The organism is Silvibacterium sp. (assembly GCF_047605705.1).
Taxonomy (GTDB): Bacteria; Acidobacteriota; Terriglobia; order Terriglobales; family Acidobacteriaceae; genus Silvibacterium.
Window position 1 is genome coordinate 1 of the sequence record NZ_JASGFD010000033.1, and the last position, 57,642, is coordinate 57,642.

The 57,642-nt window shown below is 62.2% G+C and carries 44 protein-coding genes; 21 read left to right on the forward strand and 23 right to left on the reverse strand.

Annotated features, from left to right (window positions below):
• Together QM649_RS12815 and QM649_RS12820 are read left to right on the forward strand one after the other, a co-directional pair.
• The coding region (locus tag QM649_RS12815) for a putative bifunctional diguanylate cyclase/phosphodiesterase (RefSeq protein ID WP_415199440.1) at positions 1–1,134 on the forward strand (1,134 nt) is incomplete at its 5' end.
• A gap of 154 nt (positions 1,135–1,288) precedes the next feature.
• The gene (locus QM649_RS12820) at positions 1,289–2,947 is read left to right on the forward strand and encodes an EAL domain-containing protein (protein ID WP_415199441.1); all 1,659 of its coding nucleotides are present in this window, start codon (positions 1,289–1,291) and stop codon (positions 2,945–2,947) included.
• 216 nt (positions 2,948–3,163) lie between these two features.
• On the opposite strand, the gene QM649_RS12825 is transcribed toward QM649_RS12820, so the two are convergent.
• The 4 genes from QM649_RS12825 to QM649_RS12840 all read right to left on the reverse strand — a co-directional run bounded on the left by QM649_RS12825 (position 3,164) and on the right by QM649_RS12840 (position 6,814).
• Complete coding sequence (locus QM649_RS12825; RefSeq protein WP_415199442.1) at positions 3,164–3,679, reverse strand: SRPBCC domain-containing protein; 516 nt, start codon at positions 3,677–3,679, stop codon at positions 3,164–3,166.
• A 47-nt stretch (positions 3,680–3,726) separates the two neighbouring features.
• A complete protein-coding gene (locus QM649_RS12830) occupies positions 3,727–4,719 on the reverse strand; it encodes a zinc-binding dehydrogenase (RefSeq protein ID WP_415199443.1) in 993 nt (330 codons plus the stop codon).
• A complete protein-coding gene (locus QM649_RS12835) occupies positions 4,719–5,450 on the reverse strand; it encodes a type 1 glutamine amidotransferase domain-containing protein (RefSeq protein WP_415199444.1) in 732 nt (243 codons plus the stop codon). The genes QM649_RS12830 and QM649_RS12835 overlap by 1 nt, the downstream gene beginning before the upstream one ends.
• A 269-nt stretch (positions 5,451–5,719) precedes the next feature.
• Positions 5,720–6,814, reverse strand: a complete 1,095-nt coding sequence (locus tag QM649_RS12840; protein ID WP_415199445.1) for an NADH:flavin oxidoreductase/NADH oxidase — start codon at positions 6,812–6,814, stop codon at positions 5,720–5,722.
• A gap of 149 nt (positions 6,815–6,963) precedes the next feature.
• Between QM649_RS12840 and QM649_RS12845 the strand changes: the two genes are divergently transcribed.
• The 3 genes from QM649_RS12845 (at position 6,964) to QM649_RS12855 (ending at position 8,704) form a co-directional block, all read left to right on the forward strand.
• Positions 6,964–7,458 carry a MarR family winged helix-turn-helix transcriptional regulator gene (locus tag QM649_RS12845; protein WP_415199446.1) on the forward strand — a complete coding sequence of 165 codons (495 nt, stop codon included), beginning with the start codon at positions 6,964–6,966 and terminating at the stop codon, positions 7,456–7,458.
• A 390-nt stretch (positions 7,459–7,848) separates the two neighbouring features.
• Positions 7,849–8,451 carry a helix-turn-helix transcriptional regulator gene (locus QM649_RS12850; RefSeq protein ID WP_415199447.1) on the forward strand — a complete coding sequence of 201 codons (603 nt, stop codon included), beginning with the start codon at positions 7,849–7,851 and terminating at the stop codon, positions 8,449–8,451.
• A gap of 31 nt (positions 8,452–8,482) precedes the next feature.
• Positions 8,483–8,704 (forward strand): hypothetical protein, encoded by a 222-nt coding sequence (locus QM649_RS12855; RefSeq protein ID WP_415199448.1) that lies wholly within the window; start codon positions 8,483–8,485, stop codon positions 8,702–8,704.
• Positions 8,705–8,729: 25 nt separating this feature from the next.
• Here the strand turns inward: QM649_RS12855 and QM649_RS12860 are convergent, their stop codons facing one another.
• From QM649_RS12860 to QM649_RS12870, 3 genes are all read right to left on the reverse strand, one after another.
• The gene (locus QM649_RS12860) at positions 8,730–9,089 is read right to left on the reverse strand and encodes a hypothetical protein (protein ID WP_415199449.1); all 360 of its coding nucleotides are present in this window, start codon (positions 9,087–9,089) and stop codon (positions 8,730–8,732) included.
• Positions 9,086–9,397, reverse strand: coding sequence for a DUF433 domain-containing protein (locus tag QM649_RS12865; protein WP_415199450.1), 312 nt, complete (start codon positions 9,395–9,397; stop codon positions 9,086–9,088). Before QM649_RS12865 ends, QM649_RS12860 begins: the two co-directional genes overlap by 4 nt.
• A gap of 73 nt (positions 9,398–9,470) precedes the next feature.
• Positions 9,471–10,586 carry an ABC transporter permease gene (locus QM649_RS12870; RefSeq protein ID WP_415199451.1) on the reverse strand — a complete coding sequence of 372 codons (1,116 nt, stop codon included), beginning with the start codon at positions 10,584–10,586 and terminating at the stop codon, positions 9,471–9,473.
• A gap of 341 nt (positions 10,587–10,927) precedes the next feature.
• Between QM649_RS12870 and QM649_RS12875 the strand changes: the two genes are divergently transcribed.
• Entirely contained in the window at positions 10,928–11,428 is a 501-nt protein-coding gene (locus QM649_RS12875) for a helix-turn-helix domain-containing protein (protein ID WP_415199452.1), read from the forward strand.
• 397 nt (positions 11,429–11,825) lie between these two features.
• Positions 11,826–12,989, forward strand: coding sequence for a methionine adenosyltransferase (gene metK, locus QM649_RS12880; RefSeq protein ID WP_415199453.1), 1,164 nt, complete (start codon positions 11,826–11,828; stop codon positions 12,987–12,989).
• A 125-nt stretch (positions 12,990–13,114) separates the two neighbouring features.
• Here the strand turns inward: metK and QM649_RS12885 are convergent, their stop codons facing one another.
• Positions 13,115–14,842, reverse strand: coding sequence for a VWA domain-containing protein (locus QM649_RS12885; RefSeq protein WP_415199454.1), 1,728 nt, complete (start codon positions 14,840–14,842; stop codon positions 13,115–13,117).
• A gap of 175 nt (positions 14,843–15,017) precedes the next feature.
• Here QM649_RS12885 and QM649_RS12890 point away from each other — a divergent pair, with 175 nt between their 5' ends.
• Positions 15,018–15,635 (forward strand): HIT family protein, encoded by a 618-nt coding sequence (locus QM649_RS12890; RefSeq protein ID WP_415199455.1) that lies wholly within the window; start codon positions 15,018–15,020, stop codon positions 15,633–15,635.
• Positions 15,636–15,694: 59 nt separating this feature from the next.
• Positions 15,695–15,919 carry a hypothetical protein gene (locus QM649_RS12895; protein WP_415199456.1) on the forward strand — a complete coding sequence of 75 codons (225 nt, stop codon included), beginning with the start codon at positions 15,695–15,697 and terminating at the stop codon, positions 15,917–15,919.
• A 199-nt stretch (positions 15,920–16,118) separates the two neighbouring features.
• Here the strand turns inward: QM649_RS12895 and rmuC are convergent, their stop codons facing one another.
• Both rmuC and QM649_RS12905 read right to left on the reverse strand, forming a co-directional pair.
• A complete protein-coding gene (gene rmuC / locus QM649_RS12900; RefSeq protein WP_415199457.1) occupies positions 16,119–17,693 on the reverse strand; it encodes a DNA recombination protein RmuC in 1,575 nt (524 codons plus the stop codon).
• Positions 17,694–17,846: 153 nt separating this feature from the next.
• Positions 17,847–18,407, reverse strand: a complete 561-nt coding sequence (locus tag QM649_RS12905; RefSeq protein WP_415199458.1) for a TlpA family protein disulfide reductase — start codon at positions 18,405–18,407, stop codon at positions 17,847–17,849.
• 257 nt (positions 18,408–18,664) lie between these two features.
• Between QM649_RS12905 and QM649_RS12910 the strand changes: the two genes are divergently transcribed.
• The 4 genes from QM649_RS12910 to QM649_RS12925 all read left to right on the forward strand — a co-directional run bounded on the left by QM649_RS12910 (position 18,665) and on the right by QM649_RS12925 (position 21,466).
• Positions 18,665–18,910 (forward strand): acyl carrier protein, encoded by a 246-nt coding sequence (locus QM649_RS12910; RefSeq protein WP_129207203.1) that lies wholly within the window; start codon positions 18,665–18,667, stop codon positions 18,908–18,910.
• 3 nt (positions 18,911–18,913) lie between these two features.
• Positions 18,914–20,161 (forward strand): beta-ketoacyl-ACP synthase II, encoded by a 1,248-nt coding sequence (gene fabF / locus QM649_RS12915; RefSeq protein WP_415199459.1) that lies wholly within the window; start codon positions 18,914–18,916, stop codon positions 20,159–20,161.
• Positions 20,162–20,395: 234 nt separating this feature from the next.
• Positions 20,396–20,806 carry a hypothetical protein gene (locus QM649_RS12920; protein ID WP_415199460.1) on the forward strand — a complete coding sequence of 137 codons (411 nt, stop codon included), beginning with the start codon at positions 20,396–20,398 and terminating at the stop codon, positions 20,804–20,806.
• 246 nt (positions 20,807–21,052) lie between these two features.
• Entirely contained in the window at positions 21,053–21,466 is a 414-nt protein-coding gene (locus QM649_RS12925; RefSeq protein WP_415199461.1) for a hypothetical protein, read from the forward strand.
• A 133-nt stretch (positions 21,467–21,599) separates the two neighbouring features.
• Here QM649_RS12925 and QM649_RS12930 read toward each other — a convergent pair whose 3' ends face one another.
• The 4 genes from QM649_RS12930 to QM649_RS12945 all read right to left on the reverse strand — a co-directional run bounded on the left by QM649_RS12930 (position 21,600) and on the right by QM649_RS12945 (position 28,927).
• Positions 21,600–24,104 carry a GH92 family glycosyl hydrolase gene (locus tag QM649_RS12930; RefSeq protein ID WP_415199462.1) on the reverse strand — a complete coding sequence of 835 codons (2,505 nt, stop codon included), beginning with the start codon at positions 24,102–24,104 and terminating at the stop codon, positions 21,600–21,602.
• A 153-nt stretch (positions 24,105–24,257) separates the two neighbouring features.
• Positions 24,258–28,034 (reverse strand): carboxypeptidase regulatory-like domain-containing protein, encoded by a 3,777-nt coding sequence (locus tag QM649_RS12935; RefSeq protein ID WP_415199463.1) that lies wholly within the window; start codon positions 28,032–28,034, stop codon positions 24,258–24,260.
• Positions 28,035–28,184: 150 nt separating this feature from the next.
• Positions 28,185–28,490 (reverse strand): hypothetical protein, encoded by a 306-nt coding sequence (locus QM649_RS12940; protein ID WP_415199464.1) that lies wholly within the window; start codon positions 28,488–28,490, stop codon positions 28,185–28,187.
• Between the two features lie 20 nt (positions 28,491–28,510).
• Positions 28,511–28,927, reverse strand: coding sequence for a hypothetical protein (locus QM649_RS12945; protein WP_415199465.1), 417 nt, complete (start codon positions 28,925–28,927; stop codon positions 28,511–28,513).
• 1,109 nt (positions 28,928–30,036) lie between these two features.
• On the opposite strand from QM649_RS12945, the gene QM649_RS12950 reads away from it, so the two are divergent.
• Positions 30,037–31,887 (forward strand): hypothetical protein, encoded by a 1,851-nt coding sequence (locus QM649_RS12950; RefSeq protein WP_415199466.1) that lies wholly within the window; start codon positions 30,037–30,039, stop codon positions 31,885–31,887.
• Between the two features lie 111 nt (positions 31,888–31,998).
• Here the strand turns inward: QM649_RS12950 and QM649_RS12955 are convergent, their stop codons facing one another.
• The 3 genes from QM649_RS12955 to QM649_RS12965 all read right to left on the reverse strand — a co-directional run bounded on the left by QM649_RS12955 (position 31,999) and on the right by QM649_RS12965 (position 39,350).
• Complete coding sequence (locus tag QM649_RS12955) at positions 31,999–35,262, reverse strand: vitamin B12-dependent ribonucleotide reductase (RefSeq protein WP_415199467.1); 3,264 nt, start codon at positions 35,260–35,262, stop codon at positions 31,999–32,001.
• A 596-nt stretch (positions 35,263–35,858) separates the two neighbouring features.
• Positions 35,859–36,923 carry a diguanylate cyclase gene (locus QM649_RS12960; RefSeq protein WP_415199468.1) on the reverse strand — a complete coding sequence of 355 codons (1,065 nt, stop codon included), beginning with the start codon at positions 36,921–36,923 and terminating at the stop codon, positions 35,859–35,861.
• Positions 36,924–37,175: 252 nt separating this feature from the next.
• Positions 37,176–39,350: a hypothetical protein gene (locus tag QM649_RS12965; RefSeq protein ID WP_415199469.1), complete on the reverse strand. Its 2,175-nt coding sequence runs from the start codon at positions 39,348–39,350 to the stop codon at positions 37,176–37,178.
• Positions 39,351–39,817: 467 nt separating this feature from the next.
• Between QM649_RS12965 and QM649_RS12970 the strand changes: the two genes are divergently transcribed.
• Positions 39,818–40,432: a nitroreductase family protein gene (locus QM649_RS12970; protein ID WP_415199470.1), complete on the forward strand. Its 615-nt coding sequence runs from the start codon at positions 39,818–39,820 to the stop codon at positions 40,430–40,432.
• A gap of 307 nt (positions 40,433–40,739) precedes the next feature.
• On the forward strand, positions 40,740–41,696 hold the full coding sequence (locus tag QM649_RS12975) for a diacylglycerol/lipid kinase family protein (protein WP_415199471.1): 957 nt from the start codon (positions 40,740–40,742) through the stop codon (positions 41,694–41,696).
• A 4-nt stretch (positions 41,697–41,700) separates the two neighbouring features.
• Here the strand turns inward: QM649_RS12975 and QM649_RS12980 are convergent, their stop codons facing one another.
• The 3 genes from QM649_RS12980 to QM649_RS12990 all read right to left on the reverse strand — a co-directional run bounded on the left by QM649_RS12980 (position 41,701) and on the right by QM649_RS12990 (position 46,189).
• On the reverse strand, positions 41,701–43,245 hold the full coding sequence (locus tag QM649_RS12980; RefSeq protein ID WP_415199472.1) for a hypothetical protein: 1,545 nt from the start codon (positions 43,243–43,245) through the stop codon (positions 41,701–41,703).
• The gene (locus tag QM649_RS12985; RefSeq protein WP_415199473.1) at positions 43,242–44,492 is read right to left on the reverse strand and encodes a hypothetical protein; all 1,251 of its coding nucleotides are present in this window, start codon (positions 44,490–44,492) and stop codon (positions 43,242–43,244) included. Before QM649_RS12985 ends, QM649_RS12980 begins: the two co-directional genes overlap by 4 nt.
• 143 nt (positions 44,493–44,635) lie before the next feature.
• Positions 44,636–46,189: a GGDEF domain-containing protein gene (locus QM649_RS12990; RefSeq protein ID WP_415199474.1), complete on the reverse strand. Its 1,554-nt coding sequence runs from the start codon at positions 46,187–46,189 to the stop codon at positions 44,636–44,638.
• 148 nt (positions 46,190–46,337) lie between these two features.
• Between QM649_RS12990 and QM649_RS12995 the strand changes: the two genes are divergently transcribed.
• From QM649_RS12995 to QM649_RS13015, 5 genes are all read left to right on the forward strand, one after another.
• Positions 46,338–47,312, forward strand: coding sequence for an aldo/keto reductase (locus QM649_RS12995; RefSeq protein WP_415199475.1), 975 nt, complete (start codon positions 46,338–46,340; stop codon positions 47,310–47,312).
• 142 nt (positions 47,313–47,454) lie between these two features.
• Positions 47,455–48,003, forward strand: coding sequence for a 3-hydroxyacyl-ACP dehydratase FabZ (fabZ, locus tag QM649_RS13000; RefSeq protein WP_415199482.1), 549 nt, complete (start codon positions 47,455–47,457; stop codon positions 48,001–48,003).
• The gene (gene lpxA, locus QM649_RS13005; protein ID WP_415199476.1) at positions 48,000–48,776 is read left to right on the forward strand and encodes an acyl-ACP--UDP-N-acetylglucosamine O-acyltransferase; all 777 of its coding nucleotides are present in this window, start codon (positions 48,000–48,002) and stop codon (positions 48,774–48,776) included. Before fabZ ends, lpxA begins: the two co-directional genes overlap by 4 nt.
• Before the next feature lie 36 nt (positions 48,777–48,812).
• Entirely contained in the window at positions 48,813–49,694 is an 882-nt protein-coding gene (locus QM649_RS13010) for an LpxI family protein (RefSeq protein WP_415199477.1), read from the forward strand.
• A gap of 242 nt (positions 49,695–49,936) precedes the next feature.
• Positions 49,937–50,485, forward strand: coding sequence for a peroxiredoxin (locus QM649_RS13015; RefSeq protein WP_415199478.1), 549 nt, complete (start codon positions 49,937–49,939; stop codon positions 50,483–50,485).
• 513 nt (positions 50,486–50,998) lie between these two features.
• Here QM649_RS13015 and QM649_RS13020 read toward each other — a convergent pair.
• The 3 genes from QM649_RS13020 to QM649_RS13030 form a co-directional block, all read right to left on the reverse strand.
• Positions 50,999–53,647: an ADOP family duplicated permease gene (locus QM649_RS13020; protein WP_415199479.1), complete on the reverse strand. Its 2,649-nt coding sequence runs from the start codon at positions 53,645–53,647 to the stop codon at positions 50,999–51,001.
• 21 nt (positions 53,648–53,668) lie between these two features.
• The gene (locus QM649_RS13025) at positions 53,669–56,350 is read right to left on the reverse strand and encodes an ADOP family duplicated permease (RefSeq protein WP_415199480.1); all 2,682 of its coding nucleotides are present in this window, start codon (positions 56,348–56,350) and stop codon (positions 53,669–53,671) included.
• Between the two features lie 35 nt (positions 56,351–56,385).
• Positions 56,386–57,642: FtsX-like permease family protein (locus tag QM649_RS13030; RefSeq protein WP_415199481.1), on the reverse strand; the 1,257-nt coding region annotated here is incomplete at its 5' end.

Below are 57,642 nucleotides of genomic sequence, written 5' to 3' on the forward strand. Positions count from 1 at the left end.
CCCGACGAATCCGACAGAGGCACGCTGGCCCGCATGGGCGGCGACGAGTTCGTCGTCCTGCTCGAAGAGCTGCAGGACACCAGCGAGGCTGCGCGCGTGGCGCAGCGCCTGCAGGACACTCTTGCCGAATCCTTCTGCATCGGCGGCTCGCAGCTCTTCGTCAGCGCCAGCATCGGCATCGCCTCGTCCGACTCGCACTATCACCGCGCGGAAGACATGCTGCGCGACGCGGACATGGCCATGTATCGCGCCAAGGCCTGCGGCAAGGCGCAGTACCAGGTCTTCGACGCGCGCATGCATCTGCAGGCGGTACGCCGGCTATCCCTCGAGCAGAACCTGCGCGTGGCCTTCGAGCGCAAGCAGTTTCTGCTTTACTACATGCCCATCATCACGCTGGCGACCGGCGCGGTCTCGGGCTTCGAGGCGCTGGTCCGCTGGGAGCGTCCCGGCGAAGGCATCATCGCGCCCGGAGAATTCATCGGCCTGGCCGAAGAGACAGGCCTCATTGTTCCCATCGGCGACTGGATTCTCCGCGAGGCCTGCCGCACGCTCACGCGCTGGCAGTCCACGATTCCCGGCTGCGTCGACCTGACCATGAATGTGAATCTCTCGCCGCGGCAGTTTGCCCATCCCGCACTGGTGGACGATGTTCGCCGTGCGCTCGCGGAGACCGGCGCCGATCCTCATCTCCTGCGCCTGGAGATCACCGAGAGCTGCACCATGGAAAACTCCGAGCGCGCTATCGAGGTGCTCACACAGCTGCGCAGCCTCGGCACGCAACTCAGCCTCGATGACTTCGGCACGGGCTTCAGCTCGCTCAGCTACCTGCACCGGTTTCCTCTGCAGAACCTGAAGATCGACCGCTCCTTCGTCAGCCGCATGGTCGAAGACTCCGAGAGCCTCGCAATCATTCGCACCATCATCCGGCTCGCCCGCGATCTCCGCCTGCAGGTCACCGCAGAAGGCACTGACAACCCCGCGCAGATTCGCACCCTCGAAGCGCTCGGCTGCGACTTTGCCCAGGGCTTCTACTACTCGCCGCCACTCCCGGAGATTCGCGCCGAAGCCTACCTCCGCAGCCACCGCGAGCATCTCTCCGCGGAACAGGCTGCCGCTTCCGTGAATGCATCATGACCTGCAGCGGTCTCATGACGAGACGCACTCCGGCTCATCCTTCGAACGGCATTCCGCCGCCTGCCTGGCCGTGCTGAAGATTACATTTTTCGCATCTCCTCGTAACTAAATCGAAAAGTCTTTGGTTTTTTTCGAGGCAGAGTATGATGCCAGCATGTCTGTTGGCGCTGACGATCTTCGCCGGGGCCTGCAAAACGGCGAGTTCGAGCCTTTCTTTCAACCGCTCTTCACACTTCGCACCGGCGAGCTCGCCGGATTCGAATTGCTCGCGCGTTGGCGCCATCCGGAACAGGGACTGCTTCTTCCCGACCGCTTCATCTCCATCGCGGAAGAAGAAGGAGTCATTGGCTCGATCACAGGCCTGCTGCTTGCGAAAGCCTTTGCCGCAGCACGCAGCATGCCCGCGCACCTGTGGCTTTCCGTCAATATCTCGCCGAGCCAGCTGCGCGGCTTCATCCTCCCGCTACAGATCGAAAGCCTCGCCCGCATCTTCAATTTCCCGCTCTCGCGTCTGGTCATCGAGATCACCGAGAATGCACTCTTCGACGACCTCAAGCACGCCCACGCCATCACCCTCGAACTCAAAAGCCTGGGATGCCGCATCGCACTCGATGACTTCGGCACCGGCTACTCCAGCCTGCTGCACCTGCAGTCGCTGCCCTTTGACGAGATCAAAATCGACCGCAGCTTCGTAGCCTCCATGAACGATCGCCTGGAGAGCCGCAAGATCGTCTCCGCCGTGATCGGACTTGGGCAGAGCCTCGGCCTCACCGTCATCGCCGAAGGCGTCAGTGGGGTGGAACAGGCCGGGCTGCTCCGCGGCCTCGGTTGCGAGCTGGGCCAGGGATGGCTGTTCGGCAAGGCTGTTCCGGCGGAAGAGCTGCCGAAGGTCCTCGCCATACCCTTCCGCCAGATTCCACAACAACCCGGCAGCCTGCTGCAGGAGGTTTTCTCGAGCACGCGCCCCAGCCATCGGCTTGCGCAGTTGCAGGCGCTTTATGACGGCTCGCCCGTCGGGCTCGCGTTCCTCGACCACAACCTGCGGTACATCACGCTGAACCAGCAGCTCGCCGACCTGCACGGTAACCCCATCGAGGCGTACTTCGGGCGCACCGTGGCCGAGATGGTGCCGGACGTCTATCCGCAGCTCGAACCCTATCTTCGCGGCTGCCTTGCCGGTGAAACCTTTTCCGGGCTCGAAGTCATTCGCCCGGCGAACGGCCATCTCCACGAGGCTGCTTTCCTGGTCTCGTATCTACCCGTCTTGGACGAGGCGCGCGAGGTCATCGGCGTCTCCGTATCTGTCGTGGACATCACCGAGCGGCGGCAGACCGAAGCCGCGCTGCGTGAGAGCGAAGAGCACTACCGGCACATGGTCGAGCTCAATCCGCAGATCCCCTGGGTCTTCGATCCGGAAGGCAACGCCATCTCCATCAGCCCACGTTGGGAACGCCTGACCGGCACCACCGCCGATCAGAATCGCGGCCAGGGCTTTCTCGAATCCGTCCATCCCGACGATCGCGAACGGGTCATACGCATCATGGAGCGCTGCTTCCCCTCCGGCGAACCGATCGACGTACAGTTCCGTGCGCGTACGCGCGACGGCGCGTGGCTATGGATGCGCTCCCGTGGCGCTCCGCGCCGCGACGCGCACGGCCATATCATCTGCTGGTATGGGACAGCCGAGGATATCGACGCCCAGAGAAAGGCCGAGGAGGCTCTTCGCCAAAGCGAAGGCCGCCTGCGCGAGCTCGCCGAAGCCTTTTCCGCCGAGCTGCGCCGCCAGGCGGCGATCCTCTCGCCTACGCACTGAGCGGCGATTCTCCAACGGCTGGAAGATGGCCGTGATGTTTCGGAGCCAGGGTGTATCGACACCTTCGTTTGGCGACCCTATTTCTCATCTCGAAGCTGTCATTCCGACCGAAGCGACCGCAGGGAGCGCAGGGAGCGCAGGGAGCGCAGGGGAGGAATGACAAGCTTCTCTTGAAAAATCCTGCAAAAGGCAGGCATTCAGAATATGTCGATATAGCTAGCTCTTCTTTCCCTTCTGCGCCGCACCTACAAGCCCTTCGAGCCAGTCTTGATGCGCATTCAGCATCGGATTCGGCTTCGCGTTCCGCAGCCCTACAGCCGGCTTGCCGATCTGCGATTCCTGCGTGAGCACACGCACGCGGCCGCCCGGCAGATCTTCGATGAGCCACGCATGCAGCACGTCGAGCGCGACATCCTCGTTGCCGTCCACCCACGCGCGCCAGGCTACGCGCGCTGGCTTGCCTTCCGCGGGAGCCTCGTATTCCGTCACCTCGGCTTCCACATCCAGCCCGAAGGTAGTGAAGCGGAAGCGCGCCCCTGCGCTCAGCTCCGGTCCCTTGCCGCCGTCGAAGCCGATCTTCGAAGCGTTGTTATAGTAGCCCGGCCATTCGCGCGTGTCATTCAGATAGGGCCACACCTCGGCCGTCGTCAGCCCCTTCACGATCACTTCGTTCGATACGTAGTTGTCCGTGGTTCCGGGAAGATACTTCTCCGGCCAGTGAATTGCGTGCATATGCTTTCCCTCTTTGCGATGCGTCTTCGCATTTGTATCTGTAACAGTTACAGTTCGGCTACGAGCTTTCCACGCTGCCTTCCGGCCTTCAGCCGCGCCAGCGTATTTCCAAGATCTTCGAAGTCGAAGGGCTCGATCTCCGGCGTCTGCATCTGGCCTTCCGCGATGGCGCCTAGCAGACCCTGGCCCGCGGCCCGCAGTTTCTGCCAGTCCAGCTCCGATCCGTACCTGTAGATGGCTCCCAGCGCGACTTCATGCAGCGAGATCACGGTCGTGAAGCCGGGCATCGGCGGCGTATTCAGCCTGCCCTGCAGGCTCACCAGGTGTCCGTTATAGCCGATGAGCGGCGCGAGCGTCCGCGCATGATCCTCGCCCACCGTGTCGATGGCCGCATACAGATTCCCGCTCCCTGAAGTTCTCTGGAGAGCATCCAGCAGTCCCATCCGCCACTTCGCATCGTGATAGTCGCAGAGGCCTGCCACGCCCATCGCTCTCAGCCGCGGATGATGCCGCTCGGAAGCCGTCACCCAGACGCGATAGCCGCTGTCTACAGCAAGCTGCGTGAGGAAGTTCCCCGTAGCCGCGCCGCCGCCGATCACCAGGACATCGCGGCCTGCTTCCACGGGAAGCTTGTCGATTGCCTGCCAGGCGGTCAGCCCCGGGCAGGGCACGGTTGCCGCCTGTGCGAAGCTCACGCCCTCGGGCACCACATGCAGCGCCTTCGCCACGATCTTCGTGTGGGTTGCGAAGCTGCCTTCGCGCTCGAGGTTCTGGTGATAGGCCACGCGCGTCCCCACGGCAATTCCGGCCTTCTCACGCGCAGCAATCACCACACCTGCGCCATCCACACCCGGAACATGGCCTGGCTGCCAGCCCAATGTCGTCGACGGAAGCACCTTCCAGTCCACGGGGTTGAGCGCCACGGCGCGATTCTCGACGATCACTTCTTCCGGAGCAGGCTCCGGAATCTGTAATGGTGACAATTGCAATTGTTCGGGCTCACGTCCTCCGGACCACACCCAGCCGCGTGCTTCTCCCATCACTTCTTCAGTTCCCCAATCAGCAGCTCTACCACTTTCGCGCTTGAGGCAGGATTCTGCCCCGTAATCAGCTTCCCATCCACCACGGTGTAGACGCCGAACTGCTTGCCTTCCGAATACTGCGCGCCCTGGGCTTCGAGCCGCTGCTGCACCGAGTACGGAACTTCCTTCGCGAGGCCGGCCGTCTGCTCTTCGTCATCGCTGAAGGCCGTCAGCTTTCTGCCCGCGACAAAGGGACGGCCATCCGACAGCTTTACGTCGAGAAACGCAGCCGGACCGTGGCATACCGAAGCTACCGGCTTGCCTGCTTCGGCAAAGCCTGCGATGAGCTGCGCTGCCTTCTTGTTACTGGCGAGATCGAACAGCGGCCCATGTCCGCCGGGGATGAAGATCGCGTCGTAGTCCGTCACCGTGACCGTGTCGTCAAGCTTCTTCGTATGCTTCAGAGCTTTCTCTGCATCCTGCCATGCGGCAACCTGCTCCGGCTTCTCTGCCGAACGCGGATCGACCGGCGCGGCGCCACCCTGCGGACTCACCACAGTGACTTCCACGCCAGCGCGCACCAGCGACTCATACGGTGTGGCGAATTCCTCGAGCCAGACACCGGTCTGACGCCCATCCGGAAACGACCCCGCGCTGGTGACCAGCACCAGCACCTTCTGCGCCTGCGCCGCGCCGGCGAACAGCGCCAGGCTCAGCGCCGCCGATGTGAGAGTGCGCAATTTCTTCATGGAAGACTCCTCTCGAAAAGAGATGCGGGCTTTCCATGTGCCGCTCGTCGCGAGACAGGGAAAGCCGGATGAATTCTGAGTGAGTGATGGACGATTCGAGCCCAGCGACATTCTGTCTTGCAGCGGACTGATTTAACGCGGGGTACTTGCCTCTCCCGCCCAAGCAAAGCCTGGATGGGGCATCCCGAGGGTTCGTGTGTACCCCACTCAAGCCAACATCGGGCTTGGGTGGGCCGCCGTCGCGAAGCAGTTCGCTTCACGCGCAACGATCAGCGGTAGCGGGAGAGCCAGTGGGCGTAGGAAGCAGGCAGAGTCTTCCATGCCGCATCCTCGACGCCCAGCTGCTGCGCCGCGGCGTACGGCCAGTGCGGATTCGCCAGCAGGGGACGGCCCACCGTCATCAGATCCATCTTGCCTTCACGGATCAGCGCATCGCCATCCTTGGGCGAGGCGACATACCAGCTCGTCGTGCCCGGCAGACCGGTCTCCGTGAGCACCTTCGCGGCTGTCTCGGCGAGGAAGTTCGGGCCCCACGGAATCTTTGCGTTCGGCGTGTTGAAACCCACCGAAACGTCCACGAAGTCCAGACCTTCGGCCTTGAACTTCTTCAGCAGCTCGATCGCATCCGCGAGCATGACTTCGTCGTTGCCGTCGAACTCGACCACGCTGAAGCGCGCCGTCAGCGGGCGATCCTCAGGCCACACCGCGCGCACGGCCTTCAGCGTCTCGAGCAGGTAACGGCCGCGATTCTCGGCATTGCCGCCGTATTGGTCCGTGCGCTTGTTCGAGATCGGCGAAAAGAAGTTCTGCGCCAGGTATCCGTGAGCGAAGTGCATCTGCAGCCACTCGATCCCGAGGTCGCGCGCGCGCTCCGCGGCCTTCACCGTATCCGCCTGCACGCGGGCGATCTCTTCCAGGCTCATCTCTTCCGGTGTACGCGGCAGGTTCGCGCCGAACGGCACCGCCGAAGGGGCAATCGTCTTCCAGGCGTTCTTCTCGCCCTCGGGAATGTGGTCATCTCCCTCCCACGGACGGTTCGCCGAAGCCTTGCGGCCGGCGTGCGCCAGCTGGATGCCCGGCACCGTGCCCCACTTCTTCATGGCGGCCACGATCGGCTCCATCTTTTCCGCCTGCTGATCGTTCCAGAGGCCGGTGTCGCCCCAGCTGATGCGGCCCTCCGGCGAAACGGCCGTGGCCTCGATGATGGTCAGGCCAGCTCCGCCGCGCGCCAGGGAGGTGTAGTGCACCTGATGCCAGTCGGTCATCTCGCCCTCCTGCGCCATGTACTGGCACATCGGCGATACGACGATACGGTTGCGCAGCTTCGCGCCTTTCAGCTCATACGAATCAAATAGTCCGGGCAAATCCCTGCTCCTCAAAAGAATCGATTCCATCAAAGATCAATCCAAAGCTCATATCGGATCGTGAGCGATCCAAATTTTGGCCCTAAATTACTTGCACACGCATATATGACGCGCTTGCAATTAATTTGGACTCAAAAAGGCCCCATGCGATGATGAATTTTCAAGGAGGAGCACCCATCGCGACCCCGTCCACACCCCTCGCTCAGGGCTGGTGCGTGCTGTCCCTCCTGCATGACCGGATTCAGGCGCACATCGAGCGTGAGCTCCAGGCGCGCCACGATCTCAGCGTCCGCGAGTTCTCGCTGCTGAACGTGCTCAGCCGCCAGAGTGAACGCGGCGATCACCTGCATATGAAGCAGGTGGCCGAAGCCGTCGTTCTGAGCCAGAGCGCGACGACGCGCCTCGTTACCCGGCTCGAAGAACGCGGCCTGCTGTCGCGCGCACTCTGCGATAAGGACCGCCGCGGCATCTACACCGACGTGACGCCATCCGGACTTGAACTCCTTGAATCCGCACGCCCTACCAACCAGGCCGCCCTGCAGGAAGCCCTCGACGAAGCCCGCCGCGATGAGCACCTGCGGCCGCTGGTCGAAGCGCTCGAAGCCTTCGGCTTCCCCGGCTACGATTTCGCGCAAAGCGAATAGCCTGCTCCGCGCAGGGCGATCCGCCTTCGGCCCCGCTCCCGCTGGTCGCGATCCCGAGCTTTCCTGCAACCCATGAAGTACAAGGTGTCCCCCTATTTTGCGAGCCCATGTCTCAGGCGCGAGACGTGAGGCACCGAACCTGATCCTATTTTCAGCTTTGTCCTTCCGACCGGAGAGGATGAGGTTGCCCCGTACAAGCTTCGTTTGGGGGGAGGAAAAACCGTCGCTGTACAAGAAGAACTGCAGGTTCCTCCGCTTCGCTTCGCTCTGGTCGGAATGACAAACCTTTTAGGGAGCCCAAACCCTAAGCCCTGAAAGAAATCTTTGCATCGAAGTGCAGTCTCGACACATTTAAGATATATCTTAGAAACAACGAAGGAGTATCAAACCATGTTTGGAAAATTTGGAAATCGATTCGATCAGAACGATCCCCGCGGTTTTGGCAAGCACTTCCGCGGTGGGCGGGAGTTCTGGGGCGGAATGGAAGAGGAAGGGCGTGGCCGGGGTCGGCGCGGTTTTGGGCGCGAGTTCGGCGGGCGGCTCTTCGATGGCGGCGATCTGCGCCTGGTCATTCTCAGCTTCATCGCCGAGAAGCCCAGCCACGGCTACGAAATCATCAAGGGCATTGAGGAGCAGATGGGCGGAGCCTACGCGCCCTCGGCCGGCGTCGTCTACCCCACGCTCAACCTGCTCGAGGACGAGGGCTTTGCCACCGTCAGCACGGATGGCGGCAAGAAGCTCTACACCATTACCGAAGCCGGCCGCGCCGAGCTCGAAACCAACCGCAGCCGCATCGACCAGCTGCTGAACCGTATCCGCGAAGTTGGCAAGGCCTTTGGCCCGGGACGCTCGCCGCAGCTGATGCGCGCGATGCACAACTTCAAGATGGCTCTCCGCCTGCGCATGGCCCAGGGAGATATGAGCCGCGAACAGGTTGGCCGGATCGCCGAAATCATCGACCGCGCCAGCCGGGAGATCGAGTCGCTCGACTAAACAGGCCGACTCGGGAAAGGAACGACTACCGATGCATGCCGAAATTCCCCTGCACGACGAGCCGCGCAACAGCGCCAGGCCGGCGGAGACGCCGGCCGCGGCTCAGACATCCCCTCACCAGAGCCGGATTCAGGAGCTCGAATCCGAGAACCGGCGGCTGATGACCCTCGTCGGCGAGCTGCTGATGACCAACCAGCGCCTACGCGAACAGTACAGCAAAAACGGATGCGGGCAGCCCGTGGCTGCCCGCTAAGCATGACGCTCTTCTAAATCCAGCATTAAACCGAGGGCGCAAACGGTCGCCGTCGTTTCTGGAATATGCCGCAAGTCACCTGACGCACAGTGCCCGGCTCCGAGGCGTCCAGTTCATCCGTGATCTTTCCGATATGCGGCTTCATCGATGGCCAGTGATTGGTGCTCAGCAGAAGAATGGCGAATGGGCGGTGACCGAGTGTTTGTTGGAATTCGAGATTGCGATCACAGGACAGGAACGCTTCGAAGCGATTTTCCGCAATCAAAGCCAGCAGCTTTCCGTTCTTCACGGACGCCCAGCCCTGATCCTGAACCGTAGTGACGGAATGGCCTGGAAGATTGCTGGCGAGCTGCTTCGGCACACCCTCATCCAGAATGACCTTCACAGCGCAGGCTGGTGACGACGAAGTAGATCCTGAGATTCGCTATAGGCGAAAAGGGCACGGATTGTCCCGGCGCCGCCCGGCGTGGAAGGAAAGCTTTCGAGTGTGGACAAAATTGCTTCTTCAAGAAGCTGGCCGTCGTCCATATAAGCCTGCACATTCTCGATCAGCGTCTCGGCTGGCAGGCGGGTGCCCTTCAGCAGGGGAGCTCCGCTCACCTTGCCAGGAACGACCTCGACGAGTTCGCATCCCGACCAATCCATGTCAATTATCTTAACGCCGCAGGCCCGGTGTTCGAAATAGCTCTTCAAACACAACCGGCGCACAGAAGTCCTGCGCGCCGGTCGTATTTCAGCTATCAGCTATGCGTGAAGAACCAGAGCGCTATTCGTACGCCAGAGCGTCGATAGGATCCTTCCGCGCCGCCTTCCATGCCGGATAGATTGCACCCAGCACCGAGCCGAGCAGCGCGATCACGGCTGCGCGAATGCGCCAGTCCATCGTGACCGGAAAGGGCAGCGACGGGAACTTGATTCCCAGGAACACACGCAGAAGCTCGGCGATCAGGATGCCGAGCACCACGCCCGCCACCGTCACCACTGCGGTCTCCCGCAGCACTACGTTCACGATGTAGCTCTTCGAGGCACCCATCGACTTGAGGATGCCGATCTCGCGGGTCCGCTCGAGCACCGCCGTGTACATCGACTGGAAGATCACCAGGAATCCGACGATCACCGCAATCGAGATCACCGAACGCAGGGCGATATTGAAGCCCGGCAGATGGTCCGGCGTCATCAGCGACATCCACTCCTGCATGGTCTGCACCTGGTAGTTGCCGAGCGCAGGGATGGCGTGAATCTCACCGCGGATGGTCTCCTGGTTCGCAATCTCATCGCTCTTGATATAGAAGAGCGAGGCGTTGTCCGCGCTACCCATCAGCACGCCCAGCGTGTGGATCGGCAGGAAGACACGGCCGCCCTTGCCGTGCTCGACAATGCCCGCAACACGGAAGGGATGGTTCAGCACCTGGATGGTCGCGCCGACCACGCGGGGGCTGCCGTCCTTCGACTTCGAGTGCGCGTAAACGTCGTCGATGATGACGTCGTTCGGTCCCTGGAAGGGGCCGCCGGAGAGAAAGACAAAGGGCTTCAGAGCATTGAAGCCGGCGTAATCGATACCCCAGATGGTCTCGATGCCGCCCTGCATATTGAAGTCGGTAATGACCGGGGTCGCCACGGCGACGTGCGGCAGCTTCGCGAGCACATCGGCAATCTTTGCCGGGACGGGCGCGCCGCCTACCGAGCTGATGAAGCTGGCATTCGGCGGACGCACGGTCATGTCCGCGCCGATGCCGCCCTGCTGGTTGCTGGCGTTGCTCACCTGCCCGACCATGATCGCCACGATCGACAGGATCATCACCACTTCAATGGCTACGGCCACCACGCTGATCAGCGTACGCAGGGGACGGTGCAGAAGATTGCCTATTACCAGCTTGTTCATGGGTCGTCGAGATCCTCGTCCCCGCCCAAAACGGACGATTTTGGCTCAAATCCCGTTCCTGGACAGCCAGGCCCGGAATAGTTTGGGGCGCGGTTGCGTGGCTTTCGCGAGTGTAACAAAATGACTCTGATGCTGTGAGAATGTGCGGATTCCGGGCCTGCTCGTAACGGAACAGTAACCGGTTAGGCACCAGATCATGTCACCGGCGGCATCAAATCCGGGATGAATGTGCATGTAACCCGATTTTTTTCTTTGACCTGCCATCTTCCGGCCGTTATACCTGTGGATAAATTCCTGAATTTTTGAAATCTTTTTTCTGCCGGTTGTAATGAGGTTGGGACATGTCCGAATTCGGCACCGAATTACGCAGAGAGCGGGAAAGCCGCGGCATCGGCCTGGACACGATCGCCGAAGCCACGAAGATCAGCAGCCGCCATCTGCAGGCCCTGGAGACGAATCACTTCGATCAGCTTCCTGGTGGGGTCTTCAACAAGGGAATCGTCCGTAGCTACGCCCGCGTCGTCGGCCTGGATGAAGAGGCGTGGGTGGAACGCTTCATGTCGGCCTATCGCGGCTCCGGCCAGCTGAAGGACGATGATGCGAACTGGATCCAGTTCGCCGAAAATGTCAGCCGCGGCCGCACTCCCGAGGAAGCGGACCGTCCGGCGCTGCGTCTGCGCTGGGCCGGCGTTGCCCTGTTGTTGGCCGTGCTCGCGGTCCTCGGCTGGTTCGTATGGCACTACGTGAGCAACAAGCTCTCGGCCGACGCGGCCCCGGTGCAGTCGACGTCCTCCACCATGACCGTCGCAGCCCTAGCGTTCAGCGCCCCGGTTTCTCGCTAGACTCCGGCTAAATGCCCTTCGGTGTAAGGACCAAACTGCAGGTTCTTCCACTTCGCCCGGGCTTGCTTCGGTCGGCTCGCTTCGGTCGGCTAGTCTCGGTCGGAATGACAGATTCTTTTCATGAGCCCTGAACGCGACTAGCGGGAGCGAGGGCGATCGCCTGGATGGCCAGTCCGCAGCGCGATGGCGATTCTCGCCGGTGGCCTACTCCAATTCCCCGTTCGCTTCCGGGCTTTGTACCGGATCCCGCGCCTCTAGTACCATTAAAAGAGATGTAGTTTATCGGGGATGTTTCCGACTGTCTCCGGCCCCTCTCCAGGCCGCCAGGCTCTCCATGAAGCCGTTACCCGGCCGGCCAATGTGCCGTACATCCCAAATCAACTGGAGGAACTCCGTTTTGTCCGCACGCCAGAGATTTCTTTTCACCTCAGAATCGGTGACCGAAGGCCACCCCGACAAGATCGCTGACCAGGTTTCCGACGCGATCCTCGACGCCTGCCTCGAGCAGGACCCCTACTCCCGCGTTGCCTGTGAAACCCTCACGGCGACCGGCCTCGTTGTCATCGCCGGTGAAATCACCACTCAGGCGTACGTTGACTTCCAGACCCTGGTGCGCAATGTGGTCTCGGAGATCGGCTACAACAATGCGACCTACGGCTTCGACTCCAACACCTGCGCAGTGATTTCGACCATCAACAAGCAGTCCGGCGACATCGCGCTGGGCGTGGACACCGGCGGCGCCGGCGACCAGGGCATGATGTTCGGCTACGCAACCAACGAGACGCCCGAACTGATGCCGACCCCGATCGCGCTGGCCCACAAGCTGAGCCGTCGCCTGACCGAGGTTCGCAAGAATGGCCAGCTGGCCTACCTGCGTCCCGACGGCAAGAGCCAGGTCACCGTGGAATACGACTCGAACAATAAGCCGGTCCGCGTGGACGCCGTGGTGATCTCGACGCAGCATGCCGAGGAAGTCACGACCGAACAGCTCCGCGCCGACATCCTGAAGGATGTCATCCAGGCGGTTCTGCCGGCCGAGCTGCTGGACGAGAACACCAAGTACCACATCAACCCGACGGGCCGCTTCGTTATCGGCGGACCGATGGGCGACACCGGTCTGACCGGCCGCAAGATCATCGTCGACACCTACGGCGGCATGGGCCGTCACGGCGGCGGCGCCTTCTCCGGCAAGGACTCGACCAAGGTCGACCGTTCGGCCGCCTACATGGCCCGCTACATCGCCAAGAACATCGTGGCCGCCGAACTGGCTGACCGCGCCGAAGTCCAGCTTGCCTACGCCATCGGCGTGGCCGAGCCGGTCTCCGTGCTGGTCGAGACCTTCGGCACTGGCAAGATTCCCTCCGAGCAGCTTGAAGACCTGGTTCGCGCCAACTTCCAGCTGACCCCGAAGGGCATCATCGAGAGCCTGAACCTCCGCCGCCCGATCTTCCGCAAGACCGCCGCCTACGGCCACTTCGGCCGCACGGAGAGCGAGTTCCAGTGGGAAGCGACCGACAAGGCCGCCGCGCTCAAGGAGCAGGCAGCCGCAGCGACCGTCTAACCCTCGGCGATCGGCGTCAGATAAACAGGCAGGCCTCACGGCCTGCCTGTTTATTGTTTTGGGAGAAATCTCTGATCGCGCGTGTGCCTTCTACAAACGCTAGCTGTTCGCGAATGAAGGCGTGCCTAGCTCTTACCCGCCGCCCGCACCGGTACCTCGATTGCCCCGACCCGATTTGAGTTGAGGTCATGCACCACGAGCCTCACCGATCCGCCAGTGGCAGGCATGGTGAGAGCTGCATGAAGCACCATGCCATTCTCCATCGCGCGCTCGAAGTCCTTCGGTCCCAGCGTCTCGTCGAAGTTGCCGCCGGTGTAGTTCACTCGTCGGCCTTCGGCGTCATAGCCAACCAGCATCCACTCCAACCGGTCGTGACGCCGGTCTTTCTCCATCGATTCGAAGAGCAGGGTCGCGGCATTGATCTTCATATCGACAGCCACCTCCCGCGTCGGTCCCTTCAGCTCTTTCACCATGGCGCCCGATGGCCCCTGCGGCACATGCCCGGCCAATTCGGGATCTCCCTCGGACAGCACTCTCGCCCAAAACAGCACCTGCGTCGAAGGCGGCGCTCCGTGCAGCAGGGCCTCCTGCATGGGATCGAATGTAGCTGTCGCGGGACCCGCCGTCGAACCTGCGGCGTCGACATAGAAGCCGTGCCGGTATTCGAGCTGGTAGTGGCCGCCATCCACCGCAACCTTCAGGCTATGGAAGCTGCCTTTCGGCTCCTGCTGCGGCACGTAGCCAATGCTGTAGTAGCTGCTCCCGTTCTCGACGGCTTTGGCGACCGCCTCCGCCAGGGCATTTGTATTGAGGAAGGCTTCGCCACCGGTCTGTTCCGCCACGCGCTCCATAGTGGCGTGAGCATCTGCCGTGCGTGTCAGAAAGTCGGAGTCGTCCTGGGTGGGGTTCGTCCTGTCCGGGCCTCCCATGCCGCTCCGGCTCAAGTGGATATTCGGCTTGTTCTTCGCATTGGAAAGAGCCAGCACCTCGACGCCTGCCGCGTACACCGGGTATACCGCGACATGCACCGCGGAGAGCATGTCGGCAGTCGACTGCACTCTCTCCGAGTAGTTCCGCATCGACATGAATTTCGCCAGCGAGGTGCCTTCTGTTGGAAGCAGCGACATGGGGAACGAGTCCGAAAACCAGATCAGGTTCTTCCGCCCCGGCAGCGAGCTCAGGTAGCGGGCGATCTGCTGCATGCCGTCGAGCGTTAACTGCTGCCGCTCATCCGCATTGAAGGATTCGGTCTCCGCCTCCGATTCCGATACATGCGTAAGGAACTGCTGCATGCTGGCCGTGATGGTCTGGGTCGACCCTCCACCGGATTGGCCGCCGATCATATTCACCACGCCTTGGTTGAGGGTGGCGTCCTTGTCGAGATCAAGGGCGACGGTAGGATGCACGCCGGCCGCCGGACTTTGAATCGCGGCCTCGAGCGTCGATGTATCCCAGGTAAATCCCTGCAACAGCTGCAGCCGCGTTCCCAGCGCAAAGATCGCCATCTGTGTGCCAGCCGGCGTCGTTTTCAGATATTTGAGCGCCTGCTGCCGCATGAACATCTGGTCGGCGGGTGCGGTGTTCAGCGTATCCAGCAGGAGCACATTGACCGCCGGCGCATCGGGATACAGCGGCTCATTGCTATAGACATGCGGCGGCAGCGGCGTTGTCTTCACCAAAACGGCAGAGGACTGCGCTTTCGCATTGCGCTCGTCGAAGTATGTGATCGGGACTTCATGCCCGTCTTCGAAAAGGCGGAAATGGCTGCGATCGAGCCCGTGAACGGCATTGTCGTGCTCCGTGACAACGACGTCTACCAGCACCAGGCTGGCGCTGGCGTGGATAGTGGTCACCGGCTGGGCATTCTCGGCGGTTGGCGCCTGCTGCGCGTGAAGTAAACTTCTGAGTACCAGCAAGAGGGCGACGGAGACAGCGGCACAGCGAAGTCGGCGCATCGACAGACCTACCCGGACAAGATCAGCTGATGGACTGCACTCCTGAAGACGCGTTGTTTACGGAAACGGTCTCATGCCGGGAAAAAGAAACTTCTCCGGCTCATCCGCTAAGCTCTACCGTATGGATCACCTCTGGACCCCGTGGCGCTACGCCTACGTCACCGATGACCGCAAATCCGGCCGCAAAGGCGTGCCGCCCGAGCTCGAAGCGTGGCCCGGCGACCTGGGGTGCGTCTTCTGCAACCTGCTGGCGGCCGCTGACGGCTGCATCGCGCAGGGCATGCCTGCCGAGGAGGCGGACCGCGCTTCGCTGATCGTCCATCGCGCGGAGTTCAACTACGTGTGCCTGAACCGCTATCCGTACAGCTCGGGGCATCTGATGGTGGTGCCGCGGCAGCATGGATCTTCGCTGGCTGCACTGCCGCCCGAGACCGCCCGCGAACTGATCGATCTCTCCCAGCAGTCCGAGCGCGCGCTGACCGAGGTCTATCGTCCGCACGGCATCAACATGGGATTGAACTTAGGACAGGCCGCGGGCGCCGGCGTCGCCGAGCATCTCCACCTGCACGCCCTGCCCCGCTGGGTTGGCGACACCAACTTCATGACCGCCGTCGCGGAAACCCGCGTCCTGCCAGAGATGCTGGAGATCACCTGGGCGCGGCTCAAAGAGGCGTTTCGGAAGGTAAGTTAGGGGCAATGCCCGGCCCACCTGCATGAAGCCCCGGGCATCCCAGTTGTGGGAGGTCTCCTATGACTCAGAAATCCCACGACACGGCATCCGGAAATACGACGCATTCACCCGCCAGCGTGCAGCCGGTAGAGACAGAAAACGGCCACAGCGCGAAGAAGGACGACCAGCACAAGTCGCTTGAGCACAACGTGCACACCGGGCAGAATCAGCGACATCCCGCGGAGGTTCCCGGGCAGCACTCGACCGGATCCTTCACCGGCGACGGCGGCCCGGGCAAGCGCTAGGACAGGGGCTCAGCGAAGAGCGTAAGACGGATTTGCCCCCCGTCCAAGCGGAGCTTGAACGGGTTACCCATATCCTCGCTCGAGAAGAGAACCGCAGGTTCCTCCGCTTCGCGAGACGATGAGACCGTCTCGCTTCGGTCGGAATGACAGGCTTTTTTTAACGACTGCTACGAGCAGCATTCAGAGTAAGCCGGCGAAGCTAGTTTTCAGGCAACGCGTCTTCGCCGGAGGCGGCCAGCTGCAGGTCTGCTTCGTCTAAGGGTGCCTCGAAGGCCAGCTCCGCGATCTTCGGCGGCAGCGCTTGTTCGAGCGACTTCGTAGGCTTTACGCCGAGCGCTTTGAGCATCTCCGCCTGGCGGATGGCATTGCCCTTGCCCTGTGCGAGCTTACCGTACGCATCCTCGTAGCTCTTGCGGGCGCGGTCGAGGTGGGTGCCGACTGCGGTCAGATCGTTGGCGAAGGCTGCGAGCTTGTCGTAGAGCTCGGCGCCGCGCTTCACGATCTCCTGCACGTTGCGGGTCTGCTGCTCCTGCCGCCAGAGCTGCGCCACCGTCCGCAGGACGAAGAGCAGCGTGCTCGGGCTGACCAGCAGAACATTCTTTTCCCACGCTTCCTGCCACAACTTGCCGTCGCGGCCGATGGCGGCGAGGAAGGCCGGCTCGACGGGGACGAACATGATGACGAAATCGAGCGAGTTGAGACCGTAGAGCTGCTGGTAATTGCGGCCCGAAAGTTCCTTGATATGCCCCTTCACCGCGACGAGATGCTTCGCCAGCGAGAGGTCGCGCGAGGCCTCGTCTGTTGCGCTGCAGGCGTCGTTGTAGTCGTTCAGCGAAACCTTCGAATCGAGCACCAGGTGGCGGCCCTGCGGCAGGTCGAGGATGACGTCGAGCCGCGCCTTGGTACGGTCCTCGCGCGTGAAGCTCTCCTGCACTCGGTACTCGTGGCCCTTGCGCAGGCCGGAGGCTTCGAGAATGCTCTCGAGCACGTACTCGCCCCAATCGCCCTGCGTCTTGGAGCCGCGCAGCGCGGTGACGAGACTCTGCGCATCGCTGGAAAGGCGCTCGTTGAGCGACTTCAACTGCTCGATCTGCGATTTCAGTTCAGTTCGCCCGGTGAGGCCGTCCTTTTCGAGGCTCTCGACCTTGGTCTGGAATTCGCCGAACTTGTCCTTTAACGGACGCAGCAGGTTGCCGATGTTCTCGACGTTCTGCTCGGCAAACTTCTTCGATTTTGCGTCGAGGATATCGTTGGCCAGCTTCTCGAAGCGGTTCGAAAGCTCTTCGCGGGCCAAGTTCAGGTCTGCGAGGCGCTGCTGCGCGGCTTTGGCCTCGGTCTCTTTCTCGGCGACGATCTGGGCCAGCCGCGCCTTGAGACCGGTGTTTTCCTGCTGTAGCTCGCTCCGCATCCGCTCGAAGCTTTCTTCGTCGCGCTCGAGTTCCTTTTCGAGGCTCTGGACCCTTGTCCGCAGGCTTTCGCCCTCCGCGGTCAGGCGGCTGATTTCCGCCCTCTGCTGGGCGTCACGCTCGGCGGCCTGGCGGACGACCTCCCGGCCCTGGCGATCGAGTTCCTGCGTCTGCCGTGCCAGTTCGGCCTTTTCCCGCTGCGCCTGCTCAAGCGCCGCTTTCTGCTGCGCCGACTCGTTCAGCGCCTGCTCGGCGCGCATCCGTTCGGCTGCCGCCTGCGCCTTCCCCTGGCCCGCGGCCACCACCCACGCCAATACCGCACCCACGGCCGCTCCGGCCGCCAGCGCTACCAATACCCACACGTTCATCCCTGAACTATACTGCTTCGCGCAGGGCGATCCGCCTTCGGCACCCGCTCCCGCTGGTCGCGATCTCAGGCCTTACAGAAAAACATTTGCCATTCCGACCGGAGCTGGGGAGCTGAAACCCAGGAAAATCGCGAGCTGGGAATCCGGCTGCAGCTACTGCGCCTTGAGGCCATCGATGAAAGCGATTACGGACGGAGCCGACCAGTCTGCCGCGCCAGTGTGGTTTGCCACCAGGGTGCCGTCTTTTGCATAGAGGAAAGTGGCCGGATATTGGTTCAGGCGCATGGATGCGGGGATGTCGTCGTCTTCCATCACGTAGAACGGCAGCGTCAGGTGATTGCGCTGCGCGTAACGTCGCACGGCAGCCGGCGAATCCAGTCGCGAGATCACCAGAAACTGCACCTGCGGGTCGTTCCGGTAGTGCTCGTAGAGCTTCTGCACCGTAGGCATCTCAGCCACGCACTGGATGCACCAGGTTCCCCATAAATCCACGAAAACGACCTTGCCGCGGGTAGAAGATAGTTGCCGGGGCACTCCATCCAGCGTGCGATATGCCAGGTCGCTGGCGGGTTCCGGCTCCAGCCTCAGTTGGGGCGGCTCCATCTTCGCGGCGATCTTCGCCTCTACCAAGTGAAAGCCTGCCCACGCGGCGGCGAGGACGGCGATTGCCAGTACAGCCAGCACCAGCAGGGCACGCGTCAGCAGCTTTCCCATGAAGACTCTCCGCCGGTTCATACGCCTTCGCCCGCAATTTGGTTCCGGGGATTCGCTCCCTCTCACGTCTCTCACAACAAGGAAGGTGGGGCGCCCGGCGTTGCCTCCGGACATTCCCATCTCCATCCCCCGCTTTACACTCTGTTTTCCCCTCAGTAGACTTGGAATTTCGGAGCAAGGATTCGTGTGCCCTTCATCCGGCCACTCCCCATCTCCGGAACAGTTTGTGGAATCAGCACCAAACAGGAGAGTCACGCATGGCAGCAGTGGAAGAGAAGGTCAAACAGATCATCGTCGAGCAGCTTCAGGTGGATGAGGCCGAAGTCACCCCCAGCGCTTCGTTCCAGGAAGACCTCGGAGCCGATTCGCTCGACGTCGTCGAGCTGGTGATGCAGTTCGAAGAAGCCTTTGACATCGAGATCCCGGACGAAGACGCCGAGAAGATCAAGACCGTCAAGGACGCCATCGAGTACATCGAGAAGAACGCGAAAGGCGGCAAGTAACCCGTGAAGCGTCGCGTCGTCGTCACCGGGCTGGGGCTGGTCTGCGCAGTTGGCAACACCGCTCCGGAAGCCTGGGAAAATCTGCTCGCCGGCAAGAGCGGCATGGCACCGATCACCGGTTTTGATGCAACCGGCTATCCGGTTACCTTTGCCGCCGAGGTTAAGAACTTCGATCCGCTGAAGTTCGTGGATAAGAAGGAATCGCGCAAGATGGCGCGCTTCATCCACCTCGCGCTCGCCGCTGTCCACGAGGCTCTGGAGACCTCGGGGATCAAGATCGACGCGTCGAACGCTGAACGGATCGGCACCTACATCGGCTCCGGCATCGGCGGTTTCGAGGTTATCGAGCGCGAGCACTCGAATCTCATCGCCGGCGGACCGCGCAAGATTTCTCCGTTCTTCATTCCTGCGGCCATCGTGAACATGGCGGCCGGTCAGGTCAGCATCAAGTACGGCGCCAAGGGTCCGATTTCGGCCACGGCGACGGCCTGCACCACCTCGGCCAACGCCATCGGCGACGCGGCCCGCATCATTGAGCACGGCGATGCGGACGTAATGATCGCCGGCGGTTCGGAAGCCGCGGTTACGCCTATGTCCGTCGGCGGATTCGCCGCCATGCGCGCTCTTTCGACGCGCAACGACGAACCGACCCGCGCCAGCCGCCCCTTCGACAAGGATCGCGACGGCTTCGTGGTGGGTGAAGGCGCAGGCATCCTGGTTCTGGAAGAGCTGGAGCACGCCAAGGCACGCGGCGCGAATATCCTGGCCGAGGTCATCGGCTACGGCATGAGCGCGGATGCCTTCCACATGACCGGCATCGCCCCCGAAGGCGAAGGCGCCCAGCGCAGCATGCGCGCGGCCCTGCGCGACGCGGGCATCCAGCCGGAAGAGGTGGGCTACGTGAATGCGCACGCGACCTCGACCCCGCTCGGCGACGGCAACGAATCGAAGGCCATCGAGACGGTCTTCGGGGAGCACGCCTTCAGCGCGAAGTTCAAGGTCAGCGCGACCAAGTCGATGACTGGCCACCTTCTGGGCGGCGCAGGCGGCCTCGAGGCAGGCATCACCGTCCTCGCGCTGCGCGACCAGAAGCTGCCCCCGACCATCAACCTCGAGAATGTCGACCCGGAATGCCGCCTCGACTACGTGCCGAACGTAGCCCAGGACCACAGCTTCGACGTCGCCCTGTCGAATTCGTTCGGCTTCGGCGGCATCAACGGCTCGCTGGTCTTCCGCCGCTGGAAGGGCTAAGAACAGGGTTTAGGGAATAGGGGCGGGGTGTAGTCAAAGCCTTGCCTCGAATGATCAAGAGCGCATCCTTCGGGATGCGCTTTTTTCTTTGCTCGATTCCACGCGCGATTCACGGCAATTCCACGGCTGCTTTACAACTGCAGTTCTTCTCCCTCCGTATCTCCCCGGCATGGTCAGGCCCTTCGTAGTCAGGCCCCAGTCAGCCGGACCTCGCGAAATCAGGGAGAAATCGCCATGAGGAAATCCGCAATCGCCGCATGTGTACTGATGGCTGGCTCGTTCGTTTCCAGCCTGCACGCACAACCTACCGAAGTGCACTTCACCGCGCCATTCCACTTCACCGTCTCCGGCAGGACACTGCCTGCTGGCGCCTACCGCTGCTACACACAACCGGACGGCATCCTCATCCTCCAGAAAATGGACCGGACGACCGGCGCGCTGAGCCCCATCACCTTGAGTGACACCCCGGGCCCGCATCATGGCATCGTCTTTCATAAGTACGGCGACCGCTATTTTCTACGGGAGATCGACTCCGCGGTGGGCCAGGTCAACGGCGAGCTGCCGATCTCGAAACCGGAGAGGCAGATACAGCGGCTGGAAGCCTCGACGCCAGTGGAAGAGGTTACGGTCGCGCTGGGAAATTAAGCCCGCCTGTCTGCTATCCGGTATGCAACGCAACCACGGCGGAGCCTTTTGGGCTCCGCCGTTGTTGCATGGCCTCCACTGTGCTCGCTTCGGCCGGAACGACAACGTGACAGGGAACAACCGGGGCACAAAATGTGTCGATGCGTTCTCGATTCCACCCGGATTAGACAAAAACTCGACGCCGGCTTAACGACTCTCCTCTGTTACAAGGCCTACTCTCCTTCTCGTAGTCAGGGAGAGATCATCATGAAGAAATTCGCAATTGCAGCGGCCCTCACAGTGGCCGGCATTCTCAGCTCAAGCCTTCACGCGCAGGCTGCCGAAGCGCGCTTCACCGTTCCCTTCAACTTTGTCGTCTCCGGCAAGACACTGCCTGCGGGCACCTATCGCTTCACTTCTCAGCGGGCGCACCTGCTGGAGATTCAGAACATGAATCTGAAAGACAGCGCACTCACCTACATTTCCCTGCCCGGCTCCTCGAATGCGCCGCGAGGCGTGATCGTCTTTCACCGGTACGGGGATCGTTACTTCCTGCGCGAGGTCGATTCCTCCGTGGCGCTGGTCAGAGGAGAACTGCCGGTATCGAAAGCCGAGAAGCAGGCTCAGCGCCTGGAAGCGTCCGTTGCATCCGAGAACGTGACGGTGGCGCTCGGCAACTGATCTACGGCTTCTCTGCCCTGGCGATTCTCTTCCGGAAGACCTTCCCGTAATACAGGAACGGCGGAGACTCTCTCGAGTCTCCGCCGTTCTTGCTGTTTGCGATGGAACGTGACTGACTTCGTTACGGACCTTGCTACTGGCCTTTCGGAGCGAACGACGGAGGAGCATCGTTCGCGCCCGAGCCCCAGTTCTTTGCCGGCGCATCGGTCAGCTCGAACTCGAGCCGTCCGCCCTTCTGCGCAAAGGCTTCCGGAAGCCATGTCTTGTCGCTCGCCTTGCCATCCACTTTCACACTGCGCACATAGTAGTGCGTAGCATCTGCAGCAGGCGCTTCGATCGTCACGTCGCCCTGCGCGCGATGAACCACAACCCTGGTAAAGATCGGGCTTCCCAGCACCAGCTCCGCGCGGCCGGGGATCTCGGGATAGAGGCCCAGCGACGCGAAGACATCCCAGCTCGACATCTCGCCGAGATCGTCATTGCCGGGAATGCCGTTAGGCGCGTTCTTCCAGATGGAATCGAGTACCTGACGCACCAGCTGCTGCGTCTTCCACGGCTGCCCGGCGAAGTCATAGAGCCAGGGCGTCTCGATGCTGGGCTCGTTGTTCAGCTCGGCATGCAGATCGCCCGCGTTCGTCACAGCAGGCTTGCCCTTGTCGTCATAGAAGAAGTGATTCAACCGCTCGACGGCCTTGTCGTGGCCGCCCATCTCATCGAAGAGCCCCGCCACGTTGAACGGCACCATCCAGACATACTGCGCGGCTGAGCCTTCGACGAAGCCCGCGCCTGTTGCCGGGGTGAAGTGCTGCGGCTTGTGGTCGCTGTCATTGTCTTCGTCGACAAGATCCATCGGGAAGGTACCGTCGGCTTTGCGATTCATGAAGTAGCCGCCATCCGGCGCGGCCTTCGGGTTCCAGATGTTCTTCCAATACTGCGCGCGTTCGAGGAAACGGCGTTCGACGGCCTTTTCCCCGAGATGCCCGGCCAGAGCCGAGATGCTGAAGTCCGCCGAGACGTCTTCGAGCGTGTCCGCAGCCGGTCCCCATGCGGGCGCGCCCACCGGAATGTAGTGCAGCTTGAGGTATTGATCGAGACCGGGCCGCTGCCCCGCGCATTCGACCGGGCAGCCCGCATCCTTGAGGTCTTCCGGGGTCGGAACCTCGGCCGCCTTCACCAGCGAGGCCAGAGCTGCCTTCGCATCGAAGCTGCGTCCGCCGAAGGCCCAGACCGCCGCCACCGCGCCGTCGGCCGGATCGCCGTTCATCACATGCGTCGCGCCACCGAGGTGCGTCCAGCGATCCCAGCGGCCGTTCACATCCTGCTGCGACTGATTGAAGAGGCTCTGCGCGATGTCGCTGCCGCGCTGCGGATCGAGCCAGGTAAGTAACTGTAACTGTGACCGATACACATCCCAGCCGGAGAAGTTCGCATATTGCGCCTGCTGCGGCTCGAGCACACGATGCATCTTGCCGTCCATGCCCGTGTACTCGCCGTTCGCATCGCTGTAGGTCGTCGGCGTCATCGAGGCGTGATAGAGAGCGGTGGTGAAGACGGTCTTCTGCTCCTCGGTGCCACCTTCGATCTCGATTTTGTTCAGCTGCGCATTCCACGCAGCCCGCGCGTGTGCCGCCACATCTTCATACGTAGTACCGGCCTTGCTCTCGGCTTCGAGATTCGCCTCCGCGTTGGCCAGGCTCACATACGAGATGCCGATGCGCACGCGTACCGTCTTGCCTTGTCCAAAGCCAAGCCACACGCCCGAGCCATGTCCGGACTCGGGAAAGCCTTTCGGACCGAAGCCCGTGCCGCCCTCGGCCGTCGCTGCGCCTGGAGTCACCTTCTCGTCCTTCCACGCGCCGGTCTCGGTGACGGGCTGATCGAACTTCGCGACGAAGTGGAGCGTGTAATACGGGCGGCGATCCTCTTCGTTGATATAGCCGCAGAAATTGCCGCTCGTGACCTCGCCGGTCACGGTACCGGTTGCAGCGTCCACCTTCGTTTCGGCTGCGGTCGAGCCCACCTCCGAATCCGAGGTGCGCACCAGCACGCGCGAGGCCGCATCCGCCGGGAATGCGAAGGTCGCCACGCCCATGCGCAGCGCGGCGGCGAGGCTCACCTCGACGCCATTCGCCAGTTTCACCTTGTAGGAGCCGGGCTCGGCCTTCTCGTCGGCATGCGTAAAGCCTGCCGCGTAGGCGTGGCGGAAGTCGCTCGACGGAGACTTGTCGACGGCCACGGTGATCGGCATCAAGGGCACATCGCCCGAACCGCCGGCGCATCCCCAGCCCTCGACGTTGGTCAGGCTGAAGCCACGCAGCTCCGTCGATCGATACTCATAGCCGCCGGGCGCGGCGATCGGCCGCTTGGGATTTACCGGCGTCGCCTCGGGGCTGAACTGGACCATCCCGAAAGGAACGGTGGCGCCGGGGAAGACATTGCCGCCATTCGTGGTGCCGACGAGCGGATTGACATAGGAGGCGCGATCCCGCGTCTGGCTCTGAGACTGGCTTTGGGCGAAGCCGGCGGAAGACAGCAGCGCAACCGTCAGGCAGGCGGCAAGTGACTTGCTGCCGGCGCTACGGGAGCGGGAGGTGGAAACGATACCACGGAAAGGCAGACACTTCGGCGCGAAAGGCATGCGTCCATCGTAATCGCTTCTGCACCTGCCAGCACAAGCGCTACCATCAGGAAATTCCGACCGGCAAAAAAAGAGGACCGGTGATCCGGTCCTCGCACAGCTTTTCGATTTTCTGATGCAGGTTGAGGGCCTCCGGACAGTGGAGGCCCGAGGTTAGAACTCCAGTCGCAGCGCGCCCTGCAGTACGCGGGCAGATTCGTCCGCGCCGTTGGGCACTACCGTACCGGGGATGACACCGAACTCGTTGGGCGAAGCCACCAGGCTCATGTTGTTCTGGAAGCTCGGCGTTTCGAAGTTCGGATGGTTGAAGACGTTGAAGGCATCGGCGCGGAACTTCAGGTTCAGCTCCCGCCAGATGGGGAAGGTTTTGCCCAGGCCCATGTCCATATTGAAGTAGCCAGGACCGTTCAGGTTATTGCGTTCGCCCATCTGGAAGCCGACGGGCGCCGTGTACTGGTTAAAGGCCTGCTGATAGCTGCGGAAGTCGTAGACCTGCCCGCTCTGCTTGGTGACATGGCTCTGCAGCGGTCCCTTGCTGCCGGTAAGGAGAGCGGGATCCTCGTTCGAGTAGCTCATGAGGAAGGCGACCGAGTTACCCATGAACGGAGTGCCGGTATGCCAGGAAGGCAGACCGCTGAGCTCCCATCCACCGACCGCTTCATCCGCCCAGCGCGGCATGGTCGCGAAGTAATCGCGTCCGCGCCCGATGGGGATCTGGTAGAGGAAGTTGCCGTTGAAGTTGCCGGCTAGGTTGAAGTCCGAGTTGCCGCGGCAGAGACGCGGGCGGGTGACGTCGCAGATGAAGCCGTATCCCTCATACGCATAGGAGTTCGCCACCAGCGACACGTTGTCGATCGAGTGCGACCAGGTGTAGTTCAGGTCGAACTGCAGACCGTGCGAGTTGTTCTTGTGCAGGGTGATCAGCATGCCGTTGTACGCGGAGAAACCCATATCCGTGAAGAAGGTGTTTTCCGAGAACTGGGCGGCCATACCTACGTTGGAAGGCAGGATGCCATGCAGCGCCATGCACTGCACCGTGTCGGCGCCGTCACCACGCGCAGGATAGGGCGAGCAGGTGCTGGCGATGTAGCCGGTGTTGGACTCACCCGTGCCGTTGGCCGTGAGCACATGCTCAAACCAGGGCTGCGCCGGTGCGGTGGAAGGATCGGCATTCGGGTTCTGGCGAATCCAGGTCGTAAGAGCCGCCATCGCCTGGCTGAGCTTCTGTCCCGACTGCGTGTCCGGGAAGTCGAGCAGCTGTTCGCCGTCAGCCTGTGCCAACAGGCGGCGTCCCAGACGGCCCACATAGCCCAGCTTGAAGATGAAACCGCCTCTGAACTCCTGCTGCATGCCGAGGTTGAACATCAGGTTGTAGGGGGTCGGCAGATTCTTGTCGACCGAGATGTTGAACGCGCCGCCTTCGGCGAGTCCGCAGGGGCCGGAGTCGACGATGCCGGCGCAGTTCGGATCGCCCGGCGCGACGAACGGCGAATACGGCTTGGTGATTGCAGGCGCGGTGGGCAGCGTGGGGGGCGAAGTCAGCGAGGTGAAGCGCTGGTTCTCAAGCAGCGAGTTATACGCCGCCGAGTGCGCCGCGGTCGCGGCCACGCCGAAGTTCTGTCCACCGGAACCGGCGAAGAGATAGGAGTAGCCGGTCGACTGCTCCTGCAGGAAGGCGTTGACGATTGTCTGGTCATAGACGACGCTGGCGCCGCCGTTGATAACCAGTTTCTTGGCCTTGTCCGGTGTCCAGGCAAAGGCAATACGCGGAGCGAAGTTCAGGTTGCTGGGCTGGAAGTAAGCCGGCCCGTTGTTGGCCTTGCCGCCGAGGCCATAGGTGATGAGAGGCACCTGGTTCGCAGCTGTACCAACGGAAGCATCGCCACTGACGCCTGCATTGCTCTGCGCGATGCGGGCATTCATGAAGCCCCAGAAGCTCTGGCTCTGCACTGACTCCAGTCCGTGTACTTCATACGGCACGGTGAAGTTCTGGTAGCGCAGCCCGTAGGTGATGGTGAGAGACGGTGTCGCCTTCCAGCTGTCCTCGAAGTAGAACTCCGTCTCGTAATACTTGTACTTCGTATTGAAGCCGGTGCCCTGGGAGAGGACGTTGCCCGCCGAGTTGTAATTCCACGAAGCGCCGGAAGAGCCGAAGCGTCCGAGAGCCGTGACGAAGGCCGAGTCATACACCGTAAGGCTGGTCTGGTTGCGGTCAAGATCGGTTGGACGGAACTGCCAGGTATCGGAATCCGTCAGGCCGGTGACGCCGCCACCGAGACCTACGCCGGCGCTGTTGTAGTCGCTGACGTTGCTGAACTGCGGGGTCGGATACTTGAAGCTGCCACCGAAGGAGAAGCTGTGGCTGCCCTTGGTCCACTGGAAGTCGTCACGCACCACCGGAATCGGGAAATAGCGAGCCGAGCTTCCCGGCCCGGCATACGGAGCGGTAAGGAAGTCGCCGCCCGTCGGGTCGCCATCGAAGGAGTATGCGGTAGTGCCCTGGGGGTTGTAGTCGTCCGGATACGCGAGATTCGCGATCGTGGATCCCCAGATCACGCTGTTCGTCTTATTGGCGCCGATCGACCAGTCCCAGCCCACGACCCAGGCATGGCTGGTGTCGACGACAGGAAAGGTCACCGGGTCGGTCGGGAACTGCACCGCGCTGTTGATGCCGTTGATCTTCGTGTACGTGACACGGCCAAAGAAATGATGGCTCTGGAACGGGTTCAGGTCGACCCTGCCCACGTAGTTGTTCTCGTGATAAGGCTCGGGCGAGTTGAAACGATAGCCTGCGGTGTTGAGCAGATCGCCTGCGTCGCCGGTAAAGTCATTCGGCGCCGGATAGCGGCCGTTGAACAGCTTCATCATGTTCTGGTCAAAGCCGATCAGCTGTGGATCGTAGGATGCCGTCTGCGCGGCGTTGATGCTGCTCGTGGTGCCGGCCGTGATGTTGGTGTAGTAGGTGATGTTCTGGTTCTGGAAGCTGGTTGTCGGAACCGTACGCGTGGTCTGCCCGGCAACGACGTCGCGGCGTCCGTTGTAATCGAAGAAGAAGAAAGCCTTGTCTTTCCAGAACGGACCGCCGAGATTGCCACCGAACTGGTTACGAATCAGTGGAGAGCGCGATACGCCGTCAAAGTTGTTGAACCACTCGTTGGCTTCGAGATCGGTATCGCGGTGATACTCGTTGATGTTGCCGTGGAAGTGGTTGCTGCCCGACTTGGTGACCATTTCAAACTGGCCGCCGCCGCCGGCGCCGGCGCTGGCCAGCATGCCGGCCGTCGTCCCGCGGAACTCCTGCACGGAGTCGACAGGGGCGTTGGCGACGATCTTCGCGAAGGTGCCGCCAGCCATGTCGTTTACATCGAGTCCGTCCAGCGTGATGCGGGTCTGGTCCGTACGCGCGCCGGTAGCCGATCCGCTCTGCGTCATGCCGGGCTGCTGCGTCAGCAGCGCCGCCGGAGTATCGCGATACGAAACCGGCAGCTCGTTCACGTACTGCACTTCGAAGTTATTGCCGACCGTGGCGTCGGTCGTATTGAGCGTAACGTCCTGGCTGCTGGCCGAGACCGAGACCGTCGAACTGACCGAGCCTACGGACAGCTTCACATCCTGCGTACGCGTGGCCGCGACGTTCATGTAAATGTCGGTCAGGATCGTGGTTTCGAAACCCTGGCTGGTGATGGTCTCCTTGTAGCCTGGACCCGGCGGCACATTGGCCAGGGAGTATGTACCCTTCGGCCCGGTGACCGTCTTATAAGACTTTCCTGTAGCTGGATCCAGCAGCTCGACGGAAGCGCCGCGTACGGCCGCACCGCTGGGATCGGTGACTGTTCCCACGATCGACGCAGAATCCTGCGCCAGAACACTACGACCCCCCAACAAAGCCAGGGCAGTCAGGACAAGCAGATACTTCTGTACTCGATACACACGCGTCTCCTCAACGACACGCCGACGCAGAGAAACGCGCCGACGCAAAGCGCAACATGGAGGTGCTCAACAGCGGGAATTTCTTTTTTGCAGGTCTACTTCTGAAGGTCGTGCAAAGGGTAGAGAGGGCCGGAAGGACTGATATAGCCCCTATAAAAGAAATTTATTTCTGCACACATATACACGCTCACCGATCAGGCCGTGGGTGCCTTTGGTCAGCGATTTTTTCTTCACGCGGGCAGCGCTTGTTTCCGATAATCTCGCAGGCCTGAAAATTTGTGAAGCTTTTTTTTGCGCCTGCTGATCACTCTTCTCCACGCTTCGCGTCGGCGGCCGCTGCGGAATCGCGGGCGACATCCTTCGTAGGTGCGGGCCGACTGGCAACGGCCTGTTCTGCTTGCTCTCTCCGCGTATGAGCTGTGCGTCGCGCAGTGCGGCTTCCACTGCTTCACGCATTCCTGCTCCTCGCGCCACGATCAATGTCGTGCCCTCGCGCTCACTGAGGAGAGCCACTGAAGCCCGCAGCAGCCATTGCTGCAGACGTGCCATGAAGACGCCAGCATCGGCGGCTCAAGCCACGTGAGGTAAGAATCATGCGCGCGGAATGCGGGCTCTGTGATGTGCGACAGCCACACCGTCCGCTGCTGCTCCAGGTAGCTCTCTATAGAGCACGGCACAATGCAGGCGGCCAGCACATCATATCCGGCTAACTGCTCCAGCGCCGCCAGCGAGTCGGGTATATCGCAGAGCAGATGAAGCGCTGTCTCATACCGAAGCGTCGGCATCTCATTCCACGGCGTGGCATCGAGATCCTTCTGGTTCAGCATGCGGGGCGGCTCGTCCCTTGGGCGCAGGAGCAGACCGATATCCGGAATCCATTCGCCTGCATACATCGAAAGCTCTTGCGCTATCTCCGGTTGGCCAAGCGCATCTCTACGCAAGAACACGGTGCGCTGTTCTGTCCCCTGCAGATTCCTTTCGATCGCAGGCACAAGGCAAAGGCCATGGCAGATCGCGCCGGAGAATCCGCTGCGAAGCGATAGCTCAATGTAAAGGCTTCGATGCCTTCCTGAGAGAGAAGCCGTTCCCCGGAGACAAGACTCGCAGTGGAAGTAAGGCTCGCAATCAGACTTATTCTGCAGGCTCCAGCTTTACAGGCCATTCGATCTGCTCAGAGCGAGAACCGGTATAACGTCCATCTTGAGCACAACCATGGTGAAGAACCTGAGCGGCGCGACAGCCAACTTTGGTAATGGTTTTCTACTATCGAGAAGCGTCAAGGTACCACGCGAAAATAGCCACTTATATAACACTCTCTCGCTGAGAGATTCCCAAATACCTACACAACAAGTTCAGATAAGAGCTTCTCTCCAATCTAAGTTCGCACGAATTGCCAGCGCTGCTTCACAGCGAACCTCCAAGCTATATCCATCTAAATTGGTGGCTTATCTTATCCAGCGAATCCATGGTTAAGCTTCCCCGGAAGCCATGAAGCGCGATGAAGATTACTCCTGCCGGCCTACACCATAGAAAGATATGCGACAATCAAGCGCTCACACATGCCCATATAAGAACTTACATACAAAACACCTCTAATCTATCCTTGACGCAAAACATATCCTGACGTATGAATAGTGAGCACCAGATAGAGATATAACTCGCGTCATTCTATAGCAGCCCTTACTCATTCCATTTTTGGCAGTATCGAGCTAACACTCATTCACACCCTGCCAAGAGCCTTGTGTCTCTCATCCCAGCTGCTTCATGGCCACCAACAAAGTCTCGGCTTTTCTCTGTGAGAAGGGCTCGGCAGTTTCTGCTGCCCGCTGATCCGTAGCGCCTACGGTCTCCTCACGAGAAGAGCTTCGCAACTCCTTTGTCTCGATCACAATGACCAGATCCGAGACAAAGCCTTTCCGCGCCTGCGGACAAACCAGGCACGGACCATGGCAGCGACACCTGTAAATCACGCGCTGCTCTTCTCACGATGGAGGATTTGAAAATGCGGAACACACTCGTTCAGGCAGCTTCCTCGAGCTCGATATTGCTGGCTCGCGCGACCGCTCACTTTCTACGCTCGACCGCAGGGCTGTTTGCGATCGCGGTGCTGTCCATGACGCTCATCGCTCTCCTGCCCTATCCGGCTACAGCACAGAACATCCCCTCGAACGCTCTCGGCGGATGTCCGGTCGCGACGACGACCTTCAACAGCTGGTTCAAATCCGGATCTCCCTCGGCAAACGGCATCGTCAATCCGGCTAACAGCCTGAATTTCACGGGCAATAGCAACTGCCCTTTCTATCAGTGGTCGGAACAGATGTTCCTCTGGCTGCTCTCTCCTGCTCCAGCGACGTATGGCGGCGGCGGCCATGTCTTCGACTCCCCGACTTTCTATGACGTTTCACCGCTAAACGCCAATGACCAGAGAACACTGACCAGACACATCCCAGGCATCTTCCCCATAGTTGGCGTGCGCGTCCCCACACCCGGTCCTCACGGCCTGCCTGTCATACTCGACAAGCAACACCGCCTCTTCGAAATTGCGCCTGCAAAACGCGCAGCAGACGGCAAGACCGTCTTACTCAACAGTGCCGGACAGGAAGTGGAAGTCGAGAGTGCCACCATCGTCCGCAACACGGTTGTCTTCAAGGATGCAGCCGGTAAGACGATCCTTGGCGCAAAGCCAGCTCTTTCTCCTGAGCTGCTCACGCCTCCGGCGGCGCGCCAAGCCAAGCCGCGTATCTCCGCAAAGACTGCCGTCCCACAGGCGAGGAGACCCCAGATCGCGCAGCGCCTCGTGATCAACGGCAAGCCAATCTTCATCGATCCATTCGGCAACATCATCAACCCTGTCGACCCGGAAGAAGGCCAGGCGACTGGCGATGCGCTGCTCTCCCAGGCAGGATCGCTCGTCTACTACACCATTGTCGTCAATGACGTCTTCGCCTATTTCCTCACCGGAAACAAAACTGGCGGCTTTCCGGCGCAATCGACATTTCCGACCACGGCTGCCCAGTTGAGCGCGATCTCCACCTTCGCCTCGCAGAAGGGCGTAACCTTCCCCGATTCCATCGCCCTCAGTGTCGAAATCAAGATGTCCTGGGTAGATGCCTCTACCGTCCCGAACGCTGGCGATTACGTCACCGTCAAAGCGACCGTGCCACAATACCAGATCACCGATAAGGGCGCGACGTGGGTTCCGAACGGAACGAAGAACATCACCCTGGCTCTCGTTGGCGTTCACTTCGTCGGCACCGTCGCAGGCCATCCGGAGATGATCTGGGCCACCTTCGAGCACTTCGGCAATACTCCCAACGCCGCTTATACCTATGCCTCTCTTTCAGGAATCAAGACGGTGCCCCAGGACAGTCTTGGAACCTGGCTGTTTTGTGCCACCGGCTGCCCGGGCAGCAGTACCTTCAACAGCTCACATGCCAAGCTGGACGGCGCCAATATCGTCGGCCATCCATCCGGGTCGTCCGTCACACCCAGTAACACCCTCAGGGTCAATCCCTGGGGAATGCCCTCAGGCACCGCGGCAACCATCGTCGCATCGAATACGCAGCTTGTTTCTATCAATCACAGCGTACTGTCCCAGTTGCTCTCGGGAGATATACGACAGAACTACTTCCTGATCGGCGCGACCTGGACCGCCAATGGCGCGCCGCCTTCCACGGGCACGCAGGTTGGCACCAATCAATTGGCCAACTCCACGATGGAAACTTACATCCAGGGCTCAAACTGCTTCGCGTGCCATACGAATGAAGGCGCAGGCCCGGACGGCATGCTGGGAGGCACCGCATCGGTCGCCGGCCTCAGCCACATCTACTATCCACTCCAGCCTCTTCCGTGAAGCAGGCATTTGAGCTCGGGATCGCTGGAACAAACAAAAAGCTGCCGCACTCTTTCGAGTGCGGCAGCTTTCTACTTACTTTGTATCGCCGGTTCGCAAGCGTATTGCGTTTTAACTGCAGCCGCTTGTCGATCCGCAGCTCATGCAGCGATAGCAGCTACCGTTGCGAACCATGATCGCTCCGCAGGTGTGGCAGCTTGGCGCATCGCCCATGTCGTACATCTCGCGCATGGCGTCGGCCGCGTGATACACACCGCGATCCTCGACCTTCTCCGGGCTCACGGCGGTCGACGCCGTCATCTCGGAGAGGATGCCGCCCTGCGGCGCCGAGGTCGCGCCCATGCCGCGCGTCGGCAGGTGCTGCTCAGGCGCGATGGGTGCGGCTGCGGCTGCAGCGGGCGTGAGTCCAGCGAAGAGGCTCAACTGCTGCCCGGAAAGGAAGCGCAGTTGCAGCCAGCGGAAGATGTAATCCATGATCGACTTCGCGTAGCCGATCTGCTCGTTGCCGGTCCAGCCCGAAGGCTCGAAGCGGCTGTGCGCGAACTTCTCACACAGGACCTTAAGCGGAACACCGTGCTGCAGAGCCAGTGAAATCGCGGTTGCGAAGCTGTCCATCAGGCCCGAGACCGTCGAACCCTCCTTCGCCATCTTGATGAAGATCTCGCCCGGCTGTCCGTTCGGATAGAGGCCCACGGTGATGTAGCCCTCATGACCGGCGAGTCCGAACTTGTGCGTGAGTGAAGCGCGCTCTTCCGGCAGGCGATGACGAACCGAACGCGGCGGCGCGCTCGAGTCCTGCTGGTCCTGCGCTTCGAGCACTCGGGCCTCGGCAACACGCGGAGCCGTTGCCGCACCCGATGCAAGAGCGCTCACCGTCGCAGCAAAGGCGCTGGTCGCATCCACCACGGACTTCGCCGTGATCTCGATGCGCTCGGCCACCTTGCCTTCGAGCGTCTTCAGGTCCGCAACCTCGGCCGGTTTGCCGAAGGCGAGCGAAGTCAGCACGCGCTCCGCAGCGGCATTGAGCTCGACGCTTGCGCTGTCCTTCTTGATCTCCTTGGCCTTGTTGCCGTCGGAGACATTGAGCGGCTGCGCGCCCTTCGAGCCGTCGCGATAGATGGCCACAGCCTTCAGGCCCTGGCGCCAGCTCTCGGTGTAGGCCTCGGCGATGTCATCGATCGTGCAGTCGTGCGGCAGGTTCACCGTCTTCGAGATTGCGCCAGAAAGGAAAGGCTGCGTCGCAGACATCATTTTGATGTGGCCCATGTAATGGATCGAGCGCGTGCCCTTGGCCGGCTTGAACGAGCAATCGAACACAGCCAGATGCTCGGGCTTGATGCCGGGCGCGCCTTCAATGGTGCCGGTCGAGTCGATGTAGCTGACAATCGAATCCACCTGGTCATTGTTGTAACCAAGCTTGAAGAGCGCGGCCGGGACCGTGTTGTTCACGATCTTGATCATGCCGCCGCCAACCAGCTTCTTATACTTCACAAGTGCAAGATCGGGCTCGATGCCGGTGGTGTCGCAATCCATCATGAAGCCGATGGTTCCCGTGGGCGCAAGCACCGTTACCTGCGAGTTGCGGTAGCCGTGCTTCTCGCCATGTGCGAGCGCCTTGTCCCAGCAATCCTTCGAGGCGGCGATGAGCGAGTCGAGCTGCGGCACCGTGAACGGCTCTGCACTGGTCTTCGACTTGCCGATGTTGTTCACCTCCGCGCGATGCATGCGGATGACATCGAGGAACGGTTCGCGGTTTACGTAGAAGCCGGGGCAGGCTCCACCCTGCTCAACCGAAGCGGTAAGCGGCGTGGCCGAAGCCAGCGACGGGCACTTCTCGGCGATGCGCGACGACTGCAGATAAGCCTCACCGCACATGATCGCGGTCAGCGTTGCCGCGAAGTCGCGGCCCGCATCCGAGTCATACGGCAGACCGAAGGCCATCAGCAGCGCGCCCAGGTTCGCATAGCCCAGGCCCAGCGGACGATAGTCGTGCGAGTTGCGCGCGATCAGCTCCGTCGGATAGCCCGAGTTGTCGACGAGGATATCCATCGCCGTGATCAGGATGTCGATCGCGTTGCGATAGGCCTCGATATCAAATGTGCCTGCCGGAGTTACAAACTTCAGCAGGTTGAAGCTCGCCAGGTTGCACGCCGAGTTGTCGAGGAACATGTACTCGGAGCACGGATTCGACGCGTTGATACGCGCCGTGTTCTTGGAGGTGTGCCACTTGTTGATCGTCATGTCGTACTGCATGCCGGGATCGCCGCACTGCCAGGTGGCCTCGGCAATCTTGTGCATCAGGTCGCGCGCCTTGTAAGTCTTTACCACCGCGCCATCCTTCACCGTCTTCGTCGTGAACTCGCCATCCTTCTCCACGGCGCGCATAAACTCGTCGTTCACACGGACGGAGTTGTTCGCGTTCTGGAAGAAGATCGAGCTGTAGGCCTCGGAATCCGGACCCGACGAGCCGTCATAGCCCTCGCGCATCAGCGCCCAGGCCTTGGCCTCTTCCTTCATCTTGCACTCGACGAAATCGACAATATCCGGGTGCTCGACGTTGAGGATCACCATCTTCGCCGCGCGGCGCGTCTTGCCGCCGGACTTGATCACGCCCGCAAAGGCATCGAAGCCGCGCATGAAGCTCAGCGGGCCGGAGGCCGTGCCGCCACCCGAGAGCAGCTCCATCGAACCGCGAAGGGTGGAAAGATTGGTGCCCGTGCCCGAGCCCCACTTGAAGAGCATGCCTTCGGTCTTGGCCAGCGTCAGGATCGAGTCGAGCGAGTCATCCACCGAGTTGATGAAGCACGCCGAGCACTGCGGCTTGCGATAGCCGGTCACCGAGAACTCCACCCCGCAGGTGTGCTCGTTCCAGTGCCAGTTCTGGGCGTCGGAATGCGGCTCCAGGCGGTCACAGCCCACGTTGAACCACACCGGCGAGTTGAAGGCGACCTTCTGCTGCACCAGCAGGTGCGCCAGCTCGTCATGGAAGATCGCCGCGTCTTCGGCGGTTGCAAAGTAGCCGCCGTTCAGGCCCCAGTCGCGGACCGTCTCGGCCACGCGCGCCACCAGCTGGCGGACGCCCGTTTCACGCTCCGGCGTGTTCAGCTGCCCGTGCAGGTATTTCGAAGCCACGATGTTGGTTGCCGTCATCGACCAATCGACCGGCACCTCGACGTCCTTCTGCTCGAAGATCGTCTTGCCGGAAGCATCGGTGATCGCCGCGGTGCGCTTTTCCCACTGCACCTCGTCGTAAGGCGAAAGATTCGCCTTCGAGAAAAAACGCTCAAAGCGCAGCGCATTGCCCGCGGTCGCGCGGCCAGTCTCGCTGGCCGTCTTGGAGGCGGTGGCAACCGTCTTCTTCGTAGCCTCAGCCATAAAGTCGTACTCCTTTTCCGAAAGGGGAGGTTCAATGTCCTGAGCCGCTTGCGAGCGGCTGAAAACAGGTAACGATGCGATCAACAATTGAGATCGCCAGCCGTACAGGAAATGCCGGAAATGTGGGTCGGGAATCACAATTTGCCGGGCTTCGGCCTCTTGGGCCGTGCTCGACATCAGCGTTCGAAGGTCCCGGGGCCGCGGCCGATGGGTAGCGCCGCAGTTCGGAAAGTACCTCTGTTAATAGTGCATGTCAATAAGCAACCACAATATCTAGTATACGCCTTGTGCCAAAGCCGTTACGGTCTTTTAAAATCCCATGTTTGGCCTGTGGAGATCGCTGATCGCCGCTCCCTGCGCAAGCTTCGCCGGTTGCTTTCCGGGGGTGTTTTCAGCAGCTTCCGGCGGAGCCTCTGGCGTTACTAATCAGTAAACAAAATCAGCACCTTGGTAAGCCCGGACGTGGACAGAGCGAGCCTACGCTCCTGCCTCGGCCGCCACAAGGCGCAGAACCGGTGCAGGCTCTGTGAAAACCTGTGCAAAATGTGGACAACCGGGCAATCATTGCGGGCAACCTCGATTGGTCGAAGTGCGTCTCAAGCGACGCGATTGCGGCCAGCGCCTTTTGCCACATACAGCGCCGCATCCGCCTGCGGAAGCAAGAGGCATTCTTCCGACCGGGCAAGGTTGGTTCCAGCCGCGACGCCGATGCTTACCGTCACCCGGTGCCCGCCGCAGAGCTCGGCTTCCACCGCCGCACGCAGACCCTCGGCCACATGCGCGGCGTCCTCCTGCCCTGTCCCCGGCAGCAGAACAGCGAACTCCTCGCCGCCCAGCCGGGCTACGACATCGCTGCCCCGCACCTGCTCCTGCAGCACCTGTGCCACCTTCTTAAGTACGCGGTCGCCGTCCGCGTGGCCGTAGGTGTCGTTGATGCGCTTGAAGTGATCGAGGTCGATGGCCAGCAGCCCGAGCGGCTTCTGCCGCCGCGCCGAAAGCCGCCACTCCCGCCGCAGGTACAGGTCGAAGGCCCGCCGGTTGTAGAGCCCGGTCAGCGCGTCGGTCGCCGCCAGCTGCTTCAGCTTGTGGTTGGCCTCGCGCAGCCGCTGCCGGCTCAGCTCCAGCCGCCGCTGAATCTCCTCGCGCTCGACGGCCGCCTTCTCCAGCGCTACCACCTGCCGGCGAATCTGAAAATGTGCCACTACCTGCCGGGCGAGCACCCGCAGGGCCGCCTGCTCGGTGTCAGTCAGATGCCGGGGCTGGCTGTCGAGCACACAAAGCGCACCGAGGGAGAAGCCATCTTCGGTGGTCAGCGGCACACCCGCATAAAAACGCAGATGGAGAGCTCCGGTCACCAGCGGATTTTCGCGGAAGCGAGCGTCGAGCGTGGCGTCCGGGACGACCATGATCTCAGGCTCGAGAATGGTGTGTCCGCAGAAGGAGATATCCCGCGAGGTCTCCGGCACGGGCAGCCCTACCTGCGATTTGAACCACTGCCGGCGCTCATCGACCAGCGATATGGTGGCCATGGGGACATGCAGGATAGCTGCCGCCAGCTGCACCAGGTCGTCGTATGCAGCTTCGGGTTCCGTGTCGAGAATATCGAGGTCATGCAGCGCCTGAAGGCGCTCCGCCTCGTCCACGGGAACCGGGGGAGCCATGTACGGAAGCTCCGCAACCGGGAAAGACACCGGAAACGAACGGACCGGGATGGAATTCCGCGTCACGGCCATGCCTGGCGATAGTGTAGCCCCTTAAACGTGTATCGGCCGATCCTCCCTTCGCGCTATTAATAAGCGGTCCTGGGCCACACCTGCGCACCTCGGCTTTCCCCGGGTTTAAGGCGAGGTAGACTGCACCATTTACAAGCCGGAGCTGCTCTACCTCTTCCCCTTTACAACTTGCAGATTTAACTACTGCGCACCCAACAGCTTATTCATGACTTTCGACACATCGAATTTTGCGCCGAATAAAAAACGGACATCGTCGCCGGGTTTGCGTTGCGTATCGAGATGACCGGCCCCAAGTGTGTTCTGCCCGATATTAGCGTTCATTCCTATGATGAACGGGGTCGAAGGAATCTTCAGATAGCCTTCCAGATCAAGCCTCCAGATACGTTTCAGAGTTTGATTTGGTAAGCCCTGCACACTGCAATCTGTCGCTGTGAGGGCAGCAGGAATTGCTGTTCCTATACCGTTCGGCTGGCAGATATAGCTTTGGAGATTGGAATAGGGGCCTATAGCCACGTCGAGATAGCTGAGTGTTTCCGGAGACTCATTTTCGGTCTTCGCCAACCCGAAATGCCCCACACGCCCACCGAAAACGTAATAGTTGTAGACACGATCATTGCCTAGCGTCGAAACGGTGGTTGTCGTCGTTGCGGCACTCCCATCCGAGGTTCCATCAGTGGTAGCCGTGCCCGTGGTACTCGTCGAGCTGGAACTCGAACCCAGCAGGGTATTGAATCCCACCCTGGCGATTGGCGCCAGAAAAAGCGCATTTGGGCGTTGCTGATAGTTCCAATGTGTCAGTACCCATGGAAAGTACAGACCTACACCAACGGTCGCTGTCTTTTGCGAGGTCAATACCGTGGAAGCGATATCCTCCGGAGAGGTGCTGGACGAGGCGGATGAAGTCGCCGTCGAACTATTAGTGCTTGTGCTTGACTTCACTTGCGACGTGACCGGGATTGAGGTCAGACGAGTCTCAAAGTAGGAAGCAATGCCGGGAAGCCCGAAATGGCTACCTTTCCCTCTATCGCTCCCGCTACCTTTAGTCGTTGTCCCCTTTTTCTGATCCTGCTGTGTTGGGTCACCAGTTTCTGCTCCAGAGCGTCCAGCGCATTGCCCGCCTCCGTCCGTCCCACCTGACGGGGGATCGTCCGTTAACATAGCGCAGCCAGGCAACAGCCAGAATTTCTCGATATTCGCAGCAAGGAAGGTGCTCGCCTGCGAGCTAGAAAAATTATCTTCTGAATTGGATATCAAGGTCCCTGCCACGAATGTTGCGCGAACCCTTCCCCAGTCAAGGACATTTGTCACCGTAACGGTATCGCTCGTATTAGACTGTGCCTGTTGTCCAGTACTGGCATTTATCGCCGATCGCACACAGAGCTTGGTACCTGCCTGCAGAGGATGTGTCAGCAGGATATTGGTCACTCCGGAATTCGAAGCGGTCACAGTCGTGCCACCTGTCTTCAATGCAAGCCCTGAAAGCGTCCCGGTATAGCCAGAGTCGCATGGATCCTGAGTCGAGCTCGATCCACCGCTACCGGATGCGCCATCCTTCGGGCCTCCAGCAGGTCCAGCTTTCGAATTTTGCTTAATTTGTTCTTTTTTTTCGCCATTCGCACTAGCGCCCTTGCTGGTGCCCGATGTTCCTGCAAGGAGTACGGTCAGTTCCGTTTCTTTTTGAGCTTGCACCGAGATAGTGCTGGTGCCATCGTTCAGGGTGTTCACGATAGCCGGCTTTGATGGCTTCGTACTATCATCCTTGCTCGGCGAATCTTCCGTGATGGCCGGAACCGTGGCCGCTGTCTGAGCAACCTCCGCTTCCTGCGCGGTCGCCGCCCCCGCATTCACCGCGGGAGCCACATACACCGCAGGATGCAGCGTTAGCCCTGCATCATCCGATTTCTCCGCTGGTCCGGCAGCCGTCGTCTGAGTGCTGCCCGTCGAGTCGCTCCCGGCTAACTGCGCGATAGGTTGCGAAACACTGCCTGCATTTGAACCTGTAGGCGTGACTGTATTTGCAGCAGCAACCGTGCCCGCGTCCTTCGTCGAGACCGTGGTGCTGCGGCTCGAGCCCAGGCTCACCGTTACCGGCTGATCGGACACACGCATCTCCAGCGGGAAATGCAACGAGGCGCCGGAGGCGTCGGTCAGCGTGAGTGCCAGGTGATAATCGCGCGCTGCGATGGGCGCCTTACCCTTCAGCTGCAGCCGTTCGCAGTCGAGCACGATGCCCTTCGGCAGTCCATCGCCGCTGATCGTGCACGTGAAGGGATAGCCGACCCCGGCCGGCACGCTGAGCTGCGCGTTATAGGCGGCACCAGGCAGCGCCTGTGGAAGAGAGATTTCCTGCGCCACATCGGCCCCTGCAGGCGGGCAGAGAACGAGCCAGAGAAGAGCCGCACTTGCGCAGCTCGCCATAGTCTTCATACGTTCCTCGGACAAACGGATATGGCACTACCGAAAGCCGATGCGACGCAGGCGCCGCGAAGCACGTCAGGACCAGGCATCAGACTCTGACTCTTTGAGGGGAAAGAGGGAGCCGCAGCCGGAATTTTCTTTTTGGGAAGCTGAGTCAATCTAGCCGTAAGCGATTCCGGCCACAAGTAGCAGCTTTGCTATCGACCGTCCGGTGATTATCGGCCTCGATAGCCCTGAACCGTTCATTTACTAACTCTCTCTTCAACAGCCAGCCACCACCCCGATTCGCCTTCTCCAGTCCTGTTACCCTGCCGACAAAGCCGCCCTTCTTCCGTTTCTTCTGGAACGCATGGGCGATACTCTGAATCCAACCGAATGTCGGGAGATTTCCCGCGGAGAAACTCATGTCGCAAAACGCCGAACTGGAAAAGCTGAAGCACGCCCCCGCCATTCCGGGTGTGATCGAAGAAATCCTGCAACGCTGGAGTCCGCGCGCCTTCGCCGACAAGCCTGTCGCCCCGGAACTGCTCAAAGAGGCCTTCGAAGCCGCACGCTGGGCCGCGTCCTCGTTCAACGAACAGCCCTGGCGCTTCCTCGTCGGCCACAAGGGCGACGACACCTACAAGAAGATCTTCGAATCGCTCGTCGAGTTCAACCAGTCGTGGGCCAAGAGCGCGCCCGTACTCATTCTGTCCGTCGCCAAAAAGACCTTCACCCAGAACGGCAGCCCCAACTACTACGCCCTGCATGACGTGGGCGCGGCGACGGCCTATCTCGGCCTTGAAGCGACAAAGCTCGGCTTCCACACCCACTCGATGGCCGGGTTCGACAAGGAAAAGGCGCAGACCCTGTTCGGCATTCCCGACGATTTCGAAGCCGGTGCGGTCACCGCGCTCGGCTACGTCGGCGATCCCAACACCCTGCCCGACCAGCTGAAGCAGCAGGAACTCGCCCCACGCCAGCGCAAACCGCTCTCGGAGATCGTTCTCTCCGCATGGGACAAGCCGCACTCGTTCTAAGTCAGGGCTCAGATAAAAGCATTGTCATTCCGACCGGAGCTAGACGTTTTCGTCTCGCGAAGTGGAGGAACCTGCGGTTCTCTCGATCCAGCGAGGATTGCAGGTTTCTCCACTTCCATACGGTCGGAATGACAGAACACGAGATCAGGCAAGATTCCTCATCCTCGACCAAGGCAAGCACATGCCGAAAGCGAATCGCCCCGTGCGAAGCAGACCTTCCAGTGACGGATTCGATTCCCTTGCGCACCTTGTCATCGGATCTTCATCCCGCCGCGGCTCGATTCGCGCATAGTCTGATTTTTTGAGCATGCGTCGCGTCCTCTTCTTTCTCAACCCGCTGCTGATGCAGCGCCGCAACCGCCGCGCCCTGGTCGAAGGACTGGCCCGGCAGCTGCGGGGCGAAGGCTGCGAGGTCGAGTTGCAGGACACGCTCTCCGCGCACTCAGCCGGCGAGCAGGCCAAGGATGCCGTGGCTGCGGGCTTTGACACGCTGTTCGTCTGCGGCGGAGACGGCACGCTCTTCCAGGTCATCCAGGGAGTCGCCGGGTCCGAGGCCACCGTCGGCATCATCCCGTTCGGTACCGGCAATGTGCTCGCGCAGAACCTTCGCCTGCCGCGCGATCCCGTGGCCGCCTTCTCGCTTCTGCGCCGCGCGGAAGCGGTCCCCGTGCCGCTTGGCCGCATCTCCTGCAAGAGTCCCGGCCATGCGCAGGATCGCACCTGGTACTTCACCATCGCCGCGGGCATGGGCGTGCATGCTGCGCTTATGAACCTCGCTCCTACCGGCAGCGGCAAGCGCGTCGGCGGCCGCGCGGCCTACTTCGCAGGCGGCTTTCGTCTGCTGCTCCAGCACCCGGTCGATCCTTTCGATCTGGAGCTCACATTGATCGACGGCAGCCGGCGCACGCTCCAGGCCAGCGAGCTGATCGCCGTCCGCGTACCCGCGATCAACGTATGGCGTCCGGGCGGCAATCTTGAAGCCCCGGAGCTGCAGGTAGCCATTGTGCCCGCAACCACGCGCCTCGGTCTTGCGCATGCCAGCTTTCACGCGCTCCTCACCGGCAGGAGCGCGAACGGCACGAACGGCTCGTCGCGGCTGCCTTATCCCGAGTACGTCACTGCCACGCAGATCGCCTGCCGCCCGGTGCAGGACCATACGTATCAGTCGCCGTTACTTGTTGAGGCGGATGGCGAAGTTATCGGCCTGAAGCGGGCCAGCATCACCATTGCCCAACGCCGGCTCCGGCTGCTCTGGCCTCGCTAATTTTCTAAGGCACGACAGCGTCGAAGACCCCGGTCTCCACCGTGTCGCCATGCTTCATCTGCACAAAGACCCGGTAGTCTCCCGACTTCGGAAATCCGTAGGGGAAGCTCACGCTATTCGGTACCGCATTCAACGATGGGCCGTCCATCGCCATCCCCGGCATGGCGGACATCGGCATATCCGGCATGGACGTAGATGCGGGCGCCGCGGGCTGCAGAGACTGATTCTGCTTCTGCGCCATCATCATCGCCGCCATGGGCGCGGATCCCGCCGGATGGATATGTGCAAAGACCGTGCCGTCCGTCTTCACGAAGGCCGCGTGCCCCTGCATCCCCATGTAGAGAGCCATATCCTTCGGGGGCTGTCCATTCGGATCGAGCAGCGTAAAGGTGAACTCCTCGGGCTCGTTTGCCTTCAGCGGCGAAGGCTTTTTCCAGGCCATGGTATAGCCATCCGGCAATTTGTAACTGTTTTTGATCTCTGTTGCTCCGCCGGTGATGGTCAGGGGCTCCGCCGTTGCTTCGGCGTCGTCTCCTGCCAGCGGACGCCCGGGCACATATTTCGGAATCTTCACTGCCGAGACCATCGTCTCCGGGAAGCCGCTGGCGTGAACCACGTCCGCGTAGAGCCGGTAATCGCCTGCCGGCAGACTCGGCAACGCCAGCCGGAAATCCCCCGGCGCAGCCTGCTCCGGATGAAGATGGAAGACCACATCCATGCCCGGCCAGCGCAACAGGTACAGATGCATCAGGTGGTCGTGATCGGGAACGAAGTCGTCGAGCTTGCGTTGCCTGACCCATCCGGGATCGATGATCCGAAGATCGAGCACATCGCCCGGCTCGATGGCTGCCTGCATCTGCAGCGGCTTGTAGACGATGCGCGCATAGTCGAGCGCCTCGGACTTCCACCAGCGGTTGCCGAGCACCACCGCCGCCACCAGCAGCGCAAATGTAACCGCCATGGCGACATATCCCTTGCGCGCCGCCGGCAGCGCTTCACCCGGCTTGAGCTGCGACTCCCGCGCCGCCGCGCCCACGATGCCGACCATCCCCACCACCAGCAGCACGCCGAGGCAGGCCAGAAAGATGCCCATCCCCGTCTGCATGGTTGTGGTTCTGAGCGCCGTGGCGGCTACCGGGATGGACAGCACCCCGCTGCCCTGGCTCCCGCGCACCAGGAAGCGCACCTGCCACGAGCCCGACTGCATGATCCAGAGATGGCCGGTAAAGTACTGGGCGTCGGACGAGGGCCGCTTCATCGCATCCGGCACCGGAGGATGCAGCGAGGCCTCGCCAACCATCGGAATCGGAGTGATGTCGATGCCGTCGATGCCGCCCGTCTGCGAGCGCACCTCGATATCCGCCACGCCGGGAATCACCTGTGGCGGCCGGATCACGATGAAGAGCTTGTACGGCCCGGCGTCGCCCTGCTCATACACATCCGGGCTGCCGACATGCGCATGGAGGGGCAGCGCCGCGGCCAGCACCATCAGCAGCGGCACAATTCGTAACAAACGTTGATACATTTTCCGCGCGCGTGCGTTCGTCACCGCTGAATCCTCCGCATCCACCGCCCCAGCGCCAGGCCGAGCCACACCGAAATCGCCGCATAGACCATCGCTCGGCCCAATCCGCCCCACAGCGCGGCCCCGTGCTGCACATCGATCAGGATGTGGCGCACTTCGGGCGACCGCGAAGGCGTGGCGTAGTCGAAGTACCCGGTGCCGAAGAAGCGGTTCACGGCCGCAGGCGTCATCAGGAACGAGGCAAAGGGCCACTCCACCGCTACGAGCGACAGCACGAAGAGCGGACCGCCGACCAGCGCCAGCAGCCATGGCTTCCACTTCTCTGCTCTGGTCAGCAAGAGATCCGTCAGCACCGCCGGCACAAGGATCAGCACCGGGAACTGCGGCGGGACGAAGTGCGTCACATGCTGGTACACCGGGCCCAGCTTCGGCTCGGCCGGAAACAACGGCAGGATCAGGATCAGCCCGATCAGGAACACGGTGTAGATCGCCGCCATCCACGTCGCTGCCCAGCGATTCCGTGAGCACACATGCACCGCCGCAAAGTAGAGCGGCGTTCCCATCGCCACCGCGATGTACGAGTCGGTGTTGTGCAGCAGGAGGCTCCACGTGTATTCCATGCGGAAGAACATCGAGAGCACCAGCATCAGGCCTGCCGTATACAGCATCAGCCACTGCAGGTTGCGGAACTCCCGGCTCGCGGCCAGGCTCTCGCTTCCGCTGCCCTCGGGCACAAGCGCACGATTCATTTCCGCGACCACCAGGAAGAGCGCCCCGATGCACACCGCCCAGATGCCCACCATCAGCAGCGTGTGCGGCGGCGAGATGATCTTTACATCCAGCCCATAAGCGTTATGCCACCAGTTGTCGAAGGGCGCGGAAGTCAGCATCGCGATACCGCCCCACGCGGCCAGGAACGCGCCCAGCGGCCCGCGGAAGCCCAGCACACGCACCGATGAGGCGACCATGGCCTGGGGCCGCACAAACGTCGTCACCAGGATCAGGTATCCGCACGCGATCCCGGCCAGCACGCCACACGCGTAGATCGCCATGTGCGCCGGGGTCCAGAAGGTGTCCCGCCCGATCGACCGGTGCCAGGACACATCCCAGTGCGCGCCGATGGTCACCGATGTGACCGCCAGCGCCGCGCACCAGAGATACCACGGTATGCCGGCAGCCTTTGCGGCGGCCTGCGTATCAACCTGGGCAAAAGAAACAGAAGCAGGAATAGAGGAAGTACGACTCGACGAAGCCGCCTGAGCCATAGCCATGGAGCTCTCCTTGCTGGAAAGAGACGAGAAAAGCATACCTCCGCGTTGCGCTGCGGCATACGATTCCTTTGCATTCCCTGCGCTTCGACGGGAAATGCGGGCCGGAAACGGTCTTCCAGCGCTGCCTCGGTCTATGTCCCGGTTTATGCCCCGATGCCGGTCCCGCGCTCGACCCCGTACTCCGCTCCGCACTCCACCAGGGAAATCCTGTTCCGGCCTCCACGCTTGGCCAGGTAGAGACGGCTGTCTGCCGCCGAGATAAGCTCGGCGCAGTCATAGCCGGGAAACGGCTGTACCGCCGCGACTCCGATGCTGGCGGTCAGCCTGCCCGCAAAGGGGGAAGCATCATTGCGCAGGACGAGATTGCCGATGGCGGCATGCAGCCGGTCGGCGACGACCGCGGCCCCGGCGAGGTCGTTGCCCGGCAGAACCACGACAAACTCCTCGCCTCCGTAACGGGCGACAAAATCGCTGGGCCGCAGCAGCGCGCTCTTCACCGCCGCCGCGACTTCGACGAGGCAGCGGTCGCCGTACGGGTGTCCGTGCAGATCGTTGATCCCTTTGAAGTGGTCGATATCGATCATCATCAGCGCGATCCACTCGCGTTGCCGGATGGCGCGCGCCATCTGCATCTGGAAGACGTCCATCAGGTAGCGGCGGTTCGCAATGCCCGTCAGCGGATCGAGCGAGGAGAGCAGTTCGAGGGAGCGGTTCATCTCTCGCAGCTGCTCCTCGCGATAAAGCAGCTCTTCCCGCCCCACCAGGAAGTCCACCTGCACCACGGCTGAATGCGCTCCGGAAAGGAACATGGAGAGGGCCGTTGTCGCGATGGCGAGCACCAGGTGCCGCGAAGCGATGGAAAGCGCGAGGAGAAAGACGCAGACCGTGAAGCAGGCCGGCGCGAGGCTTTGCAATAGCAGGCGAAAACGCTGCGAAGATGCAGGCTGCCGGTTCTCCCGGTACGTCTCCACAGGCAGATACAGCGCGCCTACGCCCAGCGCCAGAAATGGGGCGCACCACAGGATGTCTGTCAGCGCGCCGATCTGCATGCCCAGCTTTTCGGCCAGCGTGTCGGTCACAATCTCCATCGGCGCGCTCAGCAGCAGATAGGTCATGAGCAGCCGCATGCAGCGCCGGTCCTCGCCGGCGGCCGAGGCAATCCAGCGCGCGCCCACAATGCAGATCAGGGTCGCGAGCTCCGCGCCATAGATCCAGGAGAGCACCGTGGCATCCGGATGCTGCGGCATGCGGAAGAGCCGCGCCTGCACCAGCATCACGATGATCAGCACCTGAACGAAGTTCAGCAGCTGCGTGCGCCGGATCGTCCGTGTCGCCGGAGTCGAGGCCACGGCCAGCAACAGCGGCAGCGCATAGATAAAGAAGAAAAAGTCAGACAGCTTGGGCGTAGGATCGTTCGCCTCTGACAGCACCGTGAGGTCGCAGAATTCGCCCACGCTCCAGAGCAGGCACGCCGCCGCAACCCAGTACCACGCGGTCCGTTCCGCCGGGGCAATCCGCAGGCAGCGCCATCCCACGCAGGCGATCGCAACCAGCGGGGAGAGCGCGATCATAACGCTGGAAGGAATCGCCGCCTGCCGGGCACAGAGAAGTATTCCCAGGTGCACCAGCACCAGTAGGACGACGAGGCACACCAGGAGGGCCCGCGAGCGAAGAAATGGGGGAACAGCAGCGCTCATGCGATTCGACGGCAGCCGGGGCTGCGCAAATTTATTGATATGCCAACATTCTCCCCAAAGTGATCCCCGAAGGCCAGAAAATTTTCGGCGAAAGAGGAACATGCCGAGATGCGGCGAATCCTTTTTCCTTTCCCGCATCCAATCAGGCATGAGCAAAGCACTCCATCGCGTGAAGCTGGGTCACTCCGACCTGGAAGTTCCCACCATCTGCCTGGGCGGCAACGTCTTTGGGTGGACTGTCCCGGAAGCCGAAGCCTTCCGCCAGCTCGACGCCGCGGTAGAGGCTGGCCTGAATTTCATCGACACCGCAGACATGTACTCGACCTGGGTACCGGGCCATAAGGGCGGCGAATCCGAGACGATCATCGGCAACTGGTTTGCAAAAAGCGACAAGCGCAAGGATGTCATCCTCGCCACCAAGGTCGGCCTCGACATGGGCGAGGGCAAGTCCGGCCTGAAGGCTGCCTACATCGAGCAGGCCGTCGAAGACTCGCTGCGCCGCCTCCAGACCGACTCCATCGATCTCTACCAGGCGCACCGCGACGACGAATCGACCCCACTCGAGGAGACCCTCGCGGCCTTCGACAAGCTCATCAAGGCAGGCAAGGTCCGCCACATCGGCGCCTCCAATTACAAGGGCGCGCGGCTGGCCGAGGCTCTCAAGGTCAGCAAGGACAACGGCCTGGCGGCTTATGTTTCACTGCAGCCGCATTACAGCCTGGTAGAGCGCAAGGACTTCGAATCCGACCTGCTGCCCGTGGTCAAAAAACACAACCTGGGCGTGATTCCGTACTTCTCTCTGGCCGCCGGCTTCCTGACCGGCAAGTACCACAGCAAGGCCGATGCCGATGGCCAGGCCCGCGGCGGCATGGTCGGCAAGTACCTCAATGAACGTGGCTTCGCCGTCATCTCAACGCTCGAAGCCATTGCGAAGGAACACACGTCGACGCCCGCCCGTGTCGCGCTGGCGTGGCTCATCGCCCAGCCCGGCGTCACTGCGCCGATCGCCAGCGCCACCAGCGAGAAGCACCTCACCGACCTCGTCGAGGCGACGAGGCTCACCCTGCACGCAGGCGACATCGAGAAGCTCAACGCGGTCAGCGCGAAGCCGATCGCGGAGTAAAGCGGTAATAAATAGATAAAAGCGGTCAGCATTCCGTCGCAAGAACGGCCAGTGGCACATTGCACTGGCCGTTTTTGTGCCTGATTGCCCATGGCATGACTGCCGCCGCCAACGCACAGATTTATAATCGCCGTTGGCAGACATGGAAACTCCGAACCCTATCCTCGACGGCAAACAGGTGCTGGATATCAACGACATTATGTCGATCCTTCCGCACCGCTTCCCTTTCCTCCTCATCGACCGGCTCATCGAAATCGAGCGGAAGAAGCGCATCGTCGCCATCAAGAACGTCAGCATCAACGAGCCCTTCTTCGCCGGACACTTCCCGAATTACCCCATCATGCCGGGTGTCCTCATTGTTGAGGCCATTGCCCAGGCCGGCGGCGCGCTGCTGCTGACGGAAGTTCCCGACCGCGACCAGAAGCTCATGGTCTTTACCGGCATCGAGCGCGCGAAGTTCCGCCGCCCCGTGGTGCCCGGCGACCAGCTCCGCATCGAGATCGACGTGCTCAACTGGAAACCCCGCGCCGTGCGCATGAAGGGCAGCTGCTTTGTGGAAGGCAAACTCGCCTGCGAGGCGACGGTCATGTGCCAGCTCGTCCCGCGCCAGCCGCAGAAGCCCGCGGACACGGCGGCTCCGGTTGCCGAAGCAGCGGTGGAACCCGCACTCGAGCCCGTGAGCCAGCAGTGAACATTCATCCGACCGCCATCGTCGCCCCCGGCGCGGTTGTGCCGGAATCCTGCATCGTGGGGCCGTATTGCACCATCGGCCCCAACGTCGTCCTCGGCGAGAACTGCGAGCTGGTCTCGCACGTGGTGCTCGACGGCCACCTCACCGTGGGCGCGCGCAACCGTTTCTTCCCATTTGCCTGCGTCGGCGTCGCGCCGCAGGATCTGAAGTACAAGGGCGAGCCCACCGGCGTTACGCTCGGCGATGACAACACCATCCGCGAGTCGGTCACCATCTCGCGCGGCACCGTAGGAGGCGGCGGCACCACCCGCGTCGGCAGCAACTGCCTCATCATGGCCTACGCGCACATCGGCCACGACTCGGTGGTCGGCGATCACTGCATCCTGGCCAACGCGGCCACGCTCGCCGGGCACGTCTTTGTGGAGAGCTACGCGGTCGTCGGTGCCCTAAATCAGGTGCATCAGTTCTGCCGCATCGGCAAGTACGCCTACCTCGGCGGTGGCACCACCGTCACGCAGGACGTGCTGCCCTTCTCGCTCACCTCGGCCAAGCGCGAAACCCATGCCTTCAGCGTCAACAAGGTCGGCCTCGAGCGCCGCGGCTTTACGAAGGAGCAGCTCAAGTCCATCCAGTACGCCTACCGCGTGCTGCTTGCCGCCAAGCTGAACACCTCGCAGGCGATCGAGCGGCTGAAGAGCGAAGGCGTTGCGACCGACGACGTGACCTACCTTGTCGAATTCATCGAGTCGGCAGAACGCGGCATCCACAAGTAAGCAGTTCCAACCAGTCGCCACATCCTGACCCCCATCATGACTACGAGCAAACTCGGCCTGATCGCAGGCAACGGCCGCTTTCCCTTCCTGCTCCTCGACGCGGCACGCGCCCACGGCGTCGAGGTTGTCGTTGCCGCCATCAAAGAAGAGACCGAGCCGGAGATCGAAGACCGCGCCCGTGCCGACAGCGGCATCCGCGTTCACTGGCTTTCGCTCGGCGAGCTCTCAAAGCTCATCGACACCTTTCAGAAGGAAGGTGTCTCGAAGGCCGTGATGGCCGGCCAGGTCAAGCACAAACAGATTTTCTCGAGCATCCGCCCGGACTGGCGGCTCGCCAAGCTGCTGCTTTCGCTGCGCACCCGGAGCACGGACATGCTTCTCGGCGCAGTGGCGAAGGTTCTCGGCGATGAGGGCATCGAGCTCGTCTCTTCCACGGCGTATCTCGAGCCGCTGCTTGCGCCCGCAGGCGTGCTCACCGCACGTTCCCCCAACGAGACCGAACAGCGCGACATCGAGTACGGACGGACGGTTGCGCTCGCCATCGCCGGTTACGACATCGGGCAGACCGTCGTCATCGCCAGCCAGGCCTGTGTCGCCATCGAGGCCATGGAAGGCACGGACGCCGCCATCGAACGCGCCGGGGCCCTGATGCAATCCCTCGACGAGGAAGCTTCGACACCCCAGGAGACGACCCTGGCCCGCAGCCTCACTGTCGTCAAGGTCGCAAAGCCCAAGCAGGATATGCGCTTCGATGTACCGGTCATCGGCATCCGCACCCTCGAAACCATGCGTCACGCCGGAGCCACGTGTCTCGCCCTCGAAGCCGGCAGGACGCTGCTCTTCGACCGCGAGGAGCTGATCCGCCTGGCGGATGAGGCCGGGATCTCGATTGTGGCTGTGCCGAATACGGCAGGATGAAGCTAGAGCGGGTAGCGGGGATTCTCGCCGAGTGAGGAGAACCGCAGCTCGCTCCACTGCGTGAGACGAAAACCCGTCTCGCTTTGGTCGAGATGACAGGTTGTTGGCGAAAAGCGCCAGCATCTACTCCACGCAGCAGCAGGGAATTCACACGGCTGTCGCCGAACGGCGTGCAAGCGCTACCTCGAAAGTGCTCTAATAATCCCGTCGCGCATTTCACCCGAACCTCGCAGGAGAATCGTATGTCTCGCACACTTGTTGTCATCGCCGCCGCCGTCGTTGTCATCCTCGGCGGCCTCGCCGTTCGCAGCTTTGCCGCCGACACCGGCACGCTCCCGCAGGAAGGCCAGATCGCGCCGACCTTTACTCTGCCCAACCAGGAAGGCCAGCCCGTCAGCCTCGACAGCTACAAGGGCAAGTGGGTCGTTCTCTACTTCTATCCCAAGGACATGACCTCGGGCTGCACCCTCGAGGCGCACAACTTCCAGCGCGATCTCGACAAGTACCAGGCGGCGAACGCCGTCATTCTCGGCGTCTCCGTGGATTCGGTCGACAGCCACAAGCAGTTCTGCACCAAGGATTCGCTGAGCTTCAACCTGCTCGCCGACCCGGACAAGAAGACCGTGCAGGAATATGGCTCGCTCGGCAACTTCGCCGGCTTCCAGATCGCCAACCGCAACACCTTCCTCATCGATCCGCACGGCAAGATCGTGAAGGTGTGGACCAAGGTAGCGCCCAGCGGCCACAGCGACGAAGTCCTGACCGCAATCGCCAGCTTCGAAAAGAAGTAACTGCTCCGCGCAGGGCGGATCGCCTTCGGCCTCCGCTCCCGTTGGCCGCGAGACGCTTCGAATAGCCCACCCAGGCTCCGCTTGGGTGGGAACACAGGACTCGCACAAAAGCATCTGTCATTCCGACCGAAGCGAGACGGATTTATCGTCTCGCACAGTGGAGGAACCCGCAGTTCTTTTCGGGAATTGAGAGAACCGCAGGTTCCTCCGCTTGGGTCGGAATGACAATTTTTATTTCTAGAGGAAGAGAATCGGGTGCCCCACGTCTCGATTCTGAGACGTGGGTATGTCGAATGCCGATGGCCGGTACAAACAACCCCGTTCACCACAGAGGACACGGAGAGCACAGAGGCTCTCGTACCACCCTGCGGAGATAAAAGCCAAGAGATGGATGAGAACCGCAGGTTCCTCCACTCCGCTGTGCTCCAGTCGGAATGACAAAGAGAAAAAGCTCGAACCGGAACACAACGCACGAGGTCCACACAGAAACGCCCTGCTTTCGCAGGGCATTTTTTATTCCAATCGCAGGGCAATCATCGGGTCGGTCTTCGCCGCGCGCCATGCAGGGATAAGACACGCTGCGATCGCCGCCACCAGCAGCACCGCAACCGTCCCCGCATAGACACCGGCATCGAGCGGCGTCGTCGCATAGAGCGTCGCCCGCAGCGCCTGCGTCACCGCGAGGCTCGCCACCACGCCGCAGCCCAGTCCCCACAACGCCGGTGCGAGACCTGTCACCAGCATCAGCCGCAGCACCTCTTCGCGCCGCGCGCCCAGCGCCATGCGGATGCCGATCTCCCCACGCCGCTGCGCGACCACGTACGAAAGCACGCCGTAGAGTCCCACCGCCGCCAGCAGTAGCGAGAGCCCGGCGAAGGCGCCCAGCAGTGCCGCATTCCGCTGCGAGTCGGCTGTCGAAAGCCCAAGCACCTGGTTCATGGTCAGGATGCGCGTCACCGGCAGGTCCGCATCGAGCCCGGCCACGATCTTCTGCACCGGCAATGCCAGCGATGTGACATCCGTCTTGCCTCGCACTACCAGCACCGCGTCGGGTGCGACCGCGCGATCGCCGGAGAGGATCGGAAACCACATCATCGGCCGGTTCGGCTGCCCAAGCTCCCACGGCGTATCCGCGACGACGCCGATGATCTCGAAGGTCTCGAGATCCTGCGTGAGCGACGTGCGAACGACCTGCCCGACCGCGTCCTTTCCGCCGAAATACATCTTCTCGAAGGTGCGATTGACCACCAGGAAATGATGATTATCCAGGCGCTCGTTCCCGGTGAAGCTTCTGCCGCGCAGCAGGGGAATCCCCATGGCCGCGAAATATCCCGGATCGGCGGTGCGGAAGAGCGGCGATTCGTGCTGCGAGGCGCGCGTCTCATCCTCGCCCGGCAGCCACACATCGGTATCGCCGTAGTAGCCGTCACCCGGCACCACGTTGGTCAGCCCCGCGGCCTCAACCCCGCCCAGCGCACGCACTTTTTCCAGCAGCGCCGTATGAAGCGCAACAATCTGCGACGGCTGCTGATAGGCGTTGCCGCGCAGGAAGAAGCGCATAGTGAGGACGTTGTCCGTCACGCAGCCGATCTGCTCGCCCTTCAGCCGCAGGAAGCTGGTAAAGAGCAGCCCCGCGCAGACCAGCAGCACCACGGTGAGGCCGACCTCCGCCGCCAGCATGGTGCGCAGTAGGCGCGTGCGGCCGGCGCCGGCGCTCATCGTGCGGGCGTTATCTTTCAGAGCCTCTGTCATGCCGCCGCCAGTCGCAGCCAGCGCTGGAACCAGCCCCGAGAGCACGCCGGTCAGCATCACCAGCCCCATCGCAAATAGCAGCACCACGCCATCCACGTGCACACTCTCTGCCCGGGGAAGGCCATCCCAGTGGCGCACCAGCCAGCGCACGGCGAGCACTGACAGAGCCATGCCTGCGACACCGCCAGCCGCGCACAGCACCAGGCTCTCCGCCACCTGCTCCACGCAGAGCCGCAGACGGCTGGAGCCCAGCGCGGCGCGCACCGCGATCTCCCTGCGCCTGCCCGCGCCGCGCGCCACCATCAGGTTCGCAAGATTCAGGCAGCCGATAAGCAACAGGCAGCCGACCGCGGCCATGAGCACCAGCAGCGGCTCGCGCACGCCCTTCGTCAGGTCATGCTGCATGGGGCGCGTCTCCACCAATTTGCGCACGGGGCCTGCGCCGCCGAACTGGGCAACGATCTGGTGCTGGATCGCCGTCAGCTCCTCGTTGGCCGTCAGCCCGGTCACACCCGCGCGCAGCCGGCCGACCACATGCGCCTGGTGTCCGTAGTGGTTCGCCGCCATCTTCGGGCTCGTATCCGCGCGGAACGGCACCCACAGCGCCGTCTCCGTGTCGGGATAGGCAAAGTCCGGCGGCAGTACGCCGACGATCGTGTAGGCCTGCGTGTTGAGCCGTATCGTCGAGCCCAGGGCCGACGGGTCGCCATGGAAGCGCCGCTCGAAGAGGCTCCAGGTGAGCACCGTCACCAGCCGACCTTCCCCGGAGTCTTCCTCCTCGGTGAACCAGCGCCCCAGCGCCGTGTGCACGCCCAGCGTCGGCAGCAGCGAGGCCGAGCCCGCGCCTGCATCGGCGAACTCCGGCAGCTCGCCTGCGGAGCCCGCAAGATTGAAGCCGCTTACGCGCCAGATCGCCATGTTCTCGAGGCCAGCCGCCTTGCGCCAGTCATAGTAATCGCCGGGCGCGACAAGATTGCCTGAGGCCTCCTCGCCCGGCTCGTCCATGCCATAGATGGCGACCAGCTTCGATGGATCGGCAAAGGGCAGTGGCCGCAGCAGCACCGCGCGCACCAGCGTGAACAGCGCCACGTTTGCGCCGATGCCCAGCGCAACGATCGTCATGGCCGCCAGCGCGAAGCCCGGCGCGCGCCACAGCCTTCGCGCCCCGTGCGAAAGATCGCGCAGCAGGATCTCGAGCCACGGCAGGCCACGCTGATCGCGCCACGCCTGCTGCGTCTGCGTAAAGCCGCCATGCCTCACCAGCGCCTGCCGCCTCGCCTCCTGTTCACTCAGGCCACGCCGCACGCCGTCCTCGATCTCCATTGCCAGATGGCTCTCAAACTCGGCTGCGAACTCGCCGTTATCCTTGCGCCAAACCCCCGACAACCGCCGCAGAAATGCTCTGAGCATCCGCATCGCACCCTCGCTTCGTTATTCCGTCCGCAATGCCGCCATCGGATCCACCCTCGTCGCACGCCACGCAGGCACGGCGCACGCCGCCAGCGCGACCAGCAGCAGCACGCCGGTGACCGCGCCCATGGTCAGAGGATCGAACGAGCGCACGCCGAAGAGCAGCGCCGAGCTGGCCATCATCGGCGTCACCAGCGCCGCGCAGCCCAGCCCCAGCGCTACGCCGATCAGCGCCAGCCTTCCGCCCTGCGCCAGCACCCAGCGCATCACCCGGCTGCGGTCCGCGCCCAGCGCCATGCGCACGCCGATCTCCTGCCGCCGCTCGCTCACCGCATAGGCGATCACGCCGTAGATGCCGAGACTCGCGAGCACCACCGCCACGCCCGCGAAGACGCTGAGCAGGATCATGGAGAAGCGCCAGCCCGCGAGCGAGTCATTCACGATCGAGTCCATGGTCGCGGGACCGTAGACCACCTGCTCGCGGCTCATTTCGGTCATCGCGCGCTTCACCGCCGCGAGCGCCGCACCCGTGTCGTTGCCCTTCGCCCGGACCAGCACGTCCACTCCCATCGGCACGAGGCCAATCTGTACCGGCGGCAATTGCATCACCGGCTGGAAGGTCTCGACGCGCAGCGACTGACTCGCATCGCTGTCGAGTCCCCACTGATTCACGTGCGCGACTACACCCACGACCAGGGACGGCTTTTCGAGATTCTCGAAATGCACCTCTCTCCCGATCGGGTCCTGGCCTTTGAAATACGTATTCGCGAAGATGTCGTCGATGACCACCACCGGCGGCGCGTGCTCATCATCGCCAGCCTGAAGGAAGCGCCCGCGCAGCAGCGTCATGCCCATCGTCTTCAGATATCCCGGCCCCACGTTGTAGCGCAGCGCCATGTGCATCTGATTCTGGTTTTGCGGCTTGGCCTCGCGGTCCAGCCAGAAGTACTGGTCGTCCTCGCTATCCAGCGGGATCGCGCCCCAGGAGAAAGACACCGCCTCGATGCCCGGCGTAGCGGCGATCCGCGCCTCGGCCTCGCGCAGATAGCTGCGCACGCCGTTCTCGTCCTCACGCGCTACCGAGGGCGCTGCCTGCAGGCCAAATGTCAGTACACCGTGAGGTTGAAAACCCATCTGCACATGGGAGAGAGCGACCAGGCTGCGGATCGCGAGACCCGCGCCCGCCAGCAACACCAGCGCAAATCCGATCTGCAGCACGGCCAGGGTGCTCTGCGCCCGGCTCTGCCCGCCATGCGATCCGCGGCCACCCTCCTTCAGCGTGCCCACCAGACTCTGCCGCGAGACCTTCCGCGCCGGCGCAAGGCCGAAGAGCATGCCCGAGAGCAGGCTCACACCCAGCGTGAAGAGCAGCACCGTGCCGTTCATGTGGATCTCCGCCGCGCGCGGCAGCGTCGCGGGCAACGCGGCGATGGCCGCCTTCGTGCCCAGCGCCGCCACCAGCAGACCCAGCGCGCCGCCTGCCAGCGAGAGCATCGCGCTCTCGGTCAGCAGCTGGCGGATGAGCCGTCCGCGTCCAGCGCCCAGCGCGGCGCGCACCGCGAACTCCTGCGAACGCGCATGCGCCCGCGCCAGCATCAGGTTGGCGACGTTCACACAGGCGATCAGCAGCACGCAGCCCACGGCCCCCAGCAGCACCAGCAGCAACGGCCGCACCTCGCGCACCATCGAGTCCTGAAAGTTCGTCAGCTTCGCGCGAATGCCCACATCCTCGCGCGGATACTGCTGCTCCAGCCGCTCCGAGACGTGCAGCAGATCCTCCTGCGCCTGCGCGAAGGTCACGCCTGGCTTCAGCCGCGCGATGCCGTGCAGACCCAGCCCGGCGCCGCGATCCTTCAGGGCCGGGTTCCCGAACTGCCCGATCGGCACGTAGATCTCCGCCGCCCGGAAGGTTCCCACCGCGAGACGGAAGCTCTCCGGGATCACGCCGACGAGGGTGTAGTCGCGTCCATCCAGCGTGAGCACATGCCCCAGCGCCTTCGGATCGCCGCCCAGCTTGCGCTTCCAGAAGCTTTCACTGACCATCGCCAGGGGCGCGCGCCCGATCTCATCCTCCCCCGGCGCAAAGAGCCGACCGATCAACGGCTTCACACCGAGCAGAGAAAAGAAGTCCGACGACACCAGCTCCGCACGCACTTCCTCCGCGTCGCCGAGGCCGGTCATGTTGTAGCCGGTTCCCCGCGAGATCGCAAAGCCTGCCAGCGTCCGGTTGTCCCGATGCCAGTCGCGGAAGTTCGGATACGAGACAGAGCCTTCCGAGAAGTTCGGCTTGCTGGCATTCACCGTCACCAGCTCCTCGGGATGAGGAAACGGCAGCGGATGCAGCAGCACGCCGTCCACCACGGAGAACATGGCCGTGTTCGCGCCGATGCCGAGCGCCAGCGTCAGAATGGCCACCACCGCAAAGCCCGGCTTCGCCGCCAGCGTGCGTGCGCCGTAGGCCACGTCCTGCATCAACTGCTCGAGCCATGGCAGCCCGCCACGCTCGCGATACGCCTGCTGCGCCTGCGCAAGTCCGCCGTTGCGAACCAGCGCCTGCCGCCGCGCTTCCTGCTCTGTGAGGCCACGCCGCATGCCGTCTTCGATCTCCATCGCCAGATGCCCCTCGAGCTCGGCGGCAAACTCGCCGTCATCCCGCCGCCAGATCCCTGTCACCCGCCGAAACAACGCTCTTACCTGGCTCATCGTGAATCGATTCCTCGTTGACCCGTTCATTGTGCTCACTCCGCCCGTAATGCCTCTACCGGATTCACCCGCGTCGCGCTCCGCGCCGGCAGCAGAGAGGCCAGCATCGCAACCACGCACAGCGCCGCCGCCGATCCCAGAGCCGCCAGCAGCAGCGATCCCATACCGCTACCGTTCAGCAGCCGCGTACCGGCGCCCATGGCCGAGGTACGGAACTGGAGCGCGCCCGCCGCCCGCACCACCAGCACCGACAACACCGCGCCCACGCCGACTCCGGCCAGCGTCAGCCGCATCCCCTGCCCCAGCACCATGCGCAACACATCCTCCCGCCGCGCGCCCAGCGCCATGCGCACGCCGATCTCCCGCCTCCGCTGCGAGACCGCATACGCCACCACGCCGTAGAGTCCCACCGCGGCCAGGATCATCGCCAGCGCGCCCATCACAGACAGCAGGCTTGCGGCCACGCGCTGTGAGTAGAGCGACGCACCGATGAAGTCCTCGAGCGAGTCCGGATCGTAGACGTTCACATCCGGATCGATGGCCGTGACCTGCCTGCGCAGCGGCGCGAGCATCTGCATCGGGTCACCCTCCGCGCTGCGCACGTAGAACGCCAGGTCCATATCCGCGCGATAGAACTGCCGGAAGGGCACGTAGAAGTACGGCACACCGCTCTCGCCCACGTAGTGATACTTGCTGTCCTTCACCACGCCCACCACCGTGATCCACTCTCCCCAGCCGTGCACGCGATGTCCGATGGCGCTATGCCCGCCGAAATACTTCTGCTCGAAGGTCTGGTTCACGATCATCACCAGCCGCGACTGCTCGTCGTCGTGCTCGGTGAACTCGCGCCCCTCGACCATCGGGATCTTCATCAGGTCGAGATAGCCGGGTGACACCACGTTGCGGAAGAGCTTCATGTTCTCGCCCGGCTTCGGAACGTAGCCCTCGATCTGGAGGTCCTCCCACCAGCTCGGTTCGAAGCCCAGCGGCACGCCGTCGGAGTAGGCCGCGCCCTTCACACCCGGCTCCGCGCTCATCCTGTCGGCAAGCTGTCGTACGAAGACCTTGCGCGCGGCGAGGTCGTATCCGCTGGTCGCGAGATAGAACTTACCCAGAAGCACGTGCCTGGGGTCGAAGCCCGGGTCCATTCCCCGCGCCTGCTCGAAGCTGCGCACAAACAGTCCTGCCGAGACCAGGGCCACCAGCGCCAGCGCCACCTCGGCCATCACCAGCGTCGAGCGCAGGCGGCGTCCTCCGCGCCCGGCCATTCCGCCGCGGCCACCCTCGCTCAT

What these genes read in the sequence shown, in the direction of transcription:
- QM649_RS12820 (WP_415199441.1), top strand. Translation starts at nt 1,289, where the DNA reads ATGTCTGTTGGCGCTGACGATCTTCGCCGGGGCCTGCAAAACGGCGAG.
- QM649_RS12825 (WP_415199442.1), bottom strand. Translation starts at nt 3,679, where the DNA reads ATGCACGCAATTCACTGGCCGGAGAAGTATCTTCCCGGAACCACGGAC.
- QM649_RS12830 (WP_415199443.1), bottom strand. Translation starts at nt 4,719, where the DNA reads ATGGGAGAAGCACGCGGCTGGGTGTGGTCCGGAGGACGTGAGCCCGAA.
- QM649_RS12835 (WP_415199444.1), bottom strand. Translation starts at nt 5,450, where the DNA reads ATGAAGAAATTGCGCACTCTCACATCGGCGGCGCTGAGCCTGGCGCTG.
- QM649_RS12845 (WP_415199446.1), top strand. Translation starts at nt 6,964, where the DNA reads ATGATGAATTTTCAAGGAGGAGCACCCATCGCGACCCCGTCCACACCC.
- QM649_RS12850 (WP_415199447.1), top strand. Translation starts at nt 7,849, where the DNA reads ATGTTTGGAAAATTTGGAAATCGATTCGATCAGAACGATCCCCGCGGT.
- QM649_RS12855 (WP_415199448.1), top strand. Translation starts at nt 8,483, where the DNA reads ATGCATGCCGAAATTCCCCTGCACGACGAGCCGCGCAACAGCGCCAGG.
- QM649_RS12870 (WP_415199451.1), bottom strand. Translation starts at nt 10,586, where the DNA reads ATGAACAAGCTGGTAATAGGCAATCTTCTGCACCGTCCCCTGCGTACG.
- QM649_RS12875 (WP_415199452.1), top strand. Translation starts at nt 10,928, where the DNA reads ATGTCCGAATTCGGCACCGAATTACGCAGAGAGCGGGAAAGCCGCGGC.
- QM649_RS12890 (WP_415199455.1), top strand. Translation starts at nt 15,018, where the DNA reads ATGCCGGGAAAAAGAAACTTCTCCGGCTCATCCGCTAAGCTCTACCGT.
- QM649_RS12895 (WP_415199456.1), top strand. Translation starts at nt 15,695, where the DNA reads ATGACTCAGAAATCCCACGACACGGCATCCGGAAATACGACGCATTCA.
- rmuC (WP_415199457.1), bottom strand. Translation starts at nt 17,693, where the DNA reads ATGAACGTGTGGGTATTGGTAGCGCTGGCGGCCGGAGCGGCCGTGGGT.
- QM649_RS12905 (WP_415199458.1), bottom strand. Translation starts at nt 18,407, where the DNA reads ATGGGAAAGCTGCTGACGCGTGCCCTGCTGGTGCTGGCTGTACTGGCA.
- QM649_RS12910 (WP_129207203.1), top strand. Translation starts at nt 18,665, where the DNA reads ATGGCAGCAGTGGAAGAGAAGGTCAAACAGATCATCGTCGAGCAGCTT.
- QM649_RS12920 (WP_415199460.1), top strand. Translation starts at nt 20,396, where the DNA reads ATGAGGAAATCCGCAATCGCCGCATGTGTACTGATGGCTGGCTCGTTC.
- QM649_RS12925 (WP_415199461.1), top strand. Translation starts at nt 21,053, where the DNA reads ATGAAGAAATTCGCAATTGCAGCGGCCCTCACAGTGGCCGGCATTCTC.
- QM649_RS12930 (WP_415199462.1), bottom strand. Translation starts at nt 24,104, where the DNA reads ATGCCTTTCGCGCCGAAGTGTCTGCCTTTCCGTGGTATCGTTTCCACC.
- QM649_RS12940 (WP_415199464.1), bottom strand. Translation starts at nt 28,490, where the DNA reads ATGCGTGAAGCAGTGGAAGCCGCACTGCGCGACGCACAGCTCATACGC.
- QM649_RS12945 (WP_415199465.1), bottom strand. Translation starts at nt 28,927, where the DNA reads ATGTATGCAGGCGAATGGATTCCGGATATCGGTCTGCTCCTGCGCCCA.
- QM649_RS12950 (WP_415199466.1), top strand. Translation starts at nt 30,037, where the DNA reads ATGCGGAACACACTCGTTCAGGCAGCTTCCTCGAGCTCGATATTGCTG.
- QM649_RS12955 (WP_415199467.1), bottom strand. Translation starts at nt 35,262, where the DNA reads ATGGCTGAGGCTACGAAGAAGACGGTTGCCACCGCCTCCAAGACGGCC.
- QM649_RS12960 (WP_415199468.1), bottom strand. Translation starts at nt 36,923, where the DNA reads ATGGCTCCCCCGGTTCCCGTGGACGAGGCGGAGCGCCTTCAGGCGCTG.
- QM649_RS12970 (WP_415199470.1), top strand. Translation starts at nt 39,818, where the DNA reads ATGTCGCAAAACGCCGAACTGGAAAAGCTGAAGCACGCCCCCGCCATT.
- QM649_RS12975 (WP_415199471.1), top strand. Translation starts at nt 40,740, where the DNA reads ATGCGTCGCGTCCTCTTCTTTCTCAACCCGCTGCTGATGCAGCGCCGC.
- QM649_RS12985 (WP_415199473.1), bottom strand. Translation starts at nt 44,492, where the DNA reads ATGGCTATGGCTCAGGCGGCTTCGTCGAGTCGTACTTCCTCTATTCCT.
- QM649_RS12990 (WP_415199474.1), bottom strand. Translation starts at nt 46,189, where the DNA reads ATGAGCGCTGCTGTTCCCCCATTTCTTCGCTCGCGGGCCCTCCTGGTG.
- QM649_RS12995 (WP_415199475.1), top strand. Translation starts at nt 46,338, where the DNA reads ATGAGCAAAGCACTCCATCGCGTGAAGCTGGGTCACTCCGACCTGGAA.
- fabZ (WP_415199482.1), top strand. Translation starts at nt 47,455, where the DNA reads ATGGAAACTCCGAACCCTATCCTCGACGGCAAACAGGTGCTGGATATC.
- QM649_RS13010 (WP_415199477.1), top strand. Translation starts at nt 48,813, where the DNA reads ATGACTACGAGCAAACTCGGCCTGATCGCAGGCAACGGCCGCTTTCCC.
- QM649_RS13015 (WP_415199478.1), top strand. Translation starts at nt 49,937, where the DNA reads ATGTCTCGCACACTTGTTGTCATCGCCGCCGCCGTCGTTGTCATCCTC.
- QM649_RS13020 (WP_415199479.1), bottom strand. Translation starts at nt 53,647, where the DNA reads ATGCTCAGAGCATTTCTGCGGCGGTTGTCGGGGGTTTGGCGCAAGGAT.
- QM649_RS13025 (WP_415199480.1), bottom strand. Translation starts at nt 56,350, where the DNA reads ATGAGCCAGGTAAGAGCGTTGTTTCGGCGGGTGACAGGGATCTGGCGG.